47 protein-coding genes, 1 tRNA gene, 2 pseudogenes and 1 riboswitch (1 of these 51 only partly in view) are annotated in these 50,702 nt (G+C 51.7%); of the genes and pseudogenes, 1 reads left to right on the forward strand and 49 read right to left on the reverse strand.

Annotation, left to right across the window (positions count from 1 at the left end; translation table 11 throughout):
- Together ACESZP_RS10755 and ACESZP_RS10760 are read right to left on the reverse strand one after the other, a co-directional pair.
- Positions 1-44 carry the 5' portion of a ketose-bisphosphate aldolase gene (locus ACESZP_RS10755; protein WP_178039365.1) on the reverse strand. Its footprint begins 784 nt before the window's first position, so 44 of the gene's 828 nt are visible here — the first part of the coding sequence; the start codon lies at positions 42-44; its stop codon lies beyond the left edge, outside the window.
- Between the two features lie 42 nt (positions 45-86).
- The gene (locus ACESZP_RS10760) at positions 87-1,127 is read right to left on the reverse strand and encodes a zinc-dependent alcohol dehydrogenase (protein WP_349164198.1); all 1,041 of its coding nucleotides are present in this window, start codon (positions 1,125-1,127) and stop codon (positions 87-89) included.
- Between the two features lie 278 nt (positions 1,128-1,405).
- Between ACESZP_RS10760 and ACESZP_RS10765 the strand changes: the two genes are divergently transcribed.
- Entirely contained in the window at positions 1,406-2,167 is a 762-nt protein-coding gene (locus ACESZP_RS10765; RefSeq protein WP_499709015.1) for an SDR family NAD(P)-dependent oxidoreductase, read from the forward strand.
- 3 nt (positions 2,168-2,170) lie between these two features.
- Here ACESZP_RS10765 and ACESZP_RS10770 read toward each other — a convergent pair whose 3' ends face one another.
- From ACESZP_RS10770 to ACESZP_RS11000, 47 genes and pseudogenes are all read right to left on the reverse strand, one after another.
- Positions 2,171-4,057, reverse strand: coding sequence for a BglG family transcription antiterminator (locus ACESZP_RS10770; RefSeq protein WP_499709016.1), 1,887 nt, complete (start codon positions 4,055-4,057; stop codon positions 2,171-2,173).
- Between the two features lie 139 nt (positions 4,058-4,196).
- Entirely contained in the window at positions 4,197-4,853 is a 657-nt protein-coding gene (locus ACESZP_RS10775) for a SpoIIIAH-like family protein (RefSeq protein WP_499709017.1), read from the reverse strand.
- The gene (locus tag ACESZP_RS10780) at positions 4,850-5,461 is read right to left on the reverse strand and encodes a SpoIIIAG-related protein (RefSeq protein WP_499709018.1); all 612 of its coding nucleotides are present in this window, start codon (positions 5,459-5,461) and stop codon (positions 4,850-4,852) included. Before ACESZP_RS10780 ends, ACESZP_RS10775 begins: the two co-directional genes overlap by 4 nt.
- The gene (locus ACESZP_RS10785) at positions 5,418-5,804 is read right to left on the reverse strand and encodes a stage III sporulation protein AF (RefSeq protein WP_499709019.1); all 387 of its coding nucleotides are present in this window, start codon (positions 5,802-5,804) and stop codon (positions 5,418-5,420) included. Before ACESZP_RS10785 ends, ACESZP_RS10780 begins: the two co-directional genes overlap by 44 nt.
- 9 nt (positions 5,805-5,813) lie before the next feature.
- On the reverse strand, positions 5,814-6,860 hold the full coding sequence (locus ACESZP_RS10790; protein ID WP_499709020.1) for a stage III sporulation protein AE: 1,047 nt from the start codon (positions 6,858-6,860) through the stop codon (positions 5,814-5,816).
- A gap of 2 nt (positions 6,861-6,862) precedes the next feature.
- Entirely contained in the window at positions 6,863-7,246 is a 384-nt protein-coding gene (locus ACESZP_RS10795; RefSeq protein WP_178039357.1) for a SpoIIIAC/SpoIIIAD family protein, read from the reverse strand.
- A 27-nt stretch (positions 7,247-7,273) separates the two neighbouring features.
- Entirely contained in the window at positions 7,274-7,468 is a 195-nt protein-coding gene (gene spoIIIAC / locus ACESZP_RS10800; RefSeq protein ID WP_158362197.1) for a stage III sporulation protein AC, read from the reverse strand.
- 19 nt (positions 7,469-7,487) lie between these two features.
- The gene (locus tag ACESZP_RS10805; RefSeq protein WP_178039356.1) at positions 7,488-8,006 is read right to left on the reverse strand and encodes a stage III sporulation protein SpoIIIAB; all 519 of its coding nucleotides are present in this window, start codon (positions 8,004-8,006) and stop codon (positions 7,488-7,490) included.
- A complete protein-coding gene (gene spoIIIAA / locus ACESZP_RS10810) occupies positions 7,979-8,992 on the reverse strand; it encodes a stage III sporulation protein AA (protein WP_499709021.1) in 1,014 nt (337 codons plus the stop codon). Before spoIIIAA ends, ACESZP_RS10805 begins: the two co-directional genes overlap by 28 nt.
- Before the next feature lie 208 nt (positions 8,993-9,200).
- The gene (gene alaS, locus ACESZP_RS10815; protein WP_499709022.1) at positions 9,201-11,840 is read right to left on the reverse strand and encodes an alanine--tRNA ligase; all 2,640 of its coding nucleotides are present in this window, start codon (positions 11,838-11,840) and stop codon (positions 9,201-9,203) included.
- 99 nt (positions 11,841-11,939) lie between these two features.
- On the reverse strand, positions 11,940-12,188 hold the full coding sequence (locus tag ACESZP_RS10820; protein WP_499709023.1) for a kinase: 249 nt from the start codon (positions 12,186-12,188) through the stop codon (positions 11,940-11,942).
- A gap of 1 nt (position 12,189) precedes the next feature.
- A complete protein-coding gene (gene tyrS / locus ACESZP_RS10825; protein ID WP_499709024.1) occupies positions 12,190-13,422 on the reverse strand; it encodes a tyrosine--tRNA ligase in 1,233 nt (410 codons plus the stop codon).
- Between the two features lie 505 nt (positions 13,423-13,927).
- On the reverse strand, positions 13,928-14,716 hold the full coding sequence (locus tag ACESZP_RS10830; protein ID WP_158362186.1) for an ABC transporter ATP-binding protein: 789 nt from the start codon (positions 14,714-14,716) through the stop codon (positions 13,928-13,930).
- A gap of 12 nt (positions 14,717-14,728) precedes the next feature.
- A complete protein-coding gene (locus ACESZP_RS10835) occupies positions 14,729-15,787 on the reverse strand; it encodes an iron chelate uptake ABC transporter family permease subunit (protein WP_178039467.1) in 1,059 nt (352 codons plus the stop codon).
- Between the two features lie 75 nt (positions 15,788-15,862).
- Positions 15,863-16,933 (reverse strand): ABC transporter substrate-binding protein, encoded by a 1,071-nt coding sequence (locus tag ACESZP_RS10840; RefSeq protein ID WP_178039468.1) that lies wholly within the window; start codon positions 16,931-16,933, stop codon positions 15,863-15,865.
- 137 nt (positions 16,934-17,070) lie between these two features.
- Positions 17,071-17,288: riboswitch (cobalamin riboswitch) on the reverse strand.
- A gap of 114 nt (positions 17,289-17,402) precedes the next feature.
- Positions 17,403-17,474 (reverse strand) — tRNA-Glu (locus tag ACESZP_RS10845).
- Positions 17,475-17,622: 148 nt separating this feature from the next.
- Positions 17,623-18,837, reverse strand: coding sequence for a CapA family protein (locus ACESZP_RS10850; protein ID WP_499709025.1), 1,215 nt, complete (start codon positions 18,835-18,837; stop codon positions 17,623-17,625).
- A 156-nt stretch (positions 18,838-18,993) separates the two neighbouring features.
- Positions 18,994-19,356, reverse strand: a complete 363-nt coding sequence (locus ACESZP_RS10855) for a PqqD family protein (protein WP_499709026.1) — start codon at positions 19,354-19,356, stop codon at positions 18,994-18,996.
- The gene (locus tag ACESZP_RS10860; RefSeq protein ID WP_499709027.1) at positions 19,357-21,276 is read right to left on the reverse strand and encodes an OPT family oligopeptide transporter; all 1,920 of its coding nucleotides are present in this window, start codon (positions 21,274-21,276) and stop codon (positions 19,357-19,359) included.
- A 260-nt stretch (positions 21,277-21,536) separates the two neighbouring features.
- Entirely contained in the window at positions 21,537-22,013 is a 477-nt protein-coding gene (gene rnhA / locus ACESZP_RS10865; protein ID WP_499709028.1) for a ribonuclease HI, read from the reverse strand.
- 128 nt (positions 22,014-22,141) lie between these two features.
- A complete protein-coding gene (locus tag ACESZP_RS10870) occupies positions 22,142-23,509 on the reverse strand; it encodes a solute carrier family 23 protein (RefSeq protein WP_178039473.1) in 1,368 nt (455 codons plus the stop codon).
- Between the two features lie 162 nt (positions 23,510-23,671).
- Positions 23,672-25,153: a stage IV sporulation protein A gene (spoIVA, locus tag ACESZP_RS10875; protein WP_178039474.1), complete on the reverse strand. Its 1,482-nt coding sequence runs from the start codon at positions 25,151-25,153 to the stop codon at positions 23,672-23,674.
- 64 nt (positions 25,154-25,217) lie between these two features.
- Entirely contained in the window at positions 25,218-26,753 is a 1,536-nt protein-coding gene (locus ACESZP_RS10880) for a PucR family transcriptional regulator (protein ID WP_499709029.1), read from the reverse strand.
- A 180-nt stretch (positions 26,754-26,933) separates the two neighbouring features.
- Complete coding sequence (locus ACESZP_RS10885) at positions 26,934-27,785, reverse strand: bifunctional 5,10-methylenetetrahydrofolate dehydrogenase/5,10-methenyltetrahydrofolate cyclohydrolase (protein WP_158361867.1); 852 nt, start codon at positions 27,783-27,785, stop codon at positions 26,934-26,936.
- Between the two features lie 23 nt (positions 27,786-27,808).
- Positions 27,809-28,438 (reverse strand): cyclodeaminase/cyclohydrolase family protein, encoded by a 630-nt coding sequence (locus tag ACESZP_RS10890; protein ID WP_349164219.1) that lies wholly within the window; start codon positions 28,436-28,438, stop codon positions 27,809-27,811.
- A 252-nt stretch (positions 28,439-28,690) separates the two neighbouring features.
- On the reverse strand, positions 28,691-30,382 hold the full coding sequence (locus tag ACESZP_RS10895) for a formate--tetrahydrofolate ligase (protein ID WP_499709030.1): 1,692 nt from the start codon (positions 30,380-30,382) through the stop codon (positions 28,691-28,693).
- A 475-nt stretch (positions 30,383-30,857) separates the two neighbouring features.
- Positions 30,858-31,358 (reverse strand): flavin reductase, encoded by a 501-nt coding sequence (locus ACESZP_RS10900; protein ID WP_178038676.1) that lies wholly within the window; start codon positions 31,356-31,358, stop codon positions 30,858-30,860.
- 28 nt (positions 31,359-31,386) lie between these two features.
- On the reverse strand, positions 31,387-32,391 hold the full coding sequence (trpS, locus tag ACESZP_RS10905) for a tryptophan--tRNA ligase (RefSeq protein ID WP_178038675.1): 1,005 nt from the start codon (positions 32,389-32,391) through the stop codon (positions 31,387-31,389).
- A 27-nt stretch (positions 32,392-32,418) separates the two neighbouring features.
- On the reverse strand, positions 32,419-33,774 hold the full coding sequence (gene mgtE / locus ACESZP_RS10910) for a magnesium transporter (protein ID WP_499709031.1): 1,356 nt from the start codon (positions 33,772-33,774) through the stop codon (positions 32,419-32,421).
- A 258-nt stretch (positions 33,775-34,032) separates the two neighbouring features.
- Complete coding sequence (locus tag ACESZP_RS10915; RefSeq protein WP_178038673.1) at positions 34,033-34,740, reverse strand: ABC transporter permease subunit; 708 nt, start codon at positions 34,738-34,740, stop codon at positions 34,033-34,035.
- Complete coding sequence (locus tag ACESZP_RS10920; RefSeq protein WP_499709032.1) at positions 34,730-35,743, reverse strand: methionine ABC transporter ATP-binding protein; 1,014 nt, start codon at positions 35,741-35,743, stop codon at positions 34,730-34,732. Before ACESZP_RS10920 ends, ACESZP_RS10915 begins: the two co-directional genes overlap by 11 nt.
- A 101-nt stretch (positions 35,744-35,844) precedes the next feature.
- A pseudogene (locus ACESZP_RS10925) lies at positions 35,845-36,126 on the reverse strand (MetQ/NlpA family ABC transporter substrate-binding protein); the annotation flags it as partial.
- Positions 36,127-36,195: 69 nt separating this feature from the next.
- Positions 36,196-36,609 (reverse strand): annotated as a pseudogene (locus ACESZP_RS10930) (MetQ/NlpA family ABC transporter substrate-binding protein); the annotation flags it as partial.
- A 250-nt stretch (positions 36,610-36,859) separates the two neighbouring features.
- Complete coding sequence (locus tag ACESZP_RS10935; protein WP_499709033.1) at positions 36,860-37,588, reverse strand: class I SAM-dependent methyltransferase; 729 nt, start codon at positions 37,586-37,588, stop codon at positions 36,860-36,862.
- Positions 37,589-37,590: 2 nt separating this feature from the next.
- The gene (locus ACESZP_RS10940; RefSeq protein ID WP_499709034.1) at positions 37,591-38,349 is read right to left on the reverse strand and encodes a class I SAM-dependent methyltransferase; all 759 of its coding nucleotides are present in this window, start codon (positions 38,347-38,349) and stop codon (positions 37,591-37,593) included.
- A 138-nt stretch (positions 38,350-38,487) separates the two neighbouring features.
- On the reverse strand, positions 38,488-39,246 hold the full coding sequence (locus tag ACESZP_RS10945; protein ID WP_499709035.1) for an ABC transporter ATP-binding protein: 759 nt from the start codon (positions 39,244-39,246) through the stop codon (positions 38,488-38,490).
- 2 nt (positions 39,247-39,248) lie between these two features.
- Complete coding sequence (locus ACESZP_RS10950) at positions 39,249-40,034, reverse strand: ABC transporter ATP-binding protein (protein WP_499709036.1); 786 nt, start codon at positions 40,032-40,034, stop codon at positions 39,249-39,251.
- 32 nt (positions 40,035-40,066) lie between these two features.
- Positions 40,067-41,674, reverse strand: coding sequence for an ABC transporter substrate-binding protein (locus tag ACESZP_RS10955; RefSeq protein ID WP_499709037.1), 1,608 nt, complete (start codon positions 41,672-41,674; stop codon positions 40,067-40,069).
- A 34-nt stretch (positions 41,675-41,708) separates the two neighbouring features.
- Positions 41,709-42,572 carry a nickel transporter permease gene (nikC, locus tag ACESZP_RS10960; protein WP_178038665.1) on the reverse strand — a complete coding sequence of 288 codons (864 nt, stop codon included), beginning with the start codon at positions 42,570-42,572 and terminating at the stop codon, positions 41,709-41,711.
- A complete protein-coding gene (gene nikB / locus ACESZP_RS10965) occupies positions 42,569-43,513 on the reverse strand; it encodes a nickel ABC transporter permease (RefSeq protein ID WP_499709038.1) in 945 nt (314 codons plus the stop codon). The genes nikC and nikB overlap by 4 nt, the downstream gene beginning before the upstream one ends.
- Positions 43,514-43,662: 149 nt before the next feature.
- On the reverse strand, positions 43,663-44,562 hold the full coding sequence (locus ACESZP_RS10970) for a LysR family transcriptional regulator (protein ID WP_499709039.1): 900 nt from the start codon (positions 44,560-44,562) through the stop codon (positions 43,663-43,665).
- A 213-nt stretch (positions 44,563-44,775) separates the two neighbouring features.
- Entirely contained in the window at positions 44,776-45,561 is a 786-nt protein-coding gene (locus ACESZP_RS10975; protein WP_499709040.1) for an ABC transporter ATP-binding protein, read from the reverse strand.
- Positions 45,558-46,562: a FecCD family ABC transporter permease gene (locus ACESZP_RS10980; RefSeq protein WP_499709041.1), complete on the reverse strand. Its 1,005-nt coding sequence runs from the start codon at positions 46,560-46,562 to the stop codon at positions 45,558-45,560. Before ACESZP_RS10980 ends, ACESZP_RS10975 begins: the two co-directional genes overlap by 4 nt.
- Positions 46,559-47,326 carry a class I SAM-dependent methyltransferase gene (locus tag ACESZP_RS10985; protein ID WP_499709042.1) on the reverse strand — a complete coding sequence of 256 codons (768 nt, stop codon included), beginning with the start codon at positions 47,324-47,326 and terminating at the stop codon, positions 46,559-46,561. The genes ACESZP_RS10980 and ACESZP_RS10985 overlap by 4 nt, the downstream gene beginning before the upstream one ends.
- A gap of 6 nt (positions 47,327-47,332) precedes the next feature.
- Positions 47,333-48,508: an ABC transporter substrate-binding protein gene (locus tag ACESZP_RS10990; RefSeq protein WP_499709043.1), complete on the reverse strand. Its 1,176-nt coding sequence runs from the start codon at positions 48,506-48,508 to the stop codon at positions 47,333-47,335.
- 80 nt (positions 48,509-48,588) lie between these two features.
- The gene (locus tag ACESZP_RS10995) at positions 48,589-49,791 is read right to left on the reverse strand and encodes a D-alanyl-D-alanine carboxypeptidase family protein (RefSeq protein ID WP_499709044.1); all 1,203 of its coding nucleotides are present in this window, start codon (positions 49,789-49,791) and stop codon (positions 48,589-48,591) included.
- 201 nt (positions 49,792-49,992) lie between these two features.
- Complete coding sequence (locus ACESZP_RS11000) at positions 49,993-50,559, reverse strand: hypothetical protein (protein ID WP_499709045.1); 567 nt, start codon at positions 50,557-50,559, stop codon at positions 49,993-49,995.
- Between the last annotated feature and the right edge of the window lie 143 nt (positions 50,560-50,702).

Genomic DNA, 50,702 nt, shown 5'->3' on the forward strand with positions numbered 1-50,702 from the left:
TCCGCTTTTGCTTTTGTCAGAATGTCTTTGATATTTGCTAACATGTGATGTTTTCCTCCTTATTTTCTGTCGGTTCTTCGGTTGTCTTATTTATACTCGATGATGCAGCGGAAGGTATCCGGGCGAAGTGCTGTCTCAAACGCTTCCTTGCACTGCTCCGGAGTAAATACACCGCTGACCAGTCTGGACGGGTCGATGATACCCTTTCTCAGGCAGTTTACAGACTCGGTAAAGGAACGAACGCTCGGGCTCTTGGTTCCTGTAATCTTCACGCCCTTGCTGTGAACATATCCTACATCCAGCGGAACCTCCTTGCCGGCATGTACGGAGCTGTACATCACTACAGTTCCTCCGGGAGCTGTCATCTTGATGGCCTGCTCTGCAACAGCTGCCACAGCTGTGGTATTAAATACTGCTTCGGCACCCATACCGTCAGTGTGATCCTTTACAAACTGAACCGCATCCTCTTCCATCGGATTGAAGGTCAGATCACAGCCAAGCTCCTCGGCAAGCTTTCTTCTCTCCGGATCAATCTCGCTCATGATTACGTAAGCGCCTCTTGCCTTTGCGCACATCACATGGAGCTGTCCCATGATACCGCCGCCGATAACGACCACATTATCGCCAAGGTTGATGGTGGTCTGGTTGACGCTCTGGATAACGCAGCCCAGCGGCTCTGCGAACACAGCCTTTTCTGTGGGCATGTCATCCGGCATGAAGTATACCTGATCCAGATTCAGTTTAATATACTCGCCAAGTCCTGCTGTTCCGGGAATCTCATAACCATCATCGATATCATCTGCCATCTTGCAGAGATTTTCCATGCCGTGACGGCAGAAATAACATTTTCCGCAGGGCTTCTTAATCAGGTTTGCCACGATTTTCTTTCCAATCGGATATGCCTTCGGATCAACATTTTCGCCAATCTCCGCAATCTCACCTGCCACCTCATGTCCGCCCACAAACGGGGGTGTAATATACTTAATAACTCCGGAGTACATACGCTGCTCCCAGGTACAGAGCGCGCAGCCATTCACCTTCATCATAACCTGATTCTTACCGAGCACAGGTTTCTTCACTTCACGAACTTCAACCTCGCGCTCACCTGTAATCGCTACTACTTTCATTTCTTTATCTCCTTTCTGATGCTTGTGCACATTTTTCACACATTCCGATAAACCTTCAAGCCCTTCCATTGCTGTCTCTGACTTTATCTAGACTATAGCATGTTCCCTTCCGTCATAAAATACCAAACCACTTCCGTATCGATACAGAAGTATTGTACGTATTGACTACATTTCACATATATGCATCTCATATTTTGTATATTTTGACGGAGTATTCTTGAACATACCGAAGAATCGTATTATAATAAGCCTGATTCAGATAAAGGAGGTTTTTCTAAATGAACTTACAGCTGACCGATAAAATCGCGATTATTACAGGCGGTACCAGGGGAATCGGGGCAGGAATCGCCCGGGTTCTCGCAGCCGAAGGCGTCCATCTGGCGCTGGCCTACCGTTCCGATACAGAAGGAGCGCTCCGCTTTACCCGGGAGCTCACGGAACAATATGGCATACAGGCCCACGCCATCAAAGCCGACGTCACCATTCCGGAAGAAGTGGAGGCTTTCTACCAAAAGGCACTCGCCCTCTTTCCCACCGTCCATATCCTGATCAACAACGCAGCCGGCGGCACGCCGGAAAATACGCCGATGGAGGAGCTTTCCTTTGACCAGTGGCAGGCCTGCATGAACGGCTGTCTGTCCCATGTCTTCACCATGTCCCAGGCCTTTGTAAGGGAATGTAAAAAGTCCGCCCATGGCGGACATATCGTCAATGTTTCCGCAAAAGCAGCCTTCCACAGCGCCAGTCACAATAAAATACCATACGCCACGGCCAAGGGCGCTATCGCAACCCTGACCCAGCGTATGGCAAATGATCTGATCGAAGACGACATTTTTGTAAACGCCATTGTCCCCGGTTATGTTCTCAGTAATTATTACCGGGATCCGGAATCGCCCCAGTGCAAAGCCAAAGAAAAGGATCTGCGCATCGGCTGGGCCACACCGGAAGATATGGGAAACATCACCGCTTTCCTCTGTTCGCCTCTGTCCCGGCAGATCATTGGCGCTGTCATCGACTGTTCCGGCGGCACCATGCTGTAATATTTACAGGAAGAGCTGTTTCAAATCCTCCGTCGAATAACATCTCTCCATCATTTCTCTGCCTTTGGAGCTGCAGAGGATCTGATAGGACTCCGCCAGCTGTTCCAGCAGCCCGTCGTAGGTACGGGCATAGCTGACCAGGTGCCAGGCTTCCGTCTCATTTTCTCTGCGGTATACATAGGTTTTCTCGTCTGCGTTAATACCGATAGCCACCTGCAGACAATGCCCCCAGGACAGACGTTTTCCCTGATAAGGCATCGTTCCGCGGAAAAAGTTATCCTTTACCTGCTCCACCGTATACAATGCGAAATTTCCTTCTTCATACTGCTTTCTCAGCCGCTCCAGCGAAAAATCCGTCTCCAGCCAGCTGGCTGCGATGGTATCCTGGATATTCCGGATATCCGTGTCCGACATGACGCCTGACACCTGGATACAGGGAATTCCCATATTCTTCAGCGGCACCGTGGAAATAATAAAATCAACAGGCTCCATGGATGCAAGCTTCTCCAGCTGAATCATGGATACCACGTCCAGGATACGATAAGTCGGAAAATACTGGCGCAGCTTGGTTTCCAGCAGCTGTGTCGCCCCAAATCCGCTGTTCGTAACCACCAGAATCTTCTTTTCCATGCGTTTGGCTTCCAGCATTGCCTGATAGTAGATTGCAATGTAAGAGACTTCCTTGATGCTGATCTCCTTCCTGCCGTATTTCCGGCAGATACACCAGAGCGCCGCCTGACACAGCCCCAGCAGTTCTCCATAATTAGCCTCCATATCCTCCAGAATCCGGCTCTGAATCCGGATATCGTACTTCACCCGGTTCAGAAGCGGACGTACATGGGCCAGCAGTCCCTCCATCAGCTGAGAATCCGGCTCCACTGTGATCCGCAAAGCCTTCAGCATATAGTGACTCAACTCCTTTACCAGCACCGGCGCAAAATCCGTCTCCTCCAGACAGTTCTGCTCCGATTTTCTCGGATACTCCTGTTTTCCCGGCACAATATCAGAGGATACCAGATAGCGGTACAGATAAAAACTCTCCTGCTCTGCCGCCTCCCAGTGTTTACGGATTATTCCCAGGAGTTCCTTTGCGAAATTCAGCAGCACCGGCTGAATTTTCGGGAATTTATGCTCATCCCATTCGATAAAATGGCCTCTCCTGGTTCGGGACGCGCAGATCAGTATATGATCCCGCAGATAGCTGTAATAAGGCTCCGTAATCGTGTGGCTGCATTGCTGTTCCAGATACCGCATAACTTCGCCGGACAGTTCTACTTCTTCCTCTGTAAAAAAACCCGTATGAATAAAATGTGTTTCTTCTTCGCCGGACTGCATATACTCGCCCGGCGTAATCTCCGTATTCTTGGACGGATTATTCTCCCGTACCCAGGCTGCAATCGCATGGCGAATTCCTTTTTCCGGCCCTTCCAGGCTTCTGCCCTTCCGGCTGGTTACCAGCGTCAGCCCGTAATCAGCCACCCAGTTCTCAATGGCCTTAAAATCATTGACGATACTGGCTCTGCTCACATAGAATTCATCTGAAAGCTTCTGTATCGACAGGCAGCTCTCATCCATCAAAAGCAGACGTTTGATAATCTCCATCCGCCTGAATTCCGCAGGCACAGGGCCTTCCTCACCCGCGCTGCTGCGCAGGCCGTTCAGCAGTTTCTGATTTCCCCTGGCTTTCTCCGGAAGCAGAATACCGCTTCCCGTCTTGCGAATCAAGGTCACATGAAATGGATTCAGATATTCCTGAATCGCCTTGATATCCTGTAAAACTGTTTTGTCCGATACCTGGAGTTTTTCCGCCAGATACTTGGCGGAGCGAAATTCCTTCTCATTTAATAAGAGCTCCAAACATTTTTTCTGTCTCGTATTTAAGTTCGCCATGAGTCTCTTCTCTTTTCTGTAGCATCGCTTCAGAGCAGTCCCTTTTGTCAGGAACTGCTCTTTCCTGTTTGTTTCTAACATTTTTTATAACATTTCATGTCTGATTATACAAGAAATCTTCTTTTCTGTAAACCCACCTCTACTCCGTCTGCGCCGCCGGCGTAATCACAATATTCTCTCCGGAGATCCCGGTTTTCCGCTTTACGATATCCTCGATCTGAGCTCTGCCCGCGTCGTCCACATTTTCCATATTAACCACCACATCGGCCTGGCCGTCGGTAATACTGACCACCACGTCCTCGAAGCCCTTGGCTGCCAGCAGGATTTCCGCCGCTGCTTCCTTCTCGGCGATATCCGTCAGCTCCACCATGCTGTCCACTGCCTCCTGCTTCTGGGCTTCGGAGATATTGGTATTGTTGATAACCTCCAGAAGGGTTTCCTTGTTTTTGGAACGCAGCTGCTCCCGGCTAAGCTTCGCCTCCGCCGCGAAGCCGGTTCCCGCCGAAGAACTGGCCAGCACCGCCTCGCCGGGTTCTTCTCCCTCCTCCACTTCTGCCGTCTCCTCCCTGTCTGAATCCAGGCTTTGGATATCGCCATCCGCAAACTGCAGCTCCTCCAGTCCGGTCTGGGCATAGAGATCCTCCGCGGAAATGTCGTCCGCGGCAGATGCGTCGCCTCCGGTCTGCAGCTTCGCGCCACTGAGCTTGCTGCCGGAATAGTTTAAATACCCGGCCACCGCAATCATAATGGCAAGCGCGGTGATGATCATCTGGTTCTTTTTAAATATGTTTTTCACTTTGCACCCTCCAACTTCATTATTTTTACTTTATGCGCCTCGATGGGAAATAATGCCTGCACAGCCTCCAGAAGCTCCTGCTTCACCACGGCACTGCCGCCGCCCTCCGCCAACACCAACACCCCTTCAATATTCGGCTCCAGCTCCTTCACCACATAGGGGCTTTTACCGCCGCTGCCGTCCTCATAATATACCGTCTCCTCGCCCCAGTCCTGCTCGTCGGTGGTGCGGCTTCCGCCACTGCCGTCCGTTTCTTCCACACTTTTCCGGGATTCCGGCGTATCCTTCTCCACGATCCGTTCTCCCCGGGATTCCAGAGTCACCATGACCTCCACCCGGCCTGCGCCCGCCACCTGGCTTAGGATGGCAGACAGACGCTTTTCCAGCTGTTCTTCATAGGTTGATGTGGCAGTATCTGTCTCTGCTGCCTCCTGTGTCCCGGAAATGGCCGCGTCTTTTTTGTCTGCCTCCGTAGTCCCCGTCGTAGTCGGAAGTGCAATTACCACCAGCAGAACACCAAAAAGCAGGAGTACCACCAGCTGCTCCTTTTTCGGCTTCTTCAGCTTACTCATCCAGTCTGATTTCCACTTTGATGTCTGAGCTTCCACCTTGCTCCTCCTCTCCGTCCGCCGGATTTTCTGTGCCGTCCCCGGTCAACTCCTGCTTCCGCTGTTCTATCTCCCGCGCATAGTCCACTTCCAGTTCCGCCTGCCGCCGCGTGAAATCCTGAAGCTCCTCGTCATAGGTCTGCTCTGCGTAAATGCTGTCCAGCGTACCAGACAGGCCTGCCACGGATAACAGAGGCGACAGCACCACCAGCATCAGCACAACCCCCATGAAAAAACGGACATATTTCTTCTGGCCTTCCTCCGGCAGAAGATGGAGAATTACGGTCATCAGGATAGCATAAAACGCGATGTCACGAATCCAGCCATATAGAAACTCTTTCATCCCTGCCTCCTACCCACGCACCGACACGGTCACCACCACAATGGTCACCACAAAGAGCACGGTCACCGTAAAAACCGCCTGAAATAAAAGTCTTACGCCCTCTCCAGCCCCGGACACACAGCCCGAAAAGCGCTTATCGCAAACCGGCTGAATCAGGGCGGCGGTTCCCTTTAAAAGCAGGGTCAGCACGCCAAGCTGCACCAGCGGTCCCAGGCAAAGCAGGGCCAGCACCAGCACCGCAGACGCCCCCACGCCATTTTTCAGAAGCACCGCAGAGCCCAGCAGCACATCGGCCACGCCGCCTGCCGCGTTACCGACGCCGGGCAGCATCCGGGCGGCCCTTGTAAAAGCTGTATTTTTCAGGGAATCAATGGCCGGGGTAATCATCCCCTGAATCGTGTTGAACCCCATCACCACCGTTAGCAGAATTTTCAGCGCCCAGCCCACCGCTTTTCCCGTAAGCTCGGTCATCTGGGACAGGTATTCCTCCTTTGTCAGATGATTGATGAAAACCAGAAGCATATACAGGTTCAATACCGGCAGCAGCGCCTTGCCAATCAGCCAGTCCAGCGCGTAGATAAGGCCCAACAGGAACTGGTAAAACACCAGCGCTGTAGCACCGCCCGCCGACAGGGTCACCGCCAGGCACCAGGCCGGAATCAGGGCCTTCATAAACTCCTGCACCGAAGCGAATACCTGCCCAGCCAGCTTTGCCGCCCCGGAAAATACCTGCAGCAGCAAAAGGAACAGCAGCAGATAGGTCATTTCAAAACTGATTTCCCCGATCTGATCATTTTTAAATACGTCAGTAAAATTCTTAAGGAGCGCCGCCGCAATCCCCAGTACCAGAATCGACACAAATATCTGTTTATCCTGGGTGAAGCTCCGTCCCGCTTCCGTAAGCGCCGTCCGAAAAAAGCTCTCCAGCGTAAAGGGCTGCTCCCCGGACAGCAGGGAAAGCACCGTATCCCGAAAGGAAAAGCTCTGGTTCAGGATCTCGTCCATGGCCCTCTGAATCTCCGAAAAATCCAGTTGTTCCAGTGTAAACGTGTCCATACTCACCCTCCCAGGAAGCTCTGTATCGTCTGAAGCAGCGCGCTCACGATAGGCATGCTGACCGCCAGAATGGACAGCTTCGCGAAAACGCCGATCTGCCCGGCCACTGCAGCGCAGCCTGCGTCCCGACAGATATCGGCGGCAAATTCTGAGATGTAGGTGATACCAATGATTTTCAGCAATACCTGAATGTAGGCGCTCTGGATAGAAATGGCGCTCTGAATCAGACGGATATTTTCTATCACCAGCCTTAAGCGCTCTGCCACGAGAAAAAGCAGCAAAATACCCGTTCCGACGCTGACACAGACGGCATATTCCGGTTTTGTCTGTTTCAGAAACAGAGCCAGAAAAACGCCGGTAATTCCAATCATGACTGCCTGGATCATCTCATTTCCCCCTCTCCTGAAATGAAGCTAGAGTGCAAACAGCTGCTTCATGGTATCAAATAGTTCAAAGATGTAGGGCAGAATCCAGAACAGCACCAGTACCAGTCCCGCCAGACTGGTGAGAAAGGCTTGCTCCTCCCGTCCGCTGTGCTTCAGGACCTGACAGATCACTGACACCAGAATTCCCACTGCCGCGATTTTAAAAATGAGATTCACACTCATAATTCCTCCCTCTGTGAAATCAAAGCAAAAGTATCACCAGGAATACACCGCCTGCGATCCCCAGGCTCTGATAAAGCTTCTGCCTGCTGCCCATATGCTCCTGCGCCTCAGCGATACTGTTCTCCAGCTGTTCCAGATAAAGCCGGATGGCTGCGAGCTGCATTTCCGCGTCCAGATACCCCAGCACCTCGCCCAGACTCTCCAGCTGCTCTAGGTCAGCCCGCACCAGATGCAGTCCCTTCAGATGCTTTGCCTCCTCCATTTTCCAGACCTCTCCTAGCGTCCGTCCATCCGCTTTTTTCAGCTCGTCCGCAGTTTCGGACAAAAAAGTACCGAAGGGCACTGGCAGCCGCACAGACACATGACAGAATGCCTCCGGAAGAGGCAGGCGGGCGTAGCGGATCTCACCCTGAAGCATGTAGACCAGCTGCTTCAGGATACGGAGCTCCCGTACGCGCCGTTTTAAATCACCGCTGAAGCTTGCCCCAATGCCTGCCGCCGAACATAAAATCAGGCAGGCGCCTGTGATTTTGAGCATAGGATCTTCCCCTTTCCGTCCAGGATGGCTCGCACGGTTCCCGGTCCATGCCGCGCATCCAGCACCACGAAGCGTTCGAAAATTCCCGTCTGCAAAAGTCCCGAAACCAGGGGCTTTTGACGAATCTCCTCCAGGCTGCTTCCGTGTACGGTGGCCAGGATGCGACAGCCGCAGGAAATGGCGTTTTCCATAGCTTCCATATCTGCATTTCCACCTATCTCATCCACGGCGATGAGCTCCGGGGACATGGAACGCACCAGCATCATCATGCCCTCGGCTTTGGGACAGCCGTCCAGAATGTCAGTCCGCACTCCCACGTCCAGGCCCGAAACGCCTAAGTGACTTCCGCCAATTTCGCTTCGCTCATCCACTACGCCTACCCGCATTCCCCGAAAACCGGTACGGCCATTGGAGATCTGACGGATTAGATCCCGCAGCAATGTGGTTTTACCGCAGCGGGGCGGGGAGATCAGAAGCGTATGGCAGAGGCCTTCCGAGTTGTAGAGCCAGGGCAGGACGGCGTCGGCGCAGCCTTTGACCTCATGGGCGACTCGAATGTTCAGACTGGTGATATAGCGAAGGGTTTTAACCTGGCCGTTTTCCGTCACTGCTTTTCCTGTGACGCCGATGCGGTGACCGCCGGGCAGGGTAAGATACCCCTGACGGATTTCATCCTCATAAGCATAGAGGGAATAGGCTCCGGCAAATTCCAGGGTTTCGCGGAGCTCCTGTGCAGTGACCTGGTGAGCGGATTTTGGGCTTCCCGTTTCATAGCCATCCTCGGTCAGGAAGGTTTCCCGTCCCCGATACCAGAGAGTCAATGGGCGCGCCTGAGACAGGCGGATTTCCTGCAGCTCTTTCCAGTCTAAATTGACTTTTTTCAGAAGCTGGCGGAGCGGCAGGGACAGGATAGCGGAAATTGCTTCCTGTGGGGGCGGCGATACCTGATATGATTCTGTTTTGGGTTGTGAATTAGTTGGCTGCATGTCCTCTCACCTCTTAAGACAATATATGTGAGGGCAGGGGCTAATAAGAACTATAGACGGACGAAAAAGGGCGGGCGGGGGAAATTCTTCCCCCGCCCGCCCTTTTTCTGGTTTTTGCGAGTGCGATTTTATGTTGAAACCGGCAGGTCGCGTTCGCTCCTGCCGGTTTCTGGGTACACATGTGTGTAGTATTTGGTAGTATTTGGTTTTATTTGATCTGCTCGGCTGCTACCTCAGCTGCCTTGGCGATGGCTGCGTCGATGCCATCGGCATTCTTGCCGCCGGCCTGGGCCATGCCGGGACGTCCGCCGCCGCCTCCTCCTACGAGGCCTGCGATGGCTTTGATCAGGTTGCCTGCGTGTGCGCCCTTCTTCTGGGCTCCGTCGGTAGCTGTTGCCATGAGGCTTACCTTGCCGTAAACGGCGCTGGCCAATACGACCACGCCTTCACCCAGCTTTTCCTTCAACTGATCGCCCAGATCCCGGAGACCGTTCATATCTACGCCCTCCAGCTTGGCTGCCAGAACTTTGACTCCGTTAATCTCTTTTACCTGGTCCATGACATCGCCCAGGGCGTCTTTGGCCGCCTTGCTCTTCAGGGCTTCGTTTTCACTGTGCAGCTCTTTGATCTCGGCCAGCAGGTGCTCGATCTTCTCGTTCAGGCCTGCCGGGGTGGTCTTGGCGGTCTTGGCTGCCTCCTGAAGCTGTGCCTCTACGTTCTTATAATAAGCAAATACGCCGTCACCGGTCAGTGCCTCAATACGACGCACGCCCGCCGCGATACCTGCCTCGGATACAATCTTGAATACCATGATCTGGGAGGTATTGGCTACGTGGGTACCGCCGCAGAGCTCCTTGGAGAAGTCGCCCATGGATACCACGCGCACCTTCTCTTCGTACTTCTCTCCGAACAGTGCCATTGCACCGGTCTTCTTCGCTTCTTCAATGTCCATAACCTCTGTAACAACCGGGAGAGCCGCCTGAATCTCCTGATTTACCAGCGCCTCTACCTTCGCGATCTCCTCCGGCGTCATAGCCTCAAAATGGGAGAAGTCAAAACGGAGACGATCCGGGGTTACCAGGGAGCCCTTCTGCTCTACATGGCTGCCAAGGACAGTCTTCAGAGCTTTCTGAAGCAGATGGGTAGCACTGTGGTTCTTACAGGTATCTGCGTGCTTCTTGGCTGCCACCTCCAGGGTCACCTGATCGGATACCTTGAACATACCCTTTGTTACGCGTCCCACATGGCCAATCTTGCCGCCGCGGAGCTTGATGGTATCCTGTACCTCGAACTCGCCGTTCTCGGAACGGATCACGCCGGCATCACCCTGCTGACCGCCCATGGTAGCGTAGAACGGGGTCTCTTTTACAAAAATGGTTCCGCTCTGGCCGTCGGTCAGCGCCTCTGTCAGCTCGCTGTCGGTGGTCAGTACGGTAATCTCGGACTCTGCGGTCAGGCTGTCATAGCCTACAAAGGCAGAAGTCACCTTCGGATCGATCTGATCGTACACGGTAGCGTCAGCTCCCATGTAGTTGGTCACCGCGCGGGCCTCTCTTGCCTTGACACGCTGCTCCTCCATGGCTGCCTTGAAGCCGTCCTCGTCTACGGACAGCCCCTTCTCCTCCAGGATTTCCTTTGTCAGGTCTACCGGGAAGCCATAGGTATCATACAGCTTAAAGGTATTCTCACCGGAAAGCACCTTCTCGCCCTTTGCTTCCATCTCTGCTTCCATCTCTGCCAGAATGCTTAAGCCCTGGTCGATGGTCTTGTTGAATTTCTCTTCCTCCTGATCGAGAACCTTGAAAATGAACTCGCGCTTCTCGTCCAGCTCCGGATAACCGTCCTTGGATCCCTCGATGACAGTCTCGCTAAGCTTTGCCAGGAACTTGCCTTCGATACCCAGAAGACGTCCGTGGCGGGCTGCCCGGCGGATCAGACGGCGCAGTACATAGCCCCGTCCCTCATTGGTGGGCATAATACCGTCGGAAATCATAAAGGTAGCGGAACGGATATGGTCGGTAATCAGACGAATCGATACGTCCTTCTGTTCGTCCTTCTTGTATTCGGTGTGAGCCAGCTCGCAGACCTTATCCCGGAGCGCTCTTACGGTATCCACGTCAAAGATGGAATCCACGTCCTGCACCACGCTTGCCAGACGCTCCAGACCCATACCGGTATCAATGTTCTTCTGCTTCAGCTCGGTATAGTTGTTGTGGCCGTCGTTGTCAAACTGGGTAAATACGTTGTTCCAGATCTCCATGTAGCGGTCGCAGTCGCAGCCTACAGTACAGCCCGGCTTGCCGCAGCCATACTTCTCGCCTCTGTCATAATAGACCTCAGAGCAGGGGCCGCAGGGACCTGCGCCGTGCTCCCAGAAGTTGTCCTCCTTGCCAAACCGGAAGATTCGGTCTGCCGGAATCCCGATTTCCTTATTCCAGATGTTGAACGCCTCGTCGTCCTCCAGGTAAACGGACGGATACAGACGATCCTTGTCCAGTCCCACCACCTCGGTCAGGAACTCCCAGGTCCAGTGAATCGCTTCGTCCTTGAAGTAATCGCCGAAGGAGAAGTTGCCCAGCATCTCAAAGAAGGTGCCGTGACGGGCGGTCTTTCCTACATTTTCAATATCGCCTGTACGGATACATTTCTGACAGGTGGTCACTCTGCGGCGGGGCGGAATCTCCGCGCCGGTAAAATACGGCTTCAGCGGAGCCATACCGGAGTTGATCAGCAGAAGACTGTTATCGTTGTGAGGTACAAGAGAAAAACTCTTCATTGCCAGATGTCCCTTGCTCTCGAAAAATTCCAAGAACATTCTTCGAAGTTCATTTACGCCATACTGTTTCATTTGTTCCCTCCTAAGCCCAGATTCGTTAGCGGGCTGTCTCTATTCCATAATCTTTTTTATTATAGGTTCTGGGGGGCGGTTTGTCAATCGTTCTTCTGTTTACCACTGCTTCATTTCCCGAATCAGCTCTGCCTCATAATCCCCCAGAACCTCCTGCTGGCGGCCGCCGTGGTAGAGGTTGGTCTCTGCGCCGCGCTCTCTGTTTTCCTCAAACTCCCAGATGTGATAGGGAACGCCGCGGTAGGAGAAGTCAATGCTGCCAAGCCCGTCCTCCTCCGTATATTCATATTCCCAGCCCTTTTCCTCCAGAAAGGCGCGGACGCGGGAAAGATACTGTCTTTCTTCCATATTAATCAGCCTTTACCTTGTGGTATGCCTTCTTGCCCTTGCGAAGCACCAGCGCTCCGTCGGCGTCCATATCACCCGTGGTAAATTTCTGGTACACATCTGTTACCTTTACATCATTGACCGTCACGCCGCCCTGCTGTACCAGACGTCTCGCCTCGGAACGGGTAGGAGCCAGCCTTGTCTCCACCAGAAGCGTCAGGATATCCTTACCCTCATCCAGCTCGGCCTTCGCGTAGGTTGTGGTGGGCATATCGTCGGTCTTGCCGCCGTTGGCGAACAGGGCTCTTGCAGCCTCCTGTGCTTTCTTGGCTTCTTCCTCACCGTGTACAATCTTGGTGATCTCGTATGCCAGAACCTCTTTTGCGTGATTGATTTCCGCGCCCTCCAGAGCTCCCAGGCGACGAACCTCGTCCATGGGCAGGAAGGTCAGAAGTCCCAGGCACTCCTCTACCTTCACGTCTTCGATGTTTCTCCAGTACTGGTAAAACTCGTAGGGAGAGGTTTTCTCCGGATCAAGCCACACGGCGCCCTTCATGGTCTTGCCCATCTTGATGCCCTCGCTGGTGGTCAGAAGCTTGAAGGTCAGACCGTATGCCGGCTTATTCTCTTTTCTGCGGATCAGTTCTACGCCGCCGATGATATTGGACCACTGGTCATTGCCGCCCAGCTCCATCTGGCAGCCGTACATCTGGTTCAGCTTCAGGAAATCGTAGGACTGCATGATCATGTAGTTAAACTCAAAGAAGGTCAGTCCCTTCTCCATTCTCTGCTTGTAGCACTCCGCGTTCAGCATCCGGTTTACAGAGAAATGAGCTCCTACCTCGCGCAGAAAATCCACATAATTCAGATCCAGCAACCAGTCCGCATTATTCGCCAGAATCGCGTTGTCATTGTCGAAGTTGATGAAACGGGACAACTGGTTCTTGAAGCAGTCCGCGTTGTGCTGAATGGTTTCCTTTGTCATAATCTTACGCATATCGGACTTACCGGAGGGGTCTCCTACCATGGTGGTTCCGCCGCCCAGAAGGGCGATGGGACGATGTCCTGCCCGCTGCATATGCATCATAGCCATGATGGTCAGGAAATGTCCTGCGGTCAGGCTGTCTGCGGTGGCGTCAAAGCCGATGTAAAAGGTTACTTTTTCCTTTCCAAGGAGCTCTCTTACCTCCTCCGGATGGGTACACTGCTCGATGAAGCCGCGCTCCATGAGTACGTCATAAATATTTTCTGCCATGTTCTCTTCCTCCTGATTAGAAATTCACTCTGCTGTGCAAACCCTGGCTTTTTCAAGGCCAGGGTTCACGGGCTTCACCCTATATTCCGGGCTCCATCCACATTTCCCATGCAAGCATGAAAAATGTTCCTGTAGCCCAGAATGCACGGCTCATTGCTTACGTAAAAAAACCCTCATCCTTATAAAAGGACGAGGGCTACGCTCGTGTTACCACCTTTTTTCATAAACAGCTCGCGCTGCTTACCTCTTCAAGTGCCAGCTATCGACACTCTAGCACGCTAACGGGTGCGGGATTCCGTCGCAGCCTACTTCCTGCTCCGGAAAACTGCTTCCGGAAATGGGTTCGGTGCGAAGCTCGGGGATGTATTCAAAATCAGGAGATACGCGCGCCTCTCATCGCCCGGCTGCTTTCTGTCCGCTCCCTCCGACTTCTACTTGTTCCCGTCAAAGCCTTTTGGTTTATGTGTAAATCTGCGTTTATTATAGGCAGGGGAAACTGGTTTTGTCAAGCCCTTTTTCCGCTTTTTATCCAGCCCGGCAGATAATAAATCTGCCGTTTTCCCGTGGCCGTATTTGTGGTGATCTGCGCCTCGATGCCAAAGTACTCCCGGATATTTTCTTTTGTGAGCACCTCTTCCGGCGTACCGTAATCCACAATCTTCCCCTGATACATGAAAATAATCCGATCGCAGTACAGGGCAGCCAGATTCAGGTCATGAATGGACGAAAATACCGTCACGTCCTGCCCCTTTAAAATATCCATAATCTGATACTGATAGCTCACATCCAGATGGTTCGTGGGCTCATCCAGCACAATAAAGGCACTCTCCTGCATCAGCACACGGGCCAGCAGCACACGCTGCTTTTCGCCACCGGACAGGCTTAAGTAGGAACGGTGCTCGTAGCCGGACAGTCCCACTTCCTTCAGGCATTTTTCACAGAGCTTCTTGTCCTCCGCCGAATCCCCCTGCAGGAATTTTTTCTTGGCGTACCGGCCAAACATGACCATATCCCGCACCTCGAAATCAAACTCCACATGATTTTCCTGAGCCATGACTGCCATTTCCCCGGCCATTTTTTTGAAGGAAAAATCCAGCACATCCTTTTCATTCAGAAAAACGGTACCCCGGCCCGGCTTGTAGGTCCGGTAGATATTTTTGAGAAGCGTAGATTTGCCGCAGCCATTGGGACCAACCAGGCCCACAAACTCGCCGTCCTGCACTTCCAGGCAGATTTGTTCCAGAATGCTTTTTCCGTCTATCTGATAATCCAGATTTTTTACCTGTAAACTCATACTCTGCCTCCTCTACTTTTTTCCCATATTGCCCCGGCGAATCAGATACAGGAAGAAGGGCGCGCCGAAAAAGGCCGCCACCACGCCGATGGGCAATTCAGACGGAGCAATGATGGTGCGTGAAATCAGATCGGTAAGCATTGTAAAAAGACCGCCTCCCAGAATCGCCATGGGGATCAGCCGTCTGTGTCCGGATCCCACAAAGCTTCGCATAATATGGGGTACAACCAGTCCCACAAATCCGATCACGCCGCTGACGGATACCACAACGCCGGTCAGGATCGTGGAAGCCGCAATAATAACCAGTTTCATTTTACGGGTATCCACACCCAGAGTTTCCGCCACGTCATCGCCCAGAAGCAATACGTCCAGCTCCTTCGCGAACAGGAAAATGACCACGATTACCACAACGCCAACCACCACCACATATCTCAGCTTGCTCCAGGTGGCTCCGCTTAAGGATCCTACCATCCAATAGAGCGCCATCTTCGTCTTATCCGATCCCGTATTGATTCCGTATACCATCAGATTGGTAAAGGCCGAGAACAGGGCGGAAGTCGCGATACCCGCCAGAACCAGCTGCGTCGAGGTAATCCGGCCATGAATGGAGGCGATACTTAAAGACAGACAGATGGAGACAGCCGCTCCCATGGTAGCGCCAAAGATAACGGAATACCCGCCCATAAAGCTGAACCACCCAAGCAGGATCGCGCAGACTGCCCCGGCAGAAGCGCCGGAGGAGATACCCAGCACATAGGGATCTGCCAGGGGATTCTTGGTCAGTGCCTGCATCAGGACGCCGCACAGCGCCAGTCCCGCGCCTACGATAAAGGCCATCAGCACGCGGGGAAACCGGATATTCCAGATGATATTTTCCGTTTTGCCCTCCCAGGCAATTTGAAAGATATCCTTCCCAGAGATTTTATTTACCAGAATTTTTCCAATATCGCCTGCTGAGACGTTCACTGCGCCGATGGTTACCGATATGGTCAATACCGCGGCAATCAGCAGCAATACCAGCAGCAGCGTCACAAGGAAGCGGCCTTTGCCCGATTTTACTGTTCCTTTCATAGATTCCTCCTTCGAGAACACAAATAGAATGAGCAAGAAAAACGGGGAGCTTTCACTCCCCTGTCTTTCCCCCTGTTAGAATTTGTCCGGATACAGCTGCTCTGCAATGGTCTTCACTGCATTGGCGCTTCCTGCGCTTCCCTGCATATCACTGCAGCATACGGAGTAGATTCTGCCTTCCTTTACGGCGCGCAGATCCTTGGTGAACTCATTGGTCTCCAGGAACTCCCGCTTCTCTGCCACATCGTCTCCGGTATACTCCAGAATCAGAATCACGTCCGGATCACGCTCTACTACTTCCTCCCAGGAGGGCTTTGCCCAGCCTGCTTCGATATCATCGAAGATGGAGATACCGCCGGCCTTCTTGATGATGTCGCCCGGCATACCCTGGCAAGCGGTAAACGGTACATCCTCTCCGGAATCATAAGCAAATACTTTTACCGGATTCTCATAGGCCTCATCGCCCAGAGCGTCCTGCACCTCCTGCAGGGTATCCTTCATAGCCTGTACCTTCTCGGCTGCCAGTTCCTGCACCTTGAAGATATTTCCCAGAGTTTCATAATCCTTATAGAGATCCTCGAAGGTTGCACTGTCTGTGCATACATACGGGAAGTACATCGTGATACCGTTTTCCTCGCAGAAATCCTTGTTGAAGTTTTTATCTGAGAATGTGGAATCCCATCCCATCAGAAAATCACAGCCGGTTGCCAGCAATTCTTCCTTGGACAGATTGGTCAAGCCCTCGCCCGGATTCATCAGCTGAGGAACCTCATCCCGGGCCGGATACTCGGAAGCCGTACTCCAGCAGAAGCCCTTGGTATAGCCTACCATCTGGTCCTGCAGTCCCAGATCAAAGAAAAAGTCTGCCATCTGGTCGCCGGACGCTACCACAGCGGAGGGCATTTTGGTGATGGTGTACTCTACGTTCTCGCCCAGTCCGGAACGCTCCAGGTTCAGGGTGATGCTGACCGGCTCATAATCGCTGTCTGCATCGACCGTCTCATCAGCTGCGTCGGTACTTTCTGCATCCTCTGTGGTCTCCTCCGCAGTGGTGGTTGTGGTATCCGCAGTCTTGGAACCACAGCCTGCCAGCATACCAGCCACAAGGCAGGTGCTTAACAATACGCTTACTACTCTCTTCTTCATGTTCTTTCTCCTCTGTTGTATAAAATGATTCGTCCATAAAAAAAGCACCACCCAATCACTTCTGATCAGATGATGCACCCGTATTCGGCATCCGGACGCACTGCGCCCTTTATCTTTCGCAAATGTCATGGACCGTGACAGCAAAAGCAGAATAAGCAGGTCTTCTGACTTACGCTGGCCTTATTTGTCTTCCTTCTTCCCGTCCCGTACCGTTTCCTGTACCTTACGGACAGTGAAGGAAAACGGCCCTGAAACTTCGCGCTTACAGCGGCGGCACCGCACAGGATTTACACCTGTTTCCCTTTTCACCGGCCCAACATTTCTGTTAGCCGACACTCACTCCGTTAGATATATTACCTATTTTCCGTTTTCTTGTCAAGCATCAAATATTGTTAATCCATGCCAGTTCCTTCCATTCCTCCACAATGCGATAAAACAAAAAACTCCTGGATAACCAGAAGTTTTTCAGCAGTCGATAGGGGAATCGAACCCCTGTTTTCGCCGTGAGAGGGCGACGTCTTAACCGCTTGACCAATCGACCATTTCCTATGTTTTTGTGCCGCACCCTTGCGACTTGTTTAGTATATAATAAGGCAACAGGAAATGCAAGTGTTTTTTTCAAAATTTTTAATTTCTTTATATTTCACGTATTTTTTATATTTTTCTGATAATTTATACATCTTTTTTTCTTACTCCCTGACGCTTCCATCTTCCCCTATTGTAACGCCGCCGAAGCACAGCCCCTGCAGATTTCCGTAGAAGGCTGCCCGCCCACTGCCATCCATCAGTCCCATCTGGTTGGCCGTACTGACACAGGGAATCACCCTTACCTCTGTGCCGTCGTCTGTAATGGTCAGCTCTGCCATCATGGTTTCGTAGGTCCGGTTTGCGAAAATAAAATTGCCCAGGCTATAAAAAATCGGTTTCCCCTGATAATATTCGATCCCCTGCAGTACATGAGGGTGCGCGCCGATCACAGCGTCTGCCCCGGCGTCGATATACTGGCGGGCCAAGGACTTCTGATACTCCTCCGGCTCTGTGTTCCGCTCGATTCCCCAATGGACATAGACCACTACATAGTCGCACTGCTGCTTCGCCGCCTGTATCTCCCCCAGAAGCTTCGTGGGATCATAGGTGGTAAAGAGACCGGAATTGCTCCGGGACGCCGTCCAGGAATGCTCCGGAATCACACGGGTGGCTCCCAGAAAGCCAATGACCCGTCCGCCTGCCTCCATGGTTTTCAGAGCCTTTGCCTCCTCCAGGTTCTGCCCCGCTCCCACATGGAGAATTCCTGCCTCGTCCAACGCTTCAAGGGTCTCCTTAAGCGGGCCCCGTCCGAAATCCAGCATATGGTTATTGGCCAGGGTCACGATATCTGCCCCCAGCTCCGGTAATACAGATGCATATTTGGGATCCACCCGGAAGGTATATTGCTTATCTTCCATTGCCTCACCGGTAGTTCCAAAAGGAAATTCCTGATTCAGCATGAAGATATCGGCGCCGCGGGTAATGGAAAGCAAATCTGATGTGGCCGCTGCAGAAATGCCGTTTCGCTCGTATTTTTCCTGTAAAACATCAGTCAGAAACAGGTCGCCTGCAAACAATAAGGTAACATCCTCTTTCCGGTTCTCTCCATCCGAGGCTTCTGCACCTTCCGATTCCTCTGCCCAAGCTTCAGAGGCTTCTGATTTTCCGGACGGCGTCAACACATGTACGGTCGGTACTTCCACTGACAGCTTTCCTGTTTTCTCAGTGTCCGCATTTTCCAGGGAATCCATCCCTGCATCCGCCAGAGCCTCCGCGCTTTTCCCGGGCGCAGAAAAGCCTTCCGCCGCCCACAACGCGCCGCCTACAAGGAGCGCCATGAGAACTGCCAGAATACTTATCTGAATGTATTTTATCATTTCCCTGTAAAAAGATCTTTTCCGTCCCGTCATGGATTCCGTCCCTTCGCTGCCGCCGTCCATTTTATCTGATATCTATTTTACCCGTTTCCAAAGAAAAAGGCAACAGCCCTCCGGGAGGAAGGACTGCTGCCAATTCTTAATATTTTCTGATCTCTATGCTTGTTTCTTTTTCTCCAGCGGAGTACTGTATCCGATATAATGGTTCTGATACAGAATCTGGAAAAACTTTGTAAGGCGCGGAAGAAGCGGCTCCGCCTCTTCGCCGTAGCGTTCCTTTACCAGAAAGCTGATGTCGTAGATGGTCCGCTGGCCGTCCATCTGCTGCCATACAAAGCTGCCGTACTCGTCCAGACTGATATAGCTGACCTTCGGCCGCTTGAAAAACTTCTGTGCCAGCCAATTATAGAAGCCTTTGTTCTGTACTTCTATCTCCACCAGCTTCTTTTCATTCAGCTTCCAGCTGTAGCCCGGCGCGCAGACCGGCACAAAATCCAGATAATTCTTTTTTTTCTTCATTTATTTCTTCTTTCTGCCAATGGTGATCTTGAACAGGGTCGCGGTCAGCAGGGCAAAGAATACCAAGCCACCGATATTGCCGTTGAGCGGAGTTCTGGAAAGAATGGTATCGCCCATCGCGTCGCCCAGGGAACCATTTGCCATGGGGATGATCGCAAAGACTGCCAGCAGGATACCTACCAGACCCTCGCCTGCGATCAGACCGGAGCAGTACAGTACGCCGTTATCAAGCATATCCTTCTTCGCCTTCTCGTCCATGCCCTTTTTCTTCTCCAGGAACAGACGAACCAGACCACCGATCATCATCGGGGTGCTCAGATGAATCGGCAGATACAGACCTACGGCGAAGGGAAGTACCGGGATACCCAGGACTTCCACTACGATACCGATAAACGCGCCTGCAAATACCAGAGTCCAGGGCAGGTTTCCGCCCATAACGCCCTCTACGATCATCTTCATCAGAGTCGCCTGGGGAGCCGGAAGCTCGGTGGAGCCATAGCCCCATGCTGCGTTCAGCAGGTACAGGATCGCGCCGATGGCCACTGCGGATGCTACCACACCGATGAGCTCACCGATCTGCTGACGCCAGGGTGTAGCGCCTACGATGTAACCGGTCTTCAGGTCCTGAGAGGTATCTCCGGCAATCGCTGCTGTGATACAGATCACAGAACCGATAGCGATAGCTGCTGTCATACCAGCCTGGCCTACCTGACCGGTTGCCTTCAGGATCATAGCGGTTACCAGAAGCGTCGCGATGGTCATACCGGATACCGGGTTGTTGCTGCTTCCGATCAGACCTACCATACGGGAGGATACGGTTGCAAAGAAGAAACCGAAAATCACGATCAGAATTGCGCTGAACAGATTCACCGGAACAATCGGGATCAGCCAGATCAGCAGGGCCAGAGCTACTACGCCAAGGATGATAGCCTTCATCGGAAGGTCTTTGTCTGTACGCAGATCGCTTCCTGCATTGCCCTTGCCGTAGCCCTTCATGGCGTCGCGGAAGGTGCGAACGATCAGCGGCAGGGACTTGATCAGGCTGATGACTCCGCCCGCTGCTACGGCGCCTGCGCCGATGTATTTGATGTAGTTGCTCCAGATAGCGAAGGAACCGCCTGCCGCGTACAGCTCAGCGACGCTTACACTCGCCGGGAACAGGGTGACATTCTGACCGAACAGAACGATCAGCGGCATCAGCACGAACCAGCCCAGCACACCACCTGCGAACAGGTAGGAGGAAATCTTGGTTCCGCAGATATAGCCGACGCCAAGCAGAGCCGGAAGTACGTCGATACCGACGCCGGATCCCTTGTAAGCCGGAATCTCATAATGAACCTCGCTGGGAAACAGCTTCAGGCCGTCTGTGACGAACTTGTAAGCTGCTGCCAGACCCAGACCCTTGAATACGATGCCGGCCTTCTCTCCGCCTTCCTCGCCTGCCAGAAGTACCTCCGCACAAGCCTGCCCTTCCGGATAGGGAAGCACGCCGTGCTCCTGCACGATCAGGGCTTTCCGCAGCGGAACCATGAACAGAACGCCCAGGCTGCCGCCGATAGCTGCGATGATGGCAATCTCTACCAGAGACGGAGCGCTGGTGCCCCACTCGCTGGCCCACAGGAACAGGGCCGGCATGGTGAAGATAGCGCCTGCGGCTACGGACTCACCGGCGGAACCGATGGTCTGTACCATATTGTTCTCAAGAACAGAATCCTTTTTCAGGATGACACGGATGACACCCATGGAAATAACTGCCGCCGGAATAGACGCGGAAACAGTCATACCAACTCTCAGTCCCAGATACGCGTTTGCGCCGCCGAACAGAACAGCCAGCAGAATACCGAGGATGACAGAGGTCGCCGTAAACTCCGGAAGAGACTTTTCAGCCGGAATATAAGGCTTAAAATTGTTATCACTCATACTTACTCTCCTTTTCTTCTCTTTCCGGCCTGTTTCTCCCGTCAGCACCGAAAAGGCAGCGATTTTGCTATTTTAGCATAACAGAGCAGCTTTTCGCAATCCCTTCTTCGCATTTTCCTAAGATTTCCACCATTTCCCGTAAGATATTCTACCTTCTTTTTCCATTTATGCAACAAATAAAAGCAGATGTCCGGTATTTCTGTTTTTTTCTACCACACACCTGCTCTGTTATTTTATTTTCCTACTATTATAATAAGAAATCAGTCATTCAGTCCCTCGTCCTCTATCAGTCCGTCCCCGTCCGCCGCCGTGGTAGCCAGCTGATCGCAGCGCTCGTTCTGCGGATGACCGTCATGGCCTTTGACCCAGATAAATTCCACCTGATGGGGCTCCTTCGCCTTTAAAAGCCGCTTCCAGAGGTCCACGTTTTTCACCGGTCCGGAGCTGCCCTTCCAGTTCTTTTTCAGCCAGGAATCCACCCAGCGCTTATTGAAGGCGTCCGTCACATATTTGGAATCCGAATAGAGCTCCACCCGGCAGGGACGCGTCAGCGCTTCCAGACCTGTGATAACTGCCATCAGCTCCATCCGGTTATTGGTGGTTTTCTTATAGCCCTGGCTGTACTCCCTCTCATGGAGCTGCCCCTTACTGTCCGTATAATGCAGCACCACGCCGTAGCCGCCCGGTCCGTCCGGGTTGCCGCGGGCCGCGCCGTCGGTATAGATCTTTACAAACATTTTTTCGTCCTCCCTGTTTTCTTCTGTTTCTGATTATAACAGTTCCCACCGGTTCTTGCAAATAACGGCCGCATATCAACCGATATGCAGCCGTCATTTTCATGTGTAAAATCTGCCTTCCGCTCTCCTTAAATCAGGAAATATTTCAGTAGGAACAGCACAGCCAGTACATACATGACAATACTGATCTTCTTCTCCTTTGCCTTGCCTGTGGCTACATTCAGCACCACGTAAGAGATAACTCCCATGGAGATTCCCTCGGAAATGCTGTAGAAGAACGGCATAGCCGCGATACAGATAAAGGCCGGAATACCCTCGCCAAAATCGCTGAAGTCAATCAGGCCCACCTGATTGACCATGTAAAAGCCTACGACAATCAGGGCCGGAGCCGTCGCGAAGGACGGGATAGCCAGGAAAATCGGAGAAAGCAGCAGAGCCAGCGCGAAAAGTACCGCGGTGGTCATGGCCGTCAGGCCGGTTCTTCCGCCCTCGGATACGCCGGAGGCGCTCTCTACGAAGGTGGTGGTGGTAGAAGTTCCCAGAAGAGCTCCTACCGTGGTTCCCACTGCGTCTGCCATCAGCGCGCCCTTGATGTTCGGAAGCTTGCCGTCCTTATCCAGCATGTCCGCCTTGGAAGCTACGCCAATCAGGGTTCCCAGAGTATCAAACATATCCACAAACAGGAACGCGAATACAATGACGATGAACTGGCTGAACGGAATCGCCGTAAAGTTCAGCTTGCAGAAAATCGGCGCCAGACTCGGAATGGAGATTCCGGCTGAAAAATCCGGAAGCAGGTTATAGAAGCCAATCTCCGGATTCGGAACATAAATGCCTGTGAGCTGGCAGATAATACCCAAAATCCAGGTGGCAAGAATGCCCCAGAGAATATTGCCCTTTACGTTCTTAATGACCAGAACAGAAGTGATCAGAACGCCTAAAATCGCCAGGAATACGGTAATTCCCACGTCATGCATGGTGCCTCCCTCTACGGCGTCCAGGGAGAAGAACTCTACCAGAGTCGCTCCGCCCACAACGATCTTGGCATTCTGCAGTCCGATAAACGCGATAAAGAAGCCGATACCTACGGATACAGCCTTCTTCAGGTTGGTCGGAATGGAGTTGAAAATCGCCTCACGGATATTGAACAGAGACAGCAGGATGAAAATCACACCCTCCACAAATACGGCTGCCAGAGCTGCCTGCCACGGATATCCCATGCCGATGACTACCGTATACGCAAAATAAGCGTTCAGTCCCATACCGGGCGCCAGCGCAAACGGATAATTTGCAAACAGAGCCATGCACACGGTACCGATCACCGCTGCCAGAACCGTCGCAGTGAAAATCGCTCCCTGGTCCATTCCCGTCGCGCCAAGGACACTGGGATTCACTGCCAGGATATACGCCATGGTCATAAATGTGGTGATACCTGCCAGAATCTCCGTTTTCACTGTGGTATGATTCTCTTTCAGTTTAAACAACTTTTCTAACATTGTTTCCCTCCTAATATCTTGTAGTGTACAAAGAACACAGTTACAAGTGTAGCATAGATACGCATTCCGGTAAACTGTTTTTATCAGGAAGGTCCACTTTTCACGGCCAAAAGACCGGAATCTCCCCCCGGCAGATCCCGATCTTCCTGTTCCGGCACTCTCTCAGATAATGATACACACCAGCCCGCCGGTGCTTTCATTTACAATCTTCTGCATGGTATCCTGAAGCTTCACCTGACTTTCATCCCCAATCTGATAAATCTTGCTGCGGATACCATCCTCTACCAGCTCCTCCACGGACTTGCCAAAGATATTCGTATTCCAGATTCCTTCCCCGCTCCCGGCGCTGTCCTTCAGATAGGTAATCAAATCCCGGGCCTGGTCCTCATTTCCTACGATAGGCGCAATCTCGGTCTCAATGTTGGCCCGGATCAGGTGGATACTGGGAGCTACGGAACGAATTTTTACGCCGTACTTGCTCCCCTGGTGAATCAGCTCCGGCTCCTCCAGAGTGATTTCCGCCTTCTCCGGCAGCATGACGCCATAGCCCTTTTGCCGCACGGCCCGAAGCGCCGTCTCTGCCTTCTCGTACTCCCGTTTCATCCGGGACAGCTCTTTCAAAAGGGCTATCAGCTCATATTCATCCGGAATCTCACTGCCGGTCAGCTCGCCCAGCAGCTCGTAATAATATTTCTCATCCACATCGAACTGCACCCGGGCGCTGCCGCTGTCCAGCCGCACCTCCTTAAGCACAGCCCGCTGAATATACGCGCTGTCCAGCTCCAGATTCTCCTGCTTCATATCCCGGATAGTCTGAAGGCGCTCTGCCATTTCCCGGATATGGGCAATCATATCCTGCCTGATTTTATGCTCCGGCGGCAGCATTTCCGTCCAACGGGGCGCGAAAAATTCCACGCGCACCAGCGGGAACGCGTAGAGAAGCTGGGTCAGAATCTTCGTCACATCCTCTTTTTTAAGCTGCGCGCAGTTCACCGGCAGCACCGCCACGCCGTATTTCTCCTGCAGGGCAGCCGCCTCCGTGGTCACGGGCTCGCTGTAGGGCTTTTCCGAATTCAGCAGAATCAGGAACGGCTTCCCCAGGTTCTTAAGCTCCGCCACGGTCCGCTCCTCCGCCTCTATGTAATTGGCCCGGGGAATGTCGCCAAAGGAACCGTCGCAGGTCACCACGATGCCCACCGTGGCATGCTCGGCAATCACCTTCCTGGTCCCTATCTCCGCGGCTTCTGAAAATGGAATCTCTTCTTCCATCCAGGGTGTCTTCACCATGCGCTCGGCCCCGTCCTCGATATGCCCCTCGCTTCCGGGCACCAGAAAGCCCACGCAGTCAATCATCCGAAGCTTCATTTCCACATCCTCGGAAATCCGCACGCTGGCCGCTTCCTTGGGAATAAATTTGGGCTCCGTGGTCATAATCGTCTTGCCCGCCGCCGACTGGGGCAGTTCATCCCGGGTTCTGGTCCGTTCATGCTCATCCGCTATCCCCGGCAGCACGCACAGATCCATAAAATGCTTGATAAAGGTGGATTTTCCGGTCCGCACCGGCCCCACCACCCCCAGATAGATCTCGCCTCCCGTCCGGGTCTGGATATCCTGATACAGATTATATTCGGAATTTTTGTCCATAAAAATACCCCTTCCATATATGCTGTTAAAATATATGCAAGGGGTATACTTTCTATTCTGTTTCCTATTTCTGTTCCTCCTGCTCCAGAATCCGGAAGGTCATCATCACATAGAGAAGCGTGTCGTAATCATTCAAATCCAGCTTCACCAGCTCTTCGATCTTTTCCATTCGGTATAAAAAGGTACTTCGGTGGATAAACAGCTTCTTTGCGGTCTGTACTGCGTTCAGCTGACTCTCCACATAGGTCTTCAGGGTGTGATAATAATCTGTGTGATGTGCCTCGTCGTAGGCCTGCAGCTTCAAAATCCGATCTGAGCAGACCAGACGCACCGGAAGCTCTGAGCTGCTCCGCTCCAGCACGTAGTCCAGGGCCACCTCGTCGAAACGGTAAATCCAGCGATAGGGCTTTCTCCTGCAGCCCACATCCAGAGCTGTCACCGCCTGCCGGTAATAGGCATCCAACTGCTCAAAGCCTGTAAATTCATTGCTGACCCCGGCCTTTAAAAAGGTATCCTTCAGAAAGCTCTCCATTTTCTCCAGCACCTCCTCCGCTCCGCTCTCCATCAGCGTCAGGTTGACGAAAATGGCGATATTATTTTCATACTGGAAGGCGCAGCTTCCACATTTTCCCAGCATACTTTCCATGTGTTTGCAAATGAATCGGACGGTCATATTGGCCCAGTCCAGGGAATTGACCTTCAGGCTGACACAGAAATAGCGATGCATCGCCAGCCAGCCGAATTCCGAAAACCATTTTTCAGCGCTCTTATTGTCACGACCCGGATTGGACAGTATGTCGGATAGGATACGATCCAGCCGGTGCCCGATTTCCACCCGGGAATCAATTAAGCGGGCCAGGGCCGTCTGAATATAGGCAGACAGATATTCCAGAAGCGCGCCGTCATAGGACTTGAACCGACTTAAGCTTTCCACCATCATAATCTGATAAATAAACTGAGCATTTTCAAATAGATTCACGCGAAGAGTCCGGGCTCCGGTGATGTATTCCGGCAGGTAGTATGCCCCCCGCTTTTTCCGCTGGTTCAGGATGCGCTTGCCGTTCTGGTACTCATCGCTGGACTGAATGACAGAATCCAAATCCACCAGGCTGGACAACTCCTCCCGGGTATCAATGACGCTGGAATAGCCGATAACAAAATAGTCGGCGGAGCTTACGATAATGGGATTCAGGAAGATCCGGAAGCTCTCGTCCAGAAGCTCCTGAATATTGTCAGCCTGTCGTGTCAGCTCCTGAAGGCGCTTCTCCCACCGGTCGTAATAATCGAAAATCCGCTGAATTTCATTCAGAAGCGTAAAGGGCGACGTCTCGTCAATAACCTGAAAAACCTGGCCGTCGTTCTCGGTATTTCTTGTATGTACCTTACCCATGCAGAACAGTACTGTCCGCTCCGGAACCACCAGCATCTCCGCCGCGCCCGGCTTCTGGGTATAAATATAGATTTTGTCCGGCTGCATCTCGTCTCCGTCGTCGTAAAATAAGACCTGCTCCAGATGCAGTTCATCGGACAGGGCCTTTTTGTTCTGTAGTCCGAATTTGGATTTTAACTTATCTGCCAGGATAGCGGTGCTCAGTTTCATAATGAGAAATACCTCCTCTTTGGTATCGTCATACATAGTGTACGAAAACCTGCCCCAAAAGTCAACCTGCAGGACCTGTCACTGGCAACAAAAAAACAGCCCTAAGCAGGATTTTGAGGGGACACCTCATTTTTTCCCGCCCGGGCCGTCTCTTAACCGGCTATGTAAGCCGCTTTTTCTTTACATATATTTTCTCTTAGCTGCCTCTACCACATGTCCAACCAGCACGGAGGTGGTTACACTTCCAACGCCGCCCGGCACCGGAGTGATAGCGTCTACGATGGGCTCAACCTCTGCGTAAGCCACGTCGCCGCACAGCTTGCCCTCTGCGTTTACGTTGATTCCCACGTCAATGACGGTCTGGCCCGGAGCCACATAATCCTTGGTTACAACGCCTGCGCGGCCTGCTGCTACGATAAGGATATCAGCCTCGCGCGCTACGCTGGGCATATCCACAGTCTTGGTATGGCAGACGGTTACGGTCGCGTTCTTCTTGATCAGCATCATGGCAGCCGGCTTACCAACTACCAGAGAACGTCCGATCACAACAGCCTTCTTGCCTGTGCAGTCGATTCCGTAATGATCCAGAATCTCCATGCATGCCTGCGGTGTACAGGGCGGGAAGCCTACAGCCTTGCCGGTAAATACACCGGACATGGAACCATCGGTCATACAGTCTACATCCTTGGCCGGATCCAGTGCATTCTCGATCTCGGTCTGGTTCAGGTGCTTCGGAAGCGGACGGAACAGCAGAACGCCGTGAATATTGTCGTCCTTGTTCACCTTATCAACTGCTGCCAGAACCTGCTCCTGGGTAGCGTCTGCCGGAAGCAGAATCTTCTCACATGCTACGCCCAGAGTCTCGCAGCGCTTGGTTGCGCCTCTCTCATAGGAGATGTCGCTCTCGTTCTCGCCTACACGGATGATTCCCAGTGTGGGGTTGATTCCCTTTTCCTTCAATGCTGCCACATCTGCTTTAATGCGCTCGTTCAGTGCTGCTGTTACTTCTTTTCCTAATAACTGCTTTGCCATTTTTTTATTTCCTTCCTTTTATTTTATCTCAGTCTCGCTGTGACACTTGCGAAAATGTCGTCCGCAATCTTGGTGTACTTTTCAAGCATAGCATCCGCCTTGGCGTTCAGCTCTGCCGCATACTCCTTGTCCGCCATGGACTTGGTGTTGATAAATACATTCAGGGAAGCACCCTGAAGAGCCGCCTTGCAGAACGCAGCGCCTACGCCTGCATCACTGATAGCAAGAGCGGAACCCTTTGCCGCAAACTCTACGATAAGATCCAGCGCCTCACAGCACTTCTCCATGATCTCCATGGGGACAGAGCAGGCGTCCTTCAGCACGATCGCCATGACGCGCGCCTTCTCCGCCTTCTCCTCCTCGGTCTCACGGGGCATGCCATAAGCTTTGGCCAGGGGCTCGAATACCTCTGCGTCACGCTCAATCAGACGAAGGAAATCCTTCTGAAGAGCCGTCGCCTTCTCCTTCAGCGCGTACATCTCTTCCTCTACGTCTGCGTACTTCTTCTTGCCTACGGTCAGGCTGCCTACCATGTTGCCCAGGGCAGTGCCCACTGCGCCTACCAGTGCGGATGCTCCGCCGCCGCCCGGAACGGGAGCCTTGGAAGCCAGTACCTCTACAAATTCATCACATCTGCTGGTTGAAAATCCCATATCGTTCTCCTTTATGTATCAAAATGATATTCCAATTATACCATACATTTCCCTATGCGCACAAGTGGGAAGGGCCTGATGGTCCTTCCCTTGTGTCTATTTATTTGGGTTTATAATGGGTAGCTAATTCTATGGAAACGCTGTTCAAGCGTTTCCTGCGCCGGATTTGCGTCGCGAAGCGACAACTTCCTCTGCAAATCCGTGTGCATCCTGCGGAGCATCTAAGAAAATACTGATGCAATCCGGATTTTCTTAGAACAGGCCGCTGATCTTGCCGGTCTCGTCTACGTCGATTCTCTCTGCAGCCGGTACCTTCGGCAGTCCGGGCATGGTCATGATTTCGCCGGTCAGTGCTACGATGAAGCCTGCGCCTGCGGAAATCTTCAGGTTACGAACGGTTACCTCGAAGTCCTTCGGAGCGCCCAACTTGGTCTGGTCGTCTGTCAGGCTGTACTGTGTCTTAGCCACACAGATCGGGCAGTTACCAAAGCCCATAGCCTCAAGCTGCTTCGCCTGCTTCTGAGCGTTTGCGGTCAGGACAACTCTCTTGCCGCCGTAGATCTTGGTTACGATAGCGTTCAGCTTATCCTCAATGCTGGTTCCCTCAAGCTCGTAGGAGTATGTGAACTGGTCGTTGGGCTGCTCGCAGAGACGTACCACTTCTTCCGCAAGAGCTACGCCGCCTTCGCCGCCTTTTGCCCATACTTCGGACAGAACGACATTTACACCCAGCTCCTTGCACTTCTTCTCTACCAGGTCAAGCTCTGCCTTGGTATCGGTCGGGAATGCGTTGATAGCAACTACGCAGGGAAGCTTGTATACATTGGTGATGTTGCTTACATGCTTCAGCAGGTTCGGAAGACCAGCCTCCAGAGCCTCCAGGTTCTCATTGTTCAGGTCTGCCTTCGGCACGCCGCCGTTGTACTTCAGAGCACGTACAGTCGCTACGATAACGACTGCGTTCGGCTTCAGACCTGCCATACGGCACTTGATATCCAGGAACTTCTCAGCACCCAGGTCAGCGCCGAAGCCTGCCTCTGTGATAGTGTAATCAGCCAGGTTCAGGCACATCTTAGTAGCGGTTACAGAGTTGCAGCCGTGAGCGATGTTCGCGAACGGTCCACCGTGTACGATAGCCGGTACATGCTCCAGAGTCTGTACCAGGTTCGGTTTCAGAGCGTCCTTCAGAAGAGCTGCCATAGCGCCCTGTGCGTTCAGATCACCAGCGGTAACCGGCTTCTGCTCGGAAACCTTTCCGTATGTATATCCGATGATAATTCTTGCAAGTCTTTCCTTCAGGTCTGTGATGTCCTTAGCCAGACACAGAACAGCCATAATCTCGGATGCTACGGTGATATCGTAGCCGTCCTCTCTCGGCATACCGTTGGTCTTTCCGCCAAGTCCGTCTACTACGTTACGCAGCTGACGGTCATTCATATCTACGCATCTTCTCCAGGTAATCTTTCTCGGGTCGATGTTCAGAGCGTTGCCCTGGAAGATGTGGTTGTCAATCATCGCTGCCAGCAGGTTGTTCGCCGCGCCGATTGCGTGGAAGTCGCCGGTGAAGTGAAGGTTGATATCCTCCATCGGAACTACCTGTGCGTATCCACCGCCTGCTGCTCCGCCCTTTACGCCGAATACCGGTCCCAGGGACGGCTCACGAAGGGCTACCATAACCTTCTTGCCAATCTTCTGCATACCGTCTGCCAGGCCTACGGATGTGGTAGTCTTTCCTTCTCCTGCCGGAGTCGGGTTGATAGCAGTTACCAGAATCAGCTTGCCGTTTTCAGCCGGTTTCTCCTTCAGCAGATTGTAGTCAATTTTTGCTTTGTACTTTCCGTACTGCTCCAGATATTTGTCGTCGATACCTGCCTTTGCCGCGATGTCAGTAATCGGCAGCATCTCTGTTTCCTGTGCGATTTCGATGTCAGTTTTGAATCCCATTGTAAAACTTCTCCTTTCATAGTTATCGGCCCTTCTGCGGCCGACGTCTGTGGTTTTTTGTAGATAATTTAACAAGTGATTCGTTCGTATCTCTTATCTACTATGTGTCCTATTATAGTGTTCTCTTTCAAAATCAGCAATCATACACTTTGTTGAATATTGATATTCTTTTCACGAACTTACTTTTTCTGCTTTTCCGCTGTTTTTCGCACTTTTCACAGAAACTTTATCTGTTCTTTTCCATTTCTTTTCTGTTTTTCTTTGAGAAACGGTATTTTTCATCCGACATTTTGTAGAAAAACATTTATGCAAAGCCTTACTTTATATATTTTTTCACAAAATATAGTGGGTTCTGCGCAATTTTCAGCTATCATCCTTATTATAGGTCAAATATTTTTACAATATTTTTTCTCAACAAAAGCGGCGGCTACACAGGATTTCTCCTGCAAAGCCGCCGTTCTCATACCCGGATTTCTTATTCTCTGACCAGAACCTTCTCCACCTCTGCGATGTACAGAGTATGGTAATCCTTATCCGGATACCATTTTTCATCGCAGGACTTGTCAATGAAACAGGCCGGATCGTAGTTCTGGGCGTACAGCTTTCTGCACACCAGCACGGTATTAGCTTCGCCGAAATAGGGCGTGCCGTCCGCATGTTCTACCGTAAGACCTGCCTTCGTAATCTTATCCTCATCCCGTCCGGACACGGTACCCAGATAACTCAAGGTTTTCCGGTACTCCTCGTCCAGCACAGACAGGGAGAACGTCTCGCCTGCGTCTACGAACTCCTTTGTGTATCGCTGGGGACGCAGTACAATATAGGCCACATTTTTGCCCCACATGACGCCCAGGCCGCCCCAGGAAGCGGTCATGGTGTTCACCTTGCCCGCCTTCTCTGCAGTGACCAGCAGCCACTCCCTGCCGATCATATGAAATACATTTTTATCCAGTTCTTCCGGTTTGATACTTTTCATGTCAGATACCTCCTGTCAAATCATCTGCTTAACGGATTTTATCCGGGAAGCCTACTTTCTTCTGAACCTTCCGCAGCGTTTTATTGGCCACATAATCCGCTTTTTCTGCATTATTTTTGATCACGGAATCAATGTACGCCTTGTCGCGGGTCAGTTCAGCTACCCGAGCCTGCAGCGGCTTCAGAACGGAGATAACTGCCTCGCCGACTGCCGGCTTAAACTCGCCATAGCCCCTGCCGTCGAACTCCCGTTCCACCTCTTCCGGCGTCTTGCCGGTGCATGCGCAGTAAATGCTGATCAGGTTCTTGATACCCGGTTGCTCGTCGCGGTAGCGGATCTGACCCTCGGAGTCAGTCACGGCGCGCTTGAACTTCCGCATAATGGTATCCGGATCGTCCATCAGATAGATGCTGCCATTGGGGTTCTCGTCGGACTTGGACATCTTTCTGGACGGCTCCTGCAGGCTCATAATCTTCGCGCCTACTTTTCCGACATAAGCCTCCGGTATGGTAAATACGTCACCGTAAATGCTGTTAAAACGCTGGGCGATATCCCGGGTAATCTCCAGATGCTGCATCTGATCAATACCCACCGGAACCACATCCGCCTGATAAAGCAGGATATCTGCCGCCATCAATACCGGATAGGTAAAGAGGCCTGCGTTGATATTGTCCGCGTGCTTGGCGGACTTGTCCTTGAACTGGGTCATACGGCTCAGCTCACCCATGTAGGTGTAGCAGTTCAGAATCCATGCCAGCTCTGCATGGGCCGGTACATGGGACTGATAATAGATGCAGTTCTTCTCCGGATCGATACCCGCCGCGATGAACAGGGTCAGAAGCTCTCTTGCATGCTTCCGAAGCTCCGCCGGATTCTGACGGACTGTGATGGAATGCATATTCGCCACGCTGTAGAAGCACTCATACTCATCGCTTAAGGTAATCCAGTTTTTCAGGGCTCCCAGATAGTTTCCCAGAGTCAGGTTTCCGGTGGACTGCATGCCGCTGTATAATACTTTTTTATCTCCTAACATCTTGTGTTCTCCTCTTATAAATTATTTTTATGATAAATGTAATAACATACTCGCTATTTTAAAATAAATCAGAAGGCTGCTGGCGTCCACGATGGTGGTAATGAGGGGCGCAGCCATAATCGCCGGATCCAGCTTCATTTTCTCTGCCAGCATCGGCAGAACGCAGCCGATGATCTTCGCCAGTACAATGGCCAGCATCAGGGAAAGGACGATGACCAAATTTAGGGCCTGTCGGTCCGGATACTGTAAAATCAGCCGGATAAAGTTGGCTGCCGCCAGTACCGCGCCGCACAGCAGTCCCACCCGGAACTCCTTCCAGACCACCCGCAAGACGTCCTTCAGTTCGATATCGCCCACCGCCATACCACGGATAACCATGGTGCTGCTCTGATTGCCGCAGTTGCCGCTGGTGTCCATCAGCATGGGGACAAAGCTTAAAAGCAGGGGAAGCACCTGAATCGCCTCCCGGTAATCCATCAGGATCGCGCCGCTCAAAATCGACGTAAACATCAAAATTAACAGCCAGGGAATACGGTTTTTCGCAAGCTCCAGCACGCCGGTCCGAAGATAGGGCTTCTCTGACGGGAACATAGCCGCCATTTTTTCGAAGTCCTCGGTGGCCTCCTGTTCCATGACCTCCACCGCGTCATCAACGGTGACGATGCCCACCAGGCGATCCTCGTGATCGACTACCGGCAGACACAGTAAGTCATACTTATTAAACGTCTCTACTACGTCCTCCCGATCCTCTGTGGTCACTGCGTAGATGATATTTTCATCCATGATGTCCTTTATGATTGTGTCATAAGGGTTCATGAGCAGATCCTTCACAGTCACTACACCCTGCAGACAACGCTTGCTGTCCGTCACAAAGCAGGTGTAAATGGTTTCCTTATCGACACCATTTTCCCGGATGTACGCAAAGGCCTGTTCTACGGTCATGTTCCGCTTCAGGCCGATATATTCCGCTGTCATAATGCTTCCGGCGCTGTTCTCCGGATACTGTAAGAACTGATTGATCAGATTCCGTGTTTCCGGCGTCGCGTTCTGCAGCACACGCTTGACTACGATGGCCGGTAATTCCTCCAGCATATCCACCGCATCGTCCACATACAGATCCTCGACGATCTTGCCCAACTCATAGTCGGTAATACTGTTGATAATATGCTCCTGGTCGTCTACCTCCAGGAATGAAAATACGTCTGCCGCCAGTTCCTTGGGCAGCATCCGGTATACAAGAACCTTCTTTTCCGCCTCCAGCTCTTCGATAAACTCCGCGATATCGACCTCGTTCATCTCCGACATCGTCTCACGCAGCTTCCGGAACTGTCGTCCTTCCAGGAGCTCGTTTAGCTCCTCCCGGTCATAACTTCCGATTGCCATGCACTCTTGTCCTCCCACATCGACAGGCACAGCACCCGCATCTGCCGCCGGGTAACGACAGTTTAACTATCTGTAAGAAAAATCCGTGTCTGTCTCTATTCTATTCTCTCTTAAGCCACAACTTCGACTTCGCCCGTCCACGGACTCCTCACTTCCTTTTTTCGCATAGATTAGGCGTTCCCGCCTGCCACTCTTAATCATAGCACTAAAGGGCTGTTACCGTCAACCGATAACTGCCCTTTCGAGTTTTATGATTTTCTATTTTCCCTTCAACCGCTTATCTGATTTTACAGAAAGATGCGTTCCTACGCTCTGGAAAATCTGCACCAGCACGATCAGAAGTACCACAGCAATCAGCATAACCAGATATTTATAACGGTAATAGCCGTAGTTGATGGCGATTTTACCAAGACCGCCTCCGCCGATGATACCGCTCATGGCTGAGTAGCCGAGAATCGTCGTGATAGCGATGGTGAAATTGGAAATCAGGGACGGCACGCTCTCCGGAATCAGCACCTTTACGATAATCTGAAACGGGGAAGCGCCCATGCTCTGGGCCATCTCGATGATATTCGGATTTACCTCTCTGAGGCTTCCCTCCACTAGCCGGGCCACAAAGGGAAAGGCCGCGATAACCAGCGGCACAATGGACGCCACGGTTCCGACTGCAGTTCCCACAATGAGTCTCGTCAGCGGAAATACCATAATCATCAGAATCAGGAACGGCACAGAACGAAGCAGGTTAATGATTACATTCAGCACATGCATGACGCCCTTCGGCAGGGGACGCACGCCGTCCTTCTCGCCCACCACCAGAAGCACGCCGAGAGGCAGGCCAAGAATCACCGCAAAAGCTGTCGCCAGAACCGTCACATAGACGGTCTCCCAACAGGCCAGCGGAATCTCTGTCTGCAGAATCCGCAGGGTCTCCTCTATGGTTTCCGGGGAAAATAATTTATCGAACATCGCCTGTCACCTCCTCTACCAGTACATCCGGAATGCTGCTTAAGTAGGAAATCGCACGTTTTACTACATCGTCATCATCCGGCAGTCCAAGCAGCATATTGCCATAGGCCTTGTCGCCGATACTCTTGGTGGACGCGCCCAGAATACTGGCTGTAATCTGCTCGTCGATAGCCATTTTCGCAATCAGGGGTTCTCTCGATGCTACCGCGCCGCTGAATACGACACGGATCCGGCGCTCGCCCGGAACCTCCTCCAGAATCTCGTCGGCGCCGTCCGGGAAGACCAGACGCTTGGCCGCTTTGGACTTGGGACTGGAAAACACCTCGCTTACCACGCCCTCTTCCACCACGGAGCCGGAATCCAGAATAGCCACCCGGCTGCAGATCTCTTCTACCACGCTCATCTGATGGGTAATGATGATGACCGTAATGCCAAGACGCTCATTGATGTCCCGAATCAGTTCCAGAATCGCATGGGTCGTCTTCGGATCCAGGGCACTGGTGGCCTCGTCGCAGAGCAGCACCTTCGGATCGGTGGCCAGGGCTCTCGCAATGGCGATACGCTGCTGCTGGCCGCCGGAGAGCTGAGCCGGATAGGCATTGGCCTTATCGGGAAGCCCAACCACATCCAAAAGCTCCAGGGCACGTTTTTTTGCCTTTTCCTTGTCCATCCCGATGAGTTCCAGGGGAAAGCAGATATTTTTCAGGCAGGTCCGCTGCATCAGCAGGTTGAAGCCCTGGAAAATCATAGTCACATCCCGGCGCACCGCGCGCAGCTCCTTATCTGATAATTGCGCGATATCCCGGCCGTCGATGAGCACCTGCCCCTTGGTGGGACGCTCCAGCATATTGATGCAGCGCACCAGGGTACTCTTGCCGGCGCCGCTCATGCCGATGATGCCGTAAATGTCGCCGTTTTCGATGGTCAGGTTTACATCCCGGAGCGCTTCCACAGTGCCGTCCGCGGTCTGAAATTCTTTTGTCAGATTTTTGATTTCAATCATAAAACCCCTCCGTCTGGATTTTTCTTGTAGATCCGAAAAGCCGACAGCCTGCTTGCCGCAGACCGTCGGCTGTCACTTCTTTTATTATAGCATTATTTTGTAATCGCGTCCAGACTTGTCTGCTTGCCGCCGTACAGTCCCATGGGCTCTACATGGATAGCCGCTACAGATACAATGTGGGTTCCGTTCTGCTCGTTGAAGTCATCCAGATACGGCTTGTGCTGGAAGTAGTTTGCGTCTACCTCGCCGCTGTCTACTACATTGTTCGGCTGTACATAGTCTGTGAACTCCATAATATCCAGGGTGATGTCCTTCTCAGCCAGGATATCTTTTGCCAGCTTCAGGATGTCTGCATGGGGCGCCGGGGAAGCCGCTACGGTAATGGTAGTTCCTGCCAGTGCGTCGTAATCTACACTTGCGTCATAACCATCTGTGGGATTGTCCACGGTACTGATCACTGCTCCGTCATACTGCTCTGTGATGTAATCTGCTACCGCCTGGCTCTCCAGGGCTGCCTTCAGAGCTTTGATCTTATCTGTGTTCTCATTGCCCTCCTTAACTGCCAGGATATTGCTGTACGCGGAAGAGGAACCTTCCATGGTCAGCGCGTCCTCTGTGGGGTTCAGACCCGCGTCAATGGCATAGTTGGAATTGATGATAGCGTAATCTACGTCCTTCAGCACGTTCGGTACCTGCGCCGCCTCTACCTCTTTGAAGGTGATATCATAGGGATTCTCCGCGATATCTGCTACGGTAGCGGTGATGCCTGCGCCGTCCTTCAGCTTGATATATCCGTTCTCCTCCAGCAGAAGAAGGGCTCTGGCCTCATTGGTGGTGTCGTTCGGTACTGCGATGGTAACTCCCTTGCTGCTGCCGCCGCATGCAGTCAGAGACGCAGCTGTTACTACGCCGAGTGCCAGTGCCGCAAGTTTCTTTGTCAGCTTTCTCATAATATACTCCTCCTTGTTTTTCATGTTACCCGTATTTCCTATTGGTTAAGTAGGATTATATAGGCTCTGCCTTTATTTGTCAAGCGTTTTTTATATCATAACGGACTTTTTCCGTCTTTGCAAGCAAATATCCCGATTTTCAAATGGGAAAATCGGGATATCATAACTATTTTATGACACGCAGGCCAAATACCGGCATCGGATTATAAAACGGGCTGTTTTCTTCCCGGTAAATACGCTGATAGACATCCGGATCCACCGTCACCTCCGCGCATCCGAGATGCTTTAATATCTCCACATCCCAGGATGGACGGCTCATACCATTTATCATAAGCTGCTTTTTAATCTTATCACATTCCTCCAGCTGACCGCAGCTCATATGATTGTGGGCGTGCTCCTCCGGAAGACTCTTAAGCTCCCCCAGCAGATCCTCTTTCCCGTAATCCGCGTCAAAATTCAGAATCACACCACCGTCTTTCAGTACCCGCAGCCACTCGCCGTATGCCTCCGCCGGGTGGGGCAGGGTCCAGGTCAGGTTCCGGGAAACGATCACGTCGAACGTGCCATCAGGAAAATCCGGATGCTCCGCATCCATCACTTCGAAATCTACCTGCACGTCCCGCTCGTCTGCAATCATTTTCGCCTTCTCTATCATAGCCGGTGTCAGATCAATACCGGTTACCTGATGGCCCAACTTCGCCAGCAGCACGGAGAAAAAGCCGCAGCCGGTTCCCACATCCAGAATCCGTAAAGTTTCTCCCTCCGGCAGCCCCTTCTTCAGTTCCCGAAGCCAAAGCTCAGCCATTTCACTGTTTAACTCCTCCTCACGAAGACGGGCGAAGTCTTCACTTCGCCCGGTCCAGTAGGAAGATATCTCTTTCTTTATCTCTTCCATCTCTATTTTACCGCCTTAATCATAAACATCGGTGTCGATGCGTAATTTACTTTCTCTGTGTCGCTCCAGACTCTCTGCCATACCTGCTCATCTGTACGGACGCTCTGAAAGCCCAGATTCTTCAATACCTTCATATCCCAGGCAGGACGAATCACCGGACTTAAGGGAACATTTCTGGCAATTTCTTCCATTTCATCAATATCCGTACCGATATAATGGTCCTCCATGGCCTGCTCCTCCACATGCTTCCGATCTTCCTCATATTCCCGGCGCTTCTCGGCGTCAAAGAGATGGCCGTACCAGTTGGCGTCGAAATTCAGAAGCTGTCCGCCGGGCTTCAGTACCCGCTTCCATTCCTTGTATGCCTCGTCCGGATTCTCCAGATTCCAGGTCAGATTTCGGGATACCGCCACGTCGAACTGATTGTCCGGCAGTTCCAGCTTCTGGGCGTCCATGCGCATCCAACGGATCCTGTCCGCATAACGGCCTGCATTTTCCTTCGCTTTACAGAGCATCTCCTCCGTGTAATCCACGGCTGTCACCTGGTAGCCCGCCTTCGCCAGAATGATGGCGAAAAAGCCCGGGCCGGTGCCGATATCCAGCACTCTGATATCCTTCGGATCCCGGTGCGGGAACTCCATTTCCAGTGCCTTAAGCCACCGGTTCTTCTGCTCTGTCGCCAGCTCCTCTTGATTTACCTGTGAGTACCCTTCCGCCCGGTTTGTCCAGTACTCTTCAATTCTGCCAAGCATCTGTCCCATGTTGTCTCTCTCCCGTATCTCATGCAGCGTGCTTCTCCGTCTCAGCCGCATGTTCTTATTGGTAAAAATTATAACAAAGCCCCCCGGAGGCCACAAGCCTCCCGGGGGGATAAAAATTTGTTCTAAATCTGATTTAATTTATAATACGGAATCTACCAGCATTTTCGTATATGCGTCCTTTGGATTCTGAATCACTTCATCCGGGATCCCTTCTTCTACGATCCGCCCATCTTTCATAACGATGACACGGTCACAAAACTGCTGCACCAGTGCAAGGTTATGACAGATAAAAACATAGGACAGCTTCTTATTCTCCTGTAAATTCATAAGCAGATCGAGCACTTTCTTCTGAACTGTCACATCCAGCGCGCTGGTAGCTTCATCACAAATAATAATCTGAGGTTCTACCGCCAATGCTCTGGCAATGGCAGCCCTCTGGCACTGACCTCCGCTGACCTGATGGGGATATCTGTCCATGTAAGAAGCCTCCAGGCCACACTGCTCCAACAGGTTCGCTGTTTTTTTTCGGATCTCCTCTTTGGGAACGCCTCTGTTTTTCAGGCTTTCTCCGATTCCATAGCCTAATGTCTTTCTCGGATCAAAGGAACCAACCGGATTCTGGAAGACCATCTGAATTTTATCATAAATACTTTTAAGTGCCCTGCCTTTTCGATGTGTGATATCCTGCCCATCCAGAATAATCTGTCCCTCTGTCACAGCTTCCAATCTTGTAATCAATTTTGCAACTGTACTCTTTCCGCTTCCGGATTCTCCGACAATTCCAAGGATTTCCCCTGCCCGCAAAGAAAAGCTCATGTTTTCTACCGCAGTCACATCCCGTTTTCCATGTTGATGGAATACTTTTTTCAGACCTTTCACCTGTAAAATGTTTTCCATACTCAACTCCTTCTAAGCTTCGGTACTGCAGATAGAAGCTCTTTTGTATATTCATTGCGCGGATGTTCCAACACTGATTTTGCCGGACCATATTCCATCCTGTTTCCATTCTGAAGGACCAGCACGGTATCTGCCATAGCCGACACCACACCAATATCATGCGTCACGATGATGATCGCCGTTCCAAACAATTCCCGGACACGAAGCATCTCCTGAACCACCTGCCTCTGAACCGTCACATCCAGCGCACTGGTAGGCTCGTCCGCAAACAATACCGGCGGATTCATCAGCATGGAAATGGCGATACCTGCGCGCTGATTCATGCCTCCGGACATTTCAAAAGGATAGCTGTCCCAGATCTGCTCCGGTTCCTTAAAATTCAGTTTTGATAAAAGCTCAAGGGCACGTGCCTTTGCATCCGCCTCCGTGATTTTTCCATGTGCTCCCATGCTCTCGCAAATCTGACTTCCAATGGTCCGGATCGGGCAAAGCGAAGCGCCTGCATCCTGAAAGATCATGCCGATTCCGGCGCCACGTATGAGTCGAAGCTCCCGTTCCGGCATATCCACCAGATTTTCTCCCTTAAATGTAATATCTCCTCTGGTCACCAGGCCATTGTCGTCAAGCAGTCCCATGGCAGCCTTGATCAATGTGCTTTTCCCGCTTCCGGATTCTCCTACCAGTCCAAGGATCTCTCCCGGACGAAGAGAGAAGGAAATATCATGAACCACAGGATTTCCGCCAAAAGAGATCTCCACGGAATCATATTTCAATAATGTATCGTCCATTCCATAACTCCTGAATCACTGTCAAAATGATATCATATTTCGTTGATATCAAGATCAGCCGTCAGCTCATAGTAATCGCACGCATGTGCGGTAAGGCCTGTCACATTTGCCTGACTGATCATACTCATCTTTAAGAAAGAGCAGAATACAAACGCATCATCATCCAGAAGCTGCTGCTGCATCTCAATGGCAATCTGGTTTCTCTCTGTCACATCGAAAGTGCTGTTCAGTTTCACTGCCAGCTCTTCCAGATCATCGCTGTGATACTGCCCACGGTTCTTGGTGGACGCATCCAGACAATGTGTAGAGAAGAAGTTAGTCGGATCTCCCAGACCACAGTTTACATTAGCGCCTACATATACATCCCATGCTGCCGGATCTTTACAGATCGTATTGTGGTCTGCAGTTGCGTTGATCTGTACCTCTATTCCGATCTCTTTCAGAGTGCTCTGTGCAGCCTCTGCCAGCAGCGGCAGTTCCTGACGGCTCGGATAGGTAAGCCACCGGATGGTCAGCTTCTGTCCGTCTTTTTCACGGATTCCATCACCATCGCTGTCGGTCCATCCGGCTTCTTCCAAAACCGCTTTCGCTGTTTCCGGATCATAAGTCTTCGCATTCAGTGTGGAACCTCCGAACGCTACCGTATCAGGAAAGGCACCCGTTGCCACATATCCATATCCATTCAGAAGCACCTTAACAAAAGATTCCTTATCAATACCCATGGCAATGGCTTCACGGACTGCGTCATCTGCCACAACCGGAGATGCATAATTCATCTGTACGTAAAAGGAACGGCTGGTCTGCACACTGGTAAACTGGAACTTGTCATTTTCAAAAATCGGATAGCTTGCATATGCCATACCATATGCCGCATTGATCTCGCCGGACTGCAGTGCCAGTGCCAGAGTATCTCCATCTGAAATGGTACGGACTGTGATCTCATCTATGTTCACATTTCCATCCCAGTAATTTTCATTTTTCACAAGCTTCAGATGATCATCTGTCACCAGCTCGGTTGCCACATACGGACCCGTACCAACCACGATTCCGTCATCCGTCACACCCTCATCCACATCAATGATACATCCATAGGGCTCAGACAGATAGTTCATCAGACTCGGACACTCTTCAGCCGTATGGATCGTCAGCACCAGACCGTCTGCCTCTATAGACGCAATCTTCAAATCTCCTGCCGCGCGCTCATGCACAGCGATCAGATCCTCCAGACATTTCTTTACCGCTTCCGCATCACAAGGTTTTCCATTGGAAAAGCACACCCCATCTTTTAAGGTGATTTTCCAGGTAAGATTATCTACCAGCTCATAGCCTTCTGCGATCCACGGTTCCAGTTTCATGGAATCATTGATCTTCATCAGAGTCTCTCCGACTCCATAGCGCATACATGCCCATCCGCAGTATGCACTGTGCGGGTCAATCGTAGATTCCTCGTTTTCTGCATTAAATGTGGTATCGCCAAATACAAATGTCTTTTTACCAGTGGTACCTGCATCGGTTGCAGCCTGTGTACTTGTACTGTCTGCAGATCCATCTGTCTTTTCTGAACCACAGCCTGCCATGACGCCTGCCATCATGGTCAGCGACAGAAGTAATGCAAGAATTTTTCCTGTTCTTTTTTTCATATGTTTATTCCCCGTTTCTTTTACTTTTTTATATCTACCTTGAATGAGAGTTCTTCGGATCCATATAATCACGGATCGTATCTCCCAGAAGGTTAAATATCACCACAGATACAAAGATGGCCAGTCCCGGAGATAATACAATCCAGGGATAGGTCTGCAGCATGCTCCGGCCACTGCTCATCATGCTTCCCCACTCCGCCACCGGAGGCTGGGCTCCCAGACCCAAAAACGACAGTCCTGCAATCTCCATCATCATCGTACCGATATCTAACATAGAGGTAACCAGAATCGGTCCGACAATATTGGGAAGCACATGCCGGAGAATCATCTGAAGCGCCGAATCACCTGCCAGCTGCGCGGCCTGCATGTACGGCAGACTCTTCATGGACAAGGTCTGGCTTCTGGCAATTCTGGAATACTTCGGCCAGCTGATCAGTGCCAGTGCAATGACCGCATTCTGCACACCACCATTTAAAATGGCTGCAACTGCCATAGCAAACACCAGACCCGGAAATGCCAGGCAGATGTCCGAGATCCGCATCATCACGGAATCAACAACTCCGCCATAATAACCACAGAAAATTCCAACTATCGTTCCAAACACTGTAATGATTGCGACCAAAGCAAACGTAGAAGAAATACTGGTCTGCGCTCCAATCAGTACGCGGGACAGCATATCCCGGCCATAGGTATCCGTTCCCATCAGATGAGTCGCGCTGGGCGGCTGCATGGCCTGGGACAGATCCTGTGCGTAAGGATCATAAGGACAGATATCCTTTGCAAAAATCGTAATCAGCAGCAATGTCGCTGCCAGTGCTGCAAACAAAAATAATTTCATCCGGATCCGGTTTCTCTTCACTTTCTGAACCCGGACAGTCACCTGACGCTCCTGACTCATTCCCGATCACCTCCCAGACGGATCCTCGGATCCAGAAAGCGATAGGAAATATCTGTCAGCAGATTGACCGCCACATAAATAATCGCCATCCACATCACATAAGCCTGAATAATCGGGTAGTCACGCATGCTGATAGCATCCACTGCCATCTTTCCGACCCCATCCCACATGAAGATAGATTCTACAATTGCAGTTCCTCCCAGAAGACTTCCCACTGATAACATCAACAAGGTAATGATTGTTACCAGAGAAGCTTTCATAACACTGCCCCACAGGATTCTGGAGAATTTGACGCCTCTTGCTTTTGCTCCGACCACATAATCTTTACTCAGTTCATCCAACACCGTTACCCTTACCTGGCGAAGATATTTCGCGCTCATGGCAATGGCCAGTGTAATTGCCGGCATAGCAACACTTTTCAGACTGACTCCGGTTGCAATTACCGGAAACCAGCCCAGACGGATGGCAAACAGATACATCAATAACAGCGATACGAAAAAATTCGGTAAACTATTGCCAATAAAGCTGAATGTCCGGATCAGATAATCTGAACATCGGTTTTGATGAACCGCCGATAAAATACCTAACGGAACAGAAATCAAAATCGTCAGCAGAATCGATGTGACCGTCAGAAGCAACGTTGCCGGAAGCTTGGATATAAATGTGGAGAACACTGGTTTACCAGACACATAACTGGTTCCCATATCCCCGCGGAGAAGTCCTCCCAGCCAGACCACATACTGCGTCAGAAAGGGCTTGTCCAGTCCAAGCTCCTCCCGGGCTGCATCCACGACTTCCTGCGAAATATCGCTTCCGGTATTTTCCATTTTCTGCTCTACCACATCACTTCCGGCAACTCTCATCATGCCGTAGGAAAGAAATGTGATCGCCAGCAGGATCGGAATTAACTGAAGAAGTCTTTTTAAGACATATTTTTTCATGTATTACAATCCTTTCCACAACAAAAATGCCCGAAAATCTAAACATCGGATTTCGGACATTTTTATTCTCTGATAAAATTGTAAGGCAGGAATGGGTTTTTCACAAGCCCCAGGCGGGGTTGTTACGTATTCCTGTTTTTCCTGTATTTTCATTCTTTTTTGGAATTTTCCAGTTTTCTCTTTACATATGCGATAAATTCTTTCTCCAGTTCGCCCAGCTGTTCCTCATTTCTGCTGACACAGCCAAACACTACCTCATTCTCTTTTCCCTCCAGCAGGATTCCCTCAGTACCACTGTAGGTTCCATCCAGGCTTTCACTGCTCAGATTCCAGAGATCAGAATACTCCAGAAGATGACGGAGCAGCGATCCGCTGTTCGTGGTCACAGACGTCTGCGGTGATTCCAGGGAAATGCCCTCTATGGCTCCCAGGCGCAGCACATCCTCCGGCCGCACCTCTGTCTGGCTTCCCTGAACCAGGCGGAGTTCTCCGTCCGCTGGCGGAAATTGTCCTATCTTTTTTCCTCCGTAAAGCATCAACTGAATTTTTTTTAGAGGTTCAAACTGTAGCTGGTACTTCCGCATCAGGAACTGGGCGGAGGCGCTCTGTTCTTTCAACAGATAAATGAAGCCCAGATCGTCCTGTCCTTTCTGTACCCGCTCGATGACGTCCCGGACATTTCCCTCAAAGTATTCATAATAGTCGCCCTTCTGGTACGCGCGCTCATAAAACTCCGTAAACGCCGCTTCCATCCAGGAGGACGGATTCACCGATACCTTCAGACTGCGTACCGGACTTTTCCCGGCCAGCTGCTCGATCTGCTCCATAGTATCCAGCACGTTGACCGCATAGTTATAAAGCTCCTGTCCCCGGGCTGTCAACCGGATTCCCCTTCCTGTCCGTTCAAAAAGCTCAGTCTGAAGCTCATGCTCCATGGCGTGAATGGTCTTGCTGACCGAGGACTGGGTGGTGTATAAAAGTTCTGCCGCTGCTGTAAAGGAGCCTGCCTCCACGCAGGTTACGAAGCAGCGGAGCTGTCGGATTTCCATGGTTTGATTTCCTTTCCTGTTCTATCTGTTCTGTCCCCTAGTAACACGGTGTTTCCTATAGAGCCAAAAAGAACCGTGCTTTCCAAACACGATTCTCTTTGTGTCTTTTCGAATAGAATGTTTATAATTGGGATAGCTCAAGCTTAACAAATCTTCCGGCTCCCCGCAAGCCCCGGCGGGGGTTCTTTCTGTCTTTTTAACTATCCCGTTTTTCTACGCACACGCATTCCTTTTTGGAATAATTACATCGTTCTGCAGCTGACAGATCTGTCCGTACAGACCTTCCAGGCAAGGCTGCGTCAGCGTATCGCTCACCGCTCCCCGGGCCATGACTTCTCCCTCCTTCAGGATCAGCACCTGGTCGCAGAACCATTTCACATGATTGGGATCGTGGGTACAGGCCAGAATCAGCTTTCCCTTTGCTGCCAATGTCCGCAGGATCTCAAAAACCTTCATCTGATTTTTGAAATCCAGGGCCGAGGTGGGCTCATCCAGAATCAGCACCGGTGTATCCTGGGCCAGAGCCCGGGCCATGAGAACCAGCTGTCTCTGCCCTCCGGACAACTGGGTATAAGGTCTGTCAGACAGCTCGGTGATCCCGATTTCTTCCATGGCTCTCCAGGCCATTTCCCGGTCTTCCCCTTTCGGCCCCCGGATTCCACCCAGATAGGGCGTCCGTCCCATCAGAACTACTTCCTCCACCGTAAACGGAAAAGACAGTCTGTGTTCCTGGGGAACGCAGGCAATCAGACGGCTTCGTTCCTGACAGCTCATGCTGTTCACCGCCCGGTTCTGTACCAGAATGCTGCCCCTTTCCGGTTTCAGAATACCGGAACAGCACTTTAACAGTGTACTCTTTCCGGAACCGTTTGGCCCGAAGATTCCGTAGACTCCGGCTCCCCGGAAGTCCGCCTGAATCCCCTTTAATATTTTCTTTTTCTCATAGGAAAATTCCACATCCTGTATGTAAAATTCCACTCTTTTTTCTTCTGTTTTCATTCAAAATACACCTTCCTGTTCTGCCTGAGCAGATAAATCAGATAGGGCGCTCCCAGAATGGAGGTCACGATACTCACCGGAAGCTCCCCCATCATCAGAGTGCGGGCCAGCGTATCGCAAAGTACCAGAAAGCTTCCTCCCAGCAAAGCGGAAAAAGGAATCATATACCGGTGATCCGGTCCAATCAGCATCCGGGCTCCATGGGGAATCATCAGACCCACCCAGGAAATAATTCCGGCTTCTGCCACACAGGACGCCGTCAGAAACGTGGCGGAAGCAATCAGAAGCAGCTTCAGCCTGCCCGCATGAATTCCCAGAGTCCGGCACTCCTGCTCCCCCATGGCCAGCACATTCAGCTTCCAGCCATAGCCGCACGTAAGGATCAGGCCCAAAACCGCAATCGCGGTCAGGCGCAGGGCCCCCTTCCACTCTGAGGTATAAAAACCGCCCATGGTCCAGAAGGTAATCTCCCGCAGTTTGCTGTCAGAAGCCGCCACCTTCAGAAAGTTCAGAAGCGCTGTAAACACAGAGGATATGATCATGCCGGACAGAATCAGCCGTACTACCGGTATCTCCTCTTTTTCAAATGCAAAGCCGTAGGCCAGTGCCATGGCAAGCATGGCAAACAGGAAAGCCGCTGCCCCTTTGGAAATAAAAGTCCAGGAAAATACAATGCAGGCCGCGGCTCCAAAGGCAGCCCCGGAGGACACGCCCAGCACATAGGGTTCCACCAGAGGATTGCGGAAGATTCCCTGAAACACGGCTCCCGACACACTGAGCAGAACCCCCGTCATCGCCGCCGTCAGTACTCTGGGAAGCCGGATCTTCCAGACAATGGTATCCACATTGGAATCCGGATAAACTGTTCCCCTCAGATGAGCCCCTATCACCTGTCCTATCTCCCGTATCCGGACCGGATAGTTTCCGAAGTGAACCGCCAGAATCATCATGAGTAAAAACACCATCATGCCGGCCAGCAGGCAGATTCTTTTTCGTCTCATGCTTCTTCCTCCCGTTCCGGGACATTCCAGGACAGCTTCGCGTAATGGGTTAAATCCCGGTAATACCAGAGATTGCCCTGTTTCTTCAGGCGTCTTTCCAGATACCGTTCCAGTATGGGAAGCTCTGCGTCTGTTATCTTATACCGCTTCTGCATATCTTCCACTGCCGCCCGGAAAGAATCATATTCTCTGTCAAAGGACGTATCCGTAAGCATCGTGATATCCGCATAAATCCCCATATCGTACAGGATCTGATAAAGGGTATCTATCTTTCTTCCTACTTTTTCCCCACTGTCTTTTCCAGGCTCACAGGACAGCAGCCTCTGATCCCGTTCCCAGGAGGTCTCTCCCGCGAACCAGTACAGTTCTACCCTTCCTCTGGAATGCCGGTTCATTTTCCGGACTGCCGCCCCGAAATCTTCCATATACAGGGAATAGGACGCCACGATTCTGTCATAATCCTCCAGTTCCTCTTCCGGAACCTCCTCCCAGGTATAAGGCAGAATCTTAACGCCCTGCAGGTTATCCTCCTCCAGATGCTGCCGGAGCAGCCTGCGCATTTCTCCGGAAGGTTCCACTGCCGTCACCCGGCACCCAAGCCGGGCCAACGGGAGCGCAAGCACTCCCGGGCCGCTTCCGATATCCAATACCTTCGTCCCGGTAGCAAGGTTCATGGACTCTGCACGGGCTATCCCGTCCTTTCGGATTTTTTCTGACCGGTCATAAGCCTCTGACGCTTCCCGGCTGTCATATTGATTTCCCATGTTTCTTTAAAAGCCCCGGCTGTCCATCCAGTCCAGCTGCTGGATCTCTTTGAGCCGCTGCGCTTCTTCCTCCGTCACCTGATACAGTTCTCTGTGATACTCATTCAGCCATTTTCCTACTTCTATATCCTGAAATTGGTCCGGATAAGCTGACTTGGCCGCTATCAGAAGAATCGTAGGGAACTCCAGACGGAAGTCACCCCACCAGGTCAGGAGGCCGATGGAAGTCACACGCCCGTTCTTCACAGCACTGACGCCCCGCAGATTCTCATAGGCCGGATCTGTATTCAAGATGTCGGGATTGGGACGCACGGAATTGGTACAAAGAATCATTACCTCCGGATCCAGGGTCAGGATCTGTTCTGCGGACATGGTAGACCGGGACGGCTCCTCATAGACGTTTCGGATATTCGCGTACTCGCCGGCAAACTTGGCATCTCCGAAATTATCTCCCCAGACCACGCCCACGCCGTCGTCATTCCGCAGTCCGATGTACATGACGGAAGGCCTGTCCTCTTCCAGAATCTCTGCGGTCCGTTCCTGCACCATCGCCACCTGTTCCTGCATATAAGCCGTGATCTCCTGAGCCCGCTCCTCTTTTCCAAATACCTGTCCAAGCACCCTGATTCCCTCATATTGCTGTTCCAGGGAAGGCTCCTCATAGCAGCCCGGTCCATTGATCACTACCAGCGGCAACCCCAGATCCTCTTCAATCTTGGAAATAGCGTCAGCCGTGATCTCGCTGTCCTTAATATACTCGCTGTTCCGCAAAATCACCAGATCCGGATTGGCTCCCGCCAGGGTCTCAAAATCCACAGCGTCCGTAGGATATCCGATGATGGGCAGTTCCATAATCTCCGGGAACAGATAGAGGCTGTCCCGTTCCTCCGGATCGCCTGCTTCGGTGATCAGGCCTCCGGTGGCGCAGATTCTGTCTGTAACGCCCAAAGCTCTCATAGTCTGCACAAGGAAGCCCTTATCCAGAATCGCTACCCGTTCCGGGTCCTGTGGAATCTCTACTTCCTTTCCTCTCATATCGGTGATGGTTTTCGTATCCCCGCTCTCCACGGTCTCTTCGACCACTTCCGTGACTGTCTCCGGTGTTTCCTGTTTCTGTGCTCCGCAGCCTGCTATAGCGGAAATGAATACGCACAGGCTCAGGAACAATGCTGTTTTTCTCATGGTGTTCCTCCCTCTCTTTTTCAATACCTCCATTATAAAAGACAGACCTTTCCGCACCAAGCCCCGGAGGGGGTTCTCAGTCATCCCTCTTTTTCCTGCGGTTCCATTCCTTTTTGGAAAAGATACCTCTCCGTCACTTTTTCCAGACACCAGCAGATATCCGCCGCCTCCACCTCTTCCGCTGCCTCTACAGGATAGACCTTCATGACCTGGCCGTTCAAATAATAACGGACGCTGCCCACCACAGTGCCTGGCACAAGAGGAGCGGACAGCTCCGACGGCAGAACTGTCTTCACCTGCAATGTGTCCGCGTCAGACAAAAGCAGTGCGGCACCCGGGTCACATTTCGACAGGCGCACCGCTGTATACACGTCTTTCGTCAGATCCCCATTTTCCGGAGCCGCGTTTTTTACCGGAATTTCCGGAAAAACCGGTTCCTGCCAGACTTTCCGGTACGTATAATTCTCCAGGCCATAACTCATAAGCTTCCGGGTATCGCTCCATTTGTAGCTGCGGTTGTTGGGCCAGCCGCAGGCCAGAAGCGCCACGATAAAGGTCCGTTTCTCCTGCCGCAGAGCCCCCACATAGCAGTACCCCGCATTCCCCGTAAAGCCGGTCTTGCCGGTCAGAGCGCCTTCCATCATATGCAGAAACGCATTTTTATTGCCGACTGTGAAGGTTCTTACGCCCTCCACATCGCTGAAGCTATACGCCCCCGTCCGGGTAATCTTCAAAAACTCCTCCCGTTTCGGAGACTGCATAATACAGTACCGCAGAATCCTGGCCAAATCGAAAGCTGTCGTAGAATGCACGCCCCCGCTATCCTCCGCATCCAGCCCGTTCGGCGTAATAAAATACGTATCGTAACACCCAATATCCCGCGCCTTCGCATTCATCAGCACTGCAAAAGCCGGAACCGTACCCGCCACATGCTCCGCAATCGCCACCGCACTGTCATTATGCGACTCCAGCATCATAGAATACAGAAGATCTCCAAGGCGATAGTGTTCGCCGGCTCGCAGATGAAGCTGCACGTCCGGCATAGAAGCCGCGTAATCCGAAACGGTGACTATGTCATCCGGATTCGCATTCTCCAGCGCCACAATCAATGTCATAATCTTCGTCGTGCTGGCCATAGGCCGCTGATGCTCCGCATCCTTCGCATACAGGACGCGGCCCGTATCCGCGTCAATCAAAACCGCCGATTGCGCATAAAGACTAAAGTCGTCAGACACGCCGCCAGGCGCAGCGTACGTCCTCATCGACGTTCCGACTATATTCATCGTAATAAAAATCAGGAGCAGATATGTACGGACTTTTTTCATAACAAAAGGACATCCCACGGTACATTTTCGTATTATACTATTCAAGCCCGCAAGACATTATTCAGGTAATCGAAAGGGGGCAGCACAAATTTTCCTAAGGAGAGGCTAAGTCGCCTCGAACGTGGAAAATTTGCGCTGCCCCCTTTCGGAGCCCGTATTTTAAACTTCCAAAGCCTTATAACTACTGGACAGGAACATAATATACAGAATGCTGGCCACCAACGACAACAGCGTAGTCACAAACCCGCCGACAGCCGCCACAGCCGTCCCCAGCAAAGGAATCACCGCCAGAATCGTCAGAACGATATCCGCCACATAGCATCCCAGGTTAATCTTCCATACAGACCGTCCCTTATCTGCCACAACCCGCTGGTTCAGCTGATCCATCACCTCTGCCACCGACAGGCAGACCGCCCGGACAACCATAAGCGCCAGAATATCATTTACAACAGAGAAAACCGTAGCAAAAACTCCCGTGCCAGCCAGATTACCGATTACACCTACGACCATCTGCACAATGGTAAGTGTAAAGGCTGTTTTGCAGCCTTCGATGTCTTTTCCTGCGCTGTTCAGTCCGATCAGGGACATAATTGTAAATGCAAATACTCCGATCAGTCCGATTATTCCGATGAATGGAATCATCATAAGTACCACGCAGATAATAGAACCCACCTGAGCAGTGAACATTTTTTTGAGGCCGGATGCTGCATTTTCGTAACCATACATGGATAACTCCCCCTTTTTGTCATTTGATTTGAGTATATCACTTTTTTCGATTCTTTTCTACAAGGTGTTCGGGTAAATTTACTGTAGGAAATTAATAGACAGAGCATCCTTGAGATATGTTTCAGAATCAAAGTTTTCTCCAT

It is taken from the genome of Candidatus Dorea massiliensis AP6, from assembly GCF_964245105.1.
Taxonomy (GTDB): Bacteria; Bacillota; Clostridia; order Lachnospirales; family Lachnospiraceae; genus Laedolimicola; species Laedolimicola intestinihominis.

What these genes read in the sequence shown, in the direction of transcription:
- tyrS (WP_499709024.1), bottom strand. Translation starts at nt 13,422, where the DNA reads ATGGCAGAAAATATTTATGACGTACTCATGGAGCGCGGCTTCATCGAG.
- ACESZP_RS10870 (WP_178039473.1), bottom strand. Translation starts at nt 23,509, where the DNA reads ATGTTAGAAAAGTTGTTTAAACTGAAAGAGAATCATACCACAGTGAAA.
- nikC (WP_178038665.1), bottom strand. Translation starts at nt 42,572, where the DNA reads ATGAGTCAGGAGCGTCAGGTGACTGTCCGGGTTCAGAAAGTGAAGAGA.
- ACESZP_RS10970 (WP_499709039.1), bottom strand. Translation starts at nt 44,562, where the DNA reads ATGGAAATCCGACAGCTCCGCTGCTTCGTAACCTGCGTGGAGGCAGGC.
- ACESZP_RS10820 (WP_499709023.1), bottom strand. Translation starts at nt 12,188, where the DNA reads ATGGAAGAAAGACAGTATCTTTCCCGCGTCCGCGCCTTTCTGGAGGAA.
- ACESZP_RS10980 (WP_499709041.1), bottom strand. Translation starts at nt 46,562, where the DNA reads ATGAGACGAAAAAGAATCTGCCTGCTGGCCGGCATGATGGTGTTTTTA.
- ACESZP_RS10835 (WP_178039467.1), bottom strand. Translation starts at nt 15,787, where the DNA reads ATGAAAGGAACAGTAAAATCGGGCAAAGGCCGCTTCCTTGTGACGCTG.
- ACESZP_RS10885 (WP_158361867.1), bottom strand. Translation starts at nt 27,785, where the DNA reads ATGGCAAAGCAGTTATTAGGAAAAGAAGTAACAGCAGCACTGAACGAG.
- ACESZP_RS10990 (WP_499709043.1), bottom strand. Translation starts at nt 48,508, where the DNA reads ATGAGAAAAACAGCATTGTTCCTGAGCCTGTGCGTATTCATTTCCGCT.
- ACESZP_RS10855 (WP_499709026.1), bottom strand. Translation starts at nt 19,356, where the DNA reads ATGAAGAAAAAAAAGAATTATCTGGATTTTGTGCCGGTCTGCGCGCCG.
- mgtE (WP_499709031.1), bottom strand. Translation starts at nt 33,774, where the DNA reads ATGGCAATCGGAAGTTATGACCGGGAGGAGCTAAACGAGCTCCTGGAA.
- ACESZP_RS10850 (WP_499709025.1), bottom strand. Translation starts at nt 18,837, where the DNA reads ATGATAAAATACATTCAGATAAGTATTCTGGCAGTTCTCATGGCGCTC.
- ACESZP_RS11000 (WP_499709045.1), bottom strand. Translation starts at nt 50,559, where the DNA reads ATGTATGGTTACGAAAATGCAGCATCCGGCCTCAAAAAAATGTTCACT.
- alaS (WP_499709022.1), bottom strand. Translation starts at nt 11,840, where the DNA reads ATGAAACAGTATGGCGTAAATGAACTTCGAAGAATGTTCTTGGAATTT.
- ACESZP_RS10900 (WP_178038676.1), bottom strand. Translation starts at nt 31,358, where the DNA reads ATGAAAAGTATCAAACCGGAAGAACTGGATAAAAATGTATTTCATATG.
- ACESZP_RS10770 (WP_499709016.1), bottom strand. Translation starts at nt 4,057, where the DNA reads ATGGCGAACTTAAATACGAGACAGAAAAAATGTTTGGAGCTCTTATTA.
- ACESZP_RS10785 (WP_499709019.1), bottom strand. Translation starts at nt 5,804, where the DNA reads ATGAAAGAGTTTCTATATGGCTGGATTCGTGACATCGCGTTTTATGCT.
- ACESZP_RS10880 (WP_499709029.1), bottom strand. Translation starts at nt 26,753, where the DNA reads ATGAAACTGAGCACCGCTATCCTGGCAGATAAGTTAAAATCCAAATTC.
- trpS (WP_178038675.1), bottom strand. Translation starts at nt 32,391, where the DNA reads ATGTTAGGAGATAAAAAAGTATTATACAGCGGCATGCAGTCCACCGGA.
- ACESZP_RS10830 (WP_158362186.1), bottom strand. Translation starts at nt 14,716, where the DNA reads ATGAGTTTACAGGTAAAAAATCTGGATTATCAGATAGACGGAAAAAGC.
- ACESZP_RS10795 (WP_178039357.1), bottom strand. Translation starts at nt 7,246, where the DNA reads ATGATCCAGGCAGTCATGATTGGAATTACCGGCGTTTTTCTGGCTCTG.
- ACESZP_RS10805 (WP_178039356.1), bottom strand. Translation starts at nt 8,006, where the DNA reads ATGCTCAAAATCACAGGCGCCTGCCTGATTTTATGTTCGGCGGCAGGC.
- ACESZP_RS10985 (WP_499709042.1), bottom strand. Translation starts at nt 47,326, where the DNA reads ATGGGAAATCAATATGACAGCCGGGAAGCGTCAGAGGCTTATGACCGG.
- ACESZP_RS10940 (WP_499709034.1), bottom strand. Translation starts at nt 38,349, where the DNA reads ATGGGACAGATGCTTGGCAGAATTGAAGAGTACTGGACAAACCGGGCG.
- spoIIIAC (WP_158362197.1), bottom strand. Translation starts at nt 7,468, where the DNA reads ATGAGTGTGAATCTCATTTTTAAAATCGCGGCAGTGGGAATTCTGGTG.
- rnhA (WP_499709028.1), bottom strand. Translation starts at nt 22,013, where the DNA reads ATGTTTGTAAAGATCTATACCGACGGCGCGGCCCGCGGCAACCCGGAC.
- ACESZP_RS10890 (WP_349164219.1), bottom strand. Translation starts at nt 28,438, where the DNA reads ATGGGATTTTCAACCAGCAGATGTGATGAATTTGTAGAGGTACTGGCT.
- ACESZP_RS10920 (WP_499709032.1), bottom strand. Translation starts at nt 35,743, where the DNA reads ATGATTGAAATCAAAAATCTGACAAAAGAATTTCAGACCGCGGACGGC.
- spoIVA (WP_178039474.1), bottom strand. Translation starts at nt 25,153, where the DNA reads ATGGACAAAAATTCCGAATATAATCTGTATCAGGATATCCAGACCCGG.
- ACESZP_RS10860 (WP_499709027.1), bottom strand. Translation starts at nt 21,276, where the DNA reads ATGAGTGATAACAATTTTAAGCCTTATATTCCGGCTGAAAAGTCTCTT.
- ACESZP_RS10945 (WP_499709035.1), bottom strand. Translation starts at nt 39,246, where the DNA reads ATGGAAAACATTTTACAGGTGAAAGGTCTGAAAAAAGTATTCCATCAA.
- ACESZP_RS10915 (WP_178038673.1), bottom strand. Translation starts at nt 34,740, where the DNA reads ATGTTCGATAAATTATTTTCCCCGGAAACCATAGAGGAGACCCTGCGG.
- ACESZP_RS10975 (WP_499709040.1), bottom strand. Translation starts at nt 45,561, where the DNA reads ATGAAAACAGAAGAAAAAAGAGTGGAATTTTACATACAGGATGTGGAA.
- nikB (WP_499709038.1), bottom strand. Translation starts at nt 43,513, where the DNA reads ATGAAAAAATATGTCTTAAAAAGACTTCTTCAGTTAATTCCGATCCTG.
- ACESZP_RS10765 (WP_499709015.1), top strand. Translation starts at nt 1,406, where the DNA reads ATGAACTTACAGCTGACCGATAAAATCGCGATTATTACAGGCGGTACC.
- ACESZP_RS10790 (WP_499709020.1), bottom strand. Translation starts at nt 6,860, where the DNA reads ATGGACACGTTTACACTGGAACAACTGGATTTTTCGGAGATTCAGAGG.
- spoIIIAA (WP_499709021.1), bottom strand. Translation starts at nt 8,992, where the DNA reads ATGCAGCCAACTAATTCACAACCCAAAACAGAATCATATCAGGTATCG.
- ACESZP_RS10935 (WP_499709033.1), bottom strand. Translation starts at nt 37,588, where the DNA reads ATGGAAGAGATAAAGAAAGAGATATCTTCCTACTGGACCGGGCGAAGT.
- ACESZP_RS10895 (WP_499709030.1), bottom strand. Translation starts at nt 30,382, where the DNA reads ATGGGATTCAAAACTGACATCGAAATCGCACAGGAAACAGAGATGCTG.
- ACESZP_RS10995 (WP_499709044.1), bottom strand. Translation starts at nt 49,791, where the DNA reads ATGAATATAGTCGGAACGTCGATGAGGACGTACGCTGCGCCTGGCGGC.
- ACESZP_RS10955 (WP_499709037.1), bottom strand. Translation starts at nt 41,674, where the DNA reads ATGAAAAAAAGAACAGGAAAAATTCTTGCATTACTTCTGTCGCTGACC.
- ACESZP_RS10950 (WP_499709036.1), bottom strand. Translation starts at nt 40,034, where the DNA reads ATGGACGATACATTATTGAAATATGATTCCGTGGAGATCTCTTTTGGC.
- ACESZP_RS10760 (WP_349164198.1), bottom strand. Translation starts at nt 1,127, where the DNA reads ATGAAAGTAGTAGCGATTACAGGTGAGCGCGAGGTTGAAGTTCGTGAA.
- ACESZP_RS10840 (WP_178039468.1), bottom strand. Translation starts at nt 16,933, where the DNA reads ATGAAGAAGAGAGTAGTAAGCGTATTGTTAAGCACCTGCCTTGTGGCT.